The organism is Microcystis sp. M169S2, assembly GCF_020245865.1.
GTDB classification, from domain to species: Bacteria; Cyanobacteriota; Cyanobacteriia; order Cyanobacteriales; family Microcystaceae; genus Microcystis; species Microcystis ichthyoblabe_A.
Genome location: NZ_JADBUB010000113.1, coordinates 1 through 57,671 on the forward strand (window position 1 = coordinate 1; position 57,671 = coordinate 57,671).

The 57,671-nt window shown below is 42.1% G+C and carries 58 protein-coding genes, 1 tRNA gene and 1 pseudogene (1 of these 60 running past the window's edge); 22 read left to right on the forward strand and 38 right to left on the reverse strand.

Annotated elements, in window-relative coordinates; genetic code table 11:
- Positions 1-193, forward strand: a 193-nt coding sequence (locus IM485_RS11735; RefSeq protein ID WP_502882185.1) for a transposase, incomplete at its 5' end; no start/stop codon positions are given.
- A 182-nt stretch (positions 194-375) separates the two neighbouring features.
- Here the strand turns inward: IM485_RS11735 and IM485_RS22730 are convergent.
- Both IM485_RS22730 and IM485_RS11740 read right to left on the reverse strand, forming a co-directional pair.
- A pseudogene (locus IM485_RS22730) lies at positions 376-492 on the reverse strand (DUF29 family protein); the annotation flags it as partial.
- A 5-nt stretch (positions 493-497) separates the two neighbouring features.
- Positions 498-1,205, reverse strand: a complete 708-nt coding sequence (locus IM485_RS11740) for a DUF8619 family protein (RefSeq protein ID WP_104398062.1) — start codon at positions 1,203-1,205, stop codon at positions 498-500.
- 341 nt (positions 1,206-1,546) lie between these two features.
- Here IM485_RS11740 and IM485_RS11745 point away from each other — a divergent pair, with 341 nt between their 5' ends.
- From IM485_RS11745 to IM485_RS11755, 3 genes are all read left to right on the forward strand, one after another.
- Positions 1,547-2,275: a Uma2 family endonuclease gene (locus IM485_RS11745; protein WP_287743201.1), complete on the forward strand. Its 729-nt coding sequence runs from the start codon at positions 1,547-1,549 to the stop codon at positions 2,273-2,275.
- On the forward strand, positions 2,272-3,717 hold the full coding sequence (gene cobJ, locus IM485_RS11750) for a precorrin-3B C(17)-methyltransferase (protein ID WP_287743204.1): 1,446 nt from the start codon (positions 2,272-2,274) through the stop codon (positions 3,715-3,717). The genes IM485_RS11745 and cobJ overlap by 4 nt, the downstream gene beginning before the upstream one ends.
- A 307-nt stretch (positions 3,718-4,024) precedes the next feature.
- A complete protein-coding gene (locus tag IM485_RS11755; protein ID WP_104398065.1) occupies positions 4,025-5,368 on the forward strand; it encodes a chloride channel protein in 1,344 nt (447 codons plus the stop codon).
- Positions 5,369-5,474: 106 nt separating this feature from the next.
- On the opposite strand, the gene IM485_RS11760 is transcribed toward IM485_RS11755, so the two are convergent.
- From IM485_RS11760 to IM485_RS11770, 3 genes are all read right to left on the reverse strand, one after another.
- Entirely contained in the window at positions 5,475-5,807 is a 333-nt protein-coding gene (locus tag IM485_RS11760; RefSeq protein WP_110577598.1) for a DUF5615 family PIN-like protein, read from the reverse strand.
- Positions 5,804-6,028: a DUF433 domain-containing protein gene (locus tag IM485_RS11765; protein ID WP_002745983.1), complete on the reverse strand. Its 225-nt coding sequence runs from the start codon at positions 6,026-6,028 to the stop codon at positions 5,804-5,806. Before IM485_RS11765 ends, IM485_RS11760 begins: the two co-directional genes overlap by 4 nt.
- 239 nt (positions 6,029-6,267) lie before the next feature.
- The gene (locus IM485_RS11770) at positions 6,268-6,798 is read right to left on the reverse strand and encodes a hemolysin (protein WP_194015221.1); all 531 of its coding nucleotides are present in this window, start codon (positions 6,796-6,798) and stop codon (positions 6,268-6,270) included.
- Between the two features lie 130 nt (positions 6,799-6,928).
- On the opposite strand from IM485_RS11770, the gene IM485_RS11775 reads away from it, so the two are divergent.
- Positions 6,929-7,417 (forward strand): helix-turn-helix transcriptional regulator, encoded by a 489-nt coding sequence (locus tag IM485_RS11775; RefSeq protein WP_194015219.1) that lies wholly within the window; start codon positions 6,929-6,931, stop codon positions 7,415-7,417.
- A gap of 66 nt (positions 7,418-7,483) precedes the next feature.
- On the opposite strand, the gene IM485_RS11780 is transcribed toward IM485_RS11775, so the two are convergent.
- From IM485_RS11780 to IM485_RS11795, 4 genes are all read right to left on the reverse strand, one after another.
- Entirely contained in the window at positions 7,484-7,915 is a 432-nt protein-coding gene (locus tag IM485_RS11780; protein ID WP_194015217.1) for a DUF29 domain-containing protein, read from the reverse strand.
- 78 nt (positions 7,916-7,993) lie between these two features.
- Positions 7,994-9,745 (reverse strand): mechanosensitive ion channel family protein, encoded by a 1,752-nt coding sequence (locus IM485_RS11785; protein WP_287743209.1) that lies wholly within the window; start codon positions 9,743-9,745, stop codon positions 7,994-7,996.
- 171 nt (positions 9,746-9,916) lie between these two features.
- Complete coding sequence (gene gad, locus IM485_RS11790; protein WP_287743212.1) at positions 9,917-11,320, reverse strand: glutamate decarboxylase; 1,404 nt, start codon at positions 11,318-11,320, stop codon at positions 9,917-9,919.
- A gap of 28 nt (positions 11,321-11,348) precedes the next feature.
- Positions 11,349-11,579, reverse strand: coding sequence for a DUF1345 domain-containing protein (locus tag IM485_RS11795; protein ID WP_238142095.1), 231 nt, complete (start codon positions 11,577-11,579; stop codon positions 11,349-11,351).
- Positions 11,580-11,740: 161 nt separating this feature from the next.
- On the opposite strand from IM485_RS11795, the gene IM485_RS11800 reads away from it, so the two are divergent.
- The gene (locus tag IM485_RS11800; protein WP_104398071.1) at positions 11,741-12,295 is read left to right on the forward strand and encodes a hypothetical protein; all 555 of its coding nucleotides are present in this window, start codon (positions 11,741-11,743) and stop codon (positions 12,293-12,295) included.
- A 535-nt stretch (positions 12,296-12,830) separates the two neighbouring features.
- On the opposite strand, the gene IM485_RS11805 is transcribed toward IM485_RS11800, so the two are convergent.
- Entirely contained in the window at positions 12,831-13,943 is a 1,113-nt protein-coding gene (locus tag IM485_RS11805) for a sensor histidine kinase (RefSeq protein WP_104398072.1), read from the reverse strand.
- A 518-nt stretch (positions 13,944-14,461) separates the two neighbouring features.
- Here IM485_RS11805 and IM485_RS11810 point away from each other — a divergent pair.
- The gene (locus tag IM485_RS11810; protein WP_104398073.1) at positions 14,462-14,878 is read left to right on the forward strand and encodes a DUF1816 domain-containing protein; all 417 of its coding nucleotides are present in this window, start codon (positions 14,462-14,464) and stop codon (positions 14,876-14,878) included.
- 26 nt (positions 14,879-14,904) lie between these two features.
- Here IM485_RS11810 and IM485_RS11815 read toward each other — a convergent pair whose 3' ends face one another.
- Positions 14,905-15,099: a hypothetical protein gene (locus tag IM485_RS11815; RefSeq protein ID WP_104398074.1), complete on the reverse strand. Its 195-nt coding sequence runs from the start codon at positions 15,097-15,099 to the stop codon at positions 14,905-14,907.
- Positions 15,100-15,420: 321 nt separating this feature from the next.
- Between IM485_RS11815 and IM485_RS11820 the strand changes: the two genes are divergently transcribed.
- Positions 15,421-17,712, forward strand: coding sequence for a GspE/PulE family protein (locus IM485_RS11820; RefSeq protein WP_104398075.1), 2,292 nt, complete (start codon positions 15,421-15,423; stop codon positions 17,710-17,712).
- Positions 17,713-17,765: 53 nt separating this feature from the next.
- Positions 17,766-18,056 carry a DUF3082 domain-containing protein gene (locus tag IM485_RS11825; RefSeq protein ID WP_287743217.1) on the forward strand — a complete coding sequence of 97 codons (291 nt, stop codon included), beginning with the start codon at positions 17,766-17,768 and terminating at the stop codon, positions 18,054-18,056.
- 96 nt (positions 18,057-18,152) lie between these two features.
- Here IM485_RS11825 and IM485_RS11830 read toward each other — a convergent pair whose 3' ends face one another.
- From IM485_RS11830 to hslO, 5 genes are all read right to left on the reverse strand, one after another.
- Positions 18,153-19,802, reverse strand: a complete 1,650-nt coding sequence (locus IM485_RS11830) for an alpha/beta hydrolase (protein ID WP_287743219.1) — start codon at positions 19,800-19,802, stop codon at positions 18,153-18,155.
- A gap of 306 nt (positions 19,803-20,108) precedes the next feature.
- The gene (locus IM485_RS11835) at positions 20,109-21,752 is read right to left on the reverse strand and encodes a Ppx/GppA phosphatase family protein (protein WP_287743222.1); all 1,644 of its coding nucleotides are present in this window, start codon (positions 21,750-21,752) and stop codon (positions 20,109-20,111) included.
- A gap of 105 nt (positions 21,753-21,857) precedes the next feature.
- Positions 21,858-23,069 carry a pentapeptide repeat-containing protein gene (locus tag IM485_RS11840; protein WP_287743225.1) on the reverse strand — a complete coding sequence of 404 codons (1,212 nt, stop codon included), beginning with the start codon at positions 23,067-23,069 and terminating at the stop codon, positions 21,858-21,860.
- A 541-nt stretch (positions 23,070-23,610) separates the two neighbouring features.
- A complete protein-coding gene (locus tag IM485_RS11845; RefSeq protein ID WP_287743228.1) occupies positions 23,611-25,566 on the reverse strand; it encodes a chromosome segregation ATPase in 1,956 nt (651 codons plus the stop codon).
- Between the two features lie 63 nt (positions 25,567-25,629).
- Positions 25,630-26,544, reverse strand: coding sequence for an Hsp33 family molecular chaperone HslO (hslO, locus tag IM485_RS11850; RefSeq protein ID WP_104398081.1), 915 nt, complete (start codon positions 26,542-26,544; stop codon positions 25,630-25,632).
- 116 nt (positions 26,545-26,660) lie between these two features.
- Here hslO and IM485_RS11855 point away from each other — a divergent pair, with 116 nt between their 5' ends.
- Positions 26,661-27,044, forward strand: coding sequence for a hypothetical protein (locus tag IM485_RS11855; protein ID WP_002791292.1), 384 nt, complete (start codon positions 26,661-26,663; stop codon positions 27,042-27,044).
- Positions 27,045-27,154: 110 nt separating this feature from the next.
- On the opposite strand, the gene IM485_RS11860 is transcribed toward IM485_RS11855, so the two are convergent.
- The 3 genes from IM485_RS11860 to IM485_RS11870 form a co-directional block, all read right to left on the reverse strand.
- Positions 27,155-27,832, reverse strand: a complete 678-nt coding sequence (locus IM485_RS11860) for a pilus assembly FimT family protein (protein WP_104398082.1) — start codon at positions 27,830-27,832, stop codon at positions 27,155-27,157.
- Positions 27,810-28,451 (reverse strand): type 4 pilin, encoded by a 642-nt coding sequence (locus IM485_RS11865; protein WP_104398083.1) that lies wholly within the window; start codon positions 28,449-28,451, stop codon positions 27,810-27,812. The genes IM485_RS11860 and IM485_RS11865 overlap by 23 nt, the downstream gene beginning before the upstream one ends.
- Positions 28,452-28,927: 476 nt before the next feature.
- Positions 28,928-29,821 (reverse strand): DMT family transporter, encoded by an 894-nt coding sequence (locus IM485_RS11870; protein ID WP_287743231.1) that lies wholly within the window; start codon positions 29,819-29,821, stop codon positions 28,928-28,930.
- A 205-nt stretch (positions 29,822-30,026) separates the two neighbouring features.
- Between IM485_RS11870 and IM485_RS11875 the strand changes: the two genes are divergently transcribed.
- The 4 genes from IM485_RS11875 to nrtS are packed head-to-tail and all read left to right on the forward strand — an operon-like array spanning position 30,027 to position 32,417.
- Positions 30,027-30,383 carry a DUF1823 family protein gene (locus IM485_RS11875; RefSeq protein WP_190357956.1) on the forward strand — a complete coding sequence of 119 codons (357 nt, stop codon included), beginning with the start codon at positions 30,027-30,029 and terminating at the stop codon, positions 30,381-30,383.
- 31 nt (positions 30,384-30,414) lie between these two features.
- The gene (locus tag IM485_RS11880) at positions 30,415-31,545 is read left to right on the forward strand and encodes a CO2 hydration protein (protein ID WP_287743233.1); all 1,131 of its coding nucleotides are present in this window, start codon (positions 30,415-30,417) and stop codon (positions 31,543-31,545) included.
- Between the two features lie 53 nt (positions 31,546-31,598).
- Positions 31,599-32,162, forward strand: a complete 564-nt coding sequence (locus tag IM485_RS11885; RefSeq protein ID WP_287743235.1) for a GUN4 domain-containing protein — start codon at positions 31,599-31,601, stop codon at positions 32,160-32,162.
- 3 nt (positions 32,163-32,165) lie between these two features.
- The gene (gene nrtS / locus IM485_RS11890; RefSeq protein WP_287743237.1) at positions 32,166-32,417 is read left to right on the forward strand and encodes a nitrate/nitrite transporter NrtS; all 252 of its coding nucleotides are present in this window, start codon (positions 32,166-32,168) and stop codon (positions 32,415-32,417) included.
- 671 nt (positions 32,418-33,088) lie between these two features.
- Here the strand turns inward: nrtS and IM485_RS11895 are convergent.
- On the reverse strand, positions 33,089-34,348 hold the full coding sequence (locus IM485_RS11895; RefSeq protein ID WP_104398089.1) for an L-lactate MFS transporter: 1,260 nt from the start codon (positions 34,346-34,348) through the stop codon (positions 33,089-33,091).
- 546 nt (positions 34,349-34,894) lie between these two features.
- Between IM485_RS11895 and IM485_RS11900 the strand changes: the two genes are divergently transcribed.
- The 3 genes from IM485_RS11900 (at position 34,895) to IM485_RS11910 (ending at position 36,473) form a co-directional block, all read left to right on the forward strand.
- Positions 34,895-35,785, forward strand: a complete 891-nt coding sequence (locus IM485_RS11900) for a PEP-CTERM sorting domain-containing protein (protein ID WP_287743241.1) — start codon at positions 34,895-34,897, stop codon at positions 35,783-35,785.
- 158 nt (positions 35,786-35,943) lie between these two features.
- On the forward strand, positions 35,944-36,174 hold the full coding sequence (locus IM485_RS11905) for an addiction module protein (RefSeq protein ID WP_002798429.1): 231 nt from the start codon (positions 35,944-35,946) through the stop codon (positions 36,172-36,174).
- Positions 36,171-36,473 (forward strand): type II toxin-antitoxin system RelE/ParE family toxin, encoded by a 303-nt coding sequence (locus IM485_RS11910; protein WP_104398090.1) that lies wholly within the window; start codon positions 36,171-36,173, stop codon positions 36,471-36,473. The genes IM485_RS11905 and IM485_RS11910 overlap by 4 nt, the downstream gene beginning before the upstream one ends.
- A 356-nt stretch (positions 36,474-36,829) precedes the next feature.
- On the opposite strand, the gene IM485_RS11915 is transcribed toward IM485_RS11910, so the two are convergent.
- The 6 genes from IM485_RS11915 to IM485_RS11940 form a co-directional block, all read right to left on the reverse strand.
- Positions 36,830-37,405: a Uma2 family endonuclease gene (locus IM485_RS11915; RefSeq protein ID WP_104398091.1), complete on the reverse strand. Its 576-nt coding sequence runs from the start codon at positions 37,403-37,405 to the stop codon at positions 36,830-36,832.
- 112 nt (positions 37,406-37,517) lie between these two features.
- Positions 37,518-38,138, reverse strand: a complete 621-nt coding sequence (locus tag IM485_RS11920; protein WP_079208955.1) for a Uma2 family endonuclease — start codon at positions 38,136-38,138, stop codon at positions 37,518-37,520.
- 47 nt (positions 38,139-38,185) lie between these two features.
- Positions 38,186-39,712: a GldG family protein gene (locus tag IM485_RS11925; protein WP_104398092.1), complete on the reverse strand. Its 1,527-nt coding sequence runs from the start codon at positions 39,710-39,712 to the stop codon at positions 38,186-38,188.
- A gap of 2 nt (positions 39,713-39,714) precedes the next feature.
- Entirely contained in the window at positions 39,715-40,545 is an 831-nt protein-coding gene (locus IM485_RS11930; protein ID WP_104398093.1) for an ABC transporter permease, read from the reverse strand.
- Positions 40,535-41,476, reverse strand: coding sequence for an ABC transporter ATP-binding protein (locus IM485_RS11935; protein ID WP_287743248.1), 942 nt, complete (start codon positions 41,474-41,476; stop codon positions 40,535-40,537). The genes IM485_RS11930 and IM485_RS11935 overlap by 11 nt, the downstream gene beginning before the upstream one ends.
- A 195-nt stretch (positions 41,477-41,671) precedes the next feature.
- Positions 41,672-42,652 carry an ABC transporter ATP-binding protein gene (locus IM485_RS11940; protein ID WP_287743250.1) on the reverse strand — a complete coding sequence of 327 codons (981 nt, stop codon included), beginning with the start codon at positions 42,650-42,652 and terminating at the stop codon, positions 41,672-41,674.
- A 294-nt stretch (positions 42,653-42,946) separates the two neighbouring features.
- Between IM485_RS11940 and IM485_RS11945 the strand changes: the two genes are divergently transcribed.
- Positions 42,947-43,813 carry an alpha/beta fold hydrolase gene (locus IM485_RS11945; RefSeq protein ID WP_287743252.1) on the forward strand — a complete coding sequence of 289 codons (867 nt, stop codon included), beginning with the start codon at positions 42,947-42,949 and terminating at the stop codon, positions 43,811-43,813.
- A 157-nt stretch (positions 43,814-43,970) separates the two neighbouring features.
- Here IM485_RS11945 and IM485_RS11950 read toward each other — a convergent pair whose 3' ends face one another.
- From IM485_RS11950 to IM485_RS11960, 3 genes are all read right to left on the reverse strand, one after another.
- Positions 43,971-44,411, reverse strand: a complete 441-nt coding sequence (locus tag IM485_RS11950; RefSeq protein ID WP_002790561.1) for a DUF29 domain-containing protein — start codon at positions 44,409-44,411, stop codon at positions 43,971-43,973.
- A gap of 430 nt (positions 44,412-44,841) precedes the next feature.
- On the reverse strand, positions 44,842-45,084 hold the full coding sequence (locus tag IM485_RS11955; protein WP_002775710.1) for a DUF2283 domain-containing protein: 243 nt from the start codon (positions 45,082-45,084) through the stop codon (positions 44,842-44,844).
- Positions 45,035-45,301, reverse strand: a complete 267-nt coding sequence (locus IM485_RS11960; RefSeq protein WP_002798441.1) for a hypothetical protein — start codon at positions 45,299-45,301, stop codon at positions 45,035-45,037. The genes IM485_RS11955 and IM485_RS11960 overlap by 50 nt, the downstream gene beginning before the upstream one ends.
- Positions 45,302-45,460: 159 nt before the next feature.
- On the opposite strand from IM485_RS11960, the gene IM485_RS11965 reads away from it, so the two are divergent.
- From IM485_RS11965 to IM485_RS11975, 3 genes are all read left to right on the forward strand, one after another.
- Positions 45,461-45,601 (forward strand): hypothetical protein, encoded by a 141-nt coding sequence (locus IM485_RS11965; RefSeq protein ID WP_192576029.1) that lies wholly within the window; start codon positions 45,461-45,463, stop codon positions 45,599-45,601.
- A gap of 67 nt (positions 45,602-45,668) precedes the next feature.
- Complete coding sequence (locus tag IM485_RS11970) at positions 45,669-45,902, forward strand: hypothetical protein (RefSeq protein ID WP_036401137.1); 234 nt, start codon at positions 45,669-45,671, stop codon at positions 45,900-45,902.
- Positions 45,892-46,308 (forward strand): type II toxin-antitoxin system VapC family toxin, encoded by a 417-nt coding sequence (locus tag IM485_RS11975; protein WP_353846014.1) that lies wholly within the window; start codon positions 45,892-45,894, stop codon positions 46,306-46,308. The genes IM485_RS11970 and IM485_RS11975 overlap by 11 nt, the downstream gene beginning before the upstream one ends.
- Before the next feature lie 75 nt (positions 46,309-46,383).
- Here the strand turns inward: IM485_RS11975 and IM485_RS11980 are convergent, their stop codons facing one another.
- The 6 genes from IM485_RS11980 to IM485_RS12005 form a co-directional block, all read right to left on the reverse strand.
- Positions 46,384-48,384: an NACHT domain-containing protein gene (locus IM485_RS11980; RefSeq protein ID WP_287743258.1), complete on the reverse strand. Its 2,001-nt coding sequence runs from the start codon at positions 48,382-48,384 to the stop codon at positions 46,384-46,386.
- 289 nt (positions 48,385-48,673) lie between these two features.
- The gene (locus IM485_RS11985) at positions 48,674-48,940 is read right to left on the reverse strand and encodes a DUF1214 domain-containing protein (RefSeq protein WP_287743319.1); all 267 of its coding nucleotides are present in this window, start codon (positions 48,938-48,940) and stop codon (positions 48,674-48,676) included.
- A 145-nt stretch (positions 48,941-49,085) separates the two neighbouring features.
- Positions 49,086-49,307 carry a type II toxin-antitoxin system HicB family antitoxin gene (locus IM485_RS11990; RefSeq protein WP_287743261.1) on the reverse strand — a complete coding sequence of 74 codons (222 nt, stop codon included), beginning with the start codon at positions 49,305-49,307 and terminating at the stop codon, positions 49,086-49,088.
- Between the two features lie 2 nt (positions 49,308-49,309).
- Positions 49,310-49,528, reverse strand: coding sequence for a type II toxin-antitoxin system HicA family toxin (locus IM485_RS22735; RefSeq protein WP_353846015.1), 219 nt, complete (start codon positions 49,526-49,528; stop codon positions 49,310-49,312).
- Complete coding sequence (locus tag IM485_RS12000; RefSeq protein ID WP_002755806.1) at positions 49,521-50,216, reverse strand: metal ABC transporter ATP-binding protein; 696 nt, start codon at positions 50,214-50,216, stop codon at positions 49,521-49,523. The genes IM485_RS22735 and IM485_RS12000 overlap by 8 nt, the downstream gene beginning before the upstream one ends.
- 10 nt (positions 50,217-50,226) lie before the next feature.
- Positions 50,227-51,168 carry a metal ABC transporter solute-binding protein, Zn/Mn family gene (locus IM485_RS12005; protein WP_287743264.1) on the reverse strand — a complete coding sequence of 314 codons (942 nt, stop codon included), beginning with the start codon at positions 51,166-51,168 and terminating at the stop codon, positions 50,227-50,229.
- 608 nt (positions 51,169-51,776) lie between these two features.
- Between IM485_RS12005 and mfd the strand changes: the two genes are divergently transcribed.
- On the forward strand, positions 51,777-55,286 hold the full coding sequence (gene mfd, locus IM485_RS12010; protein ID WP_287743267.1) for a transcription-repair coupling factor: 3,510 nt from the start codon (positions 51,777-51,779) through the stop codon (positions 55,284-55,286).
- Between the two features lie 154 nt (positions 55,287-55,440).
- Here the strand turns inward: mfd and IM485_RS12015 are convergent.
- The 3 genes from IM485_RS12015 to IM485_RS12025 all read right to left on the reverse strand — a co-directional run.
- A tRNA-Ser gene (locus IM485_RS12015) sits at positions 55,441-55,527 on the reverse strand.
- 106 nt (positions 55,528-55,633) lie between these two features.
- The gene (locus IM485_RS12020; protein ID WP_287743269.1) at positions 55,634-56,731 is read right to left on the reverse strand and encodes a glycosyltransferase family 4 protein; all 1,098 of its coding nucleotides are present in this window, start codon (positions 56,729-56,731) and stop codon (positions 55,634-55,636) included.
- A 225-nt stretch (positions 56,732-56,956) separates the two neighbouring features.
- Positions 56,957-57,671: the final stretch of a tetratricopeptide repeat protein gene (locus tag IM485_RS12025; RefSeq protein ID WP_287743271.1), read on the reverse strand. Its footprint extends 1,115 nt past the window's final position; 715 of the gene's 1,830 nt are visible here — the last part of the coding sequence; its start codon lies beyond the right edge, outside the window; the stop codon is at positions 56,957-56,959.

The window sequence follows — 57,671 nt, forward strand, 5'->3', positions numbered from 1 at the left end:
ATTAAACGAGCATACCAATGGACTGTTAAGACAATTTTTTGCCAAGGGGACAAATTTTAAAATCGTTAAGCCAGAGGAGGTGGAAAGAGCCGTAAACTTGATTAACAATCGTCCTCGAAAATGTCTTGACTATCAGACCCCCAATGAGGTATTCTATAAAGGTAGATCAGATAGTGATGCAATTCAGACTTGAATTGCCCAGACAATCCTCCAGAACAAGTGGAAATAGCTAATATGTTGACACATGAAACTATGTAAATAGCGCAGTTTATCTAATAAACGCCAGTTCGGTTTAAGGAAATTTTGCCATAGCTTCCACGAAAGAATAGGAGTTTCAGGCTACGATAGCATCAGGGTTTTAGCTTATCCCGAACTGAGGTTAAATAGGCTTTCATCAGTTAAATATCGCTTTAAACTAGGGTTATTGTCCAAATAAAGCCTAATATTAGCTCTTTCTCCTTGAATACTTCCCAACCAACCCCGGGATCGCCGAACAATTAACGGGTTTTGCGTCTTCGGATGACATTATTAGAATAACGAGAAGGCTTTGGCCGGGGTTCTTTTCCCCCTCCTAATTCGCGACTAACTTGCTGAAAAATATCCCGTCGCAGCACAGGATATTCCCCTATCCACTGGTCGAGTTGGGGAAGATGGACATCAGAAAGTTGATTGATATCCCCTAAATCGGGGTCTTGAGACATTAACAAAGCTTCGGCCACCATCCCGGGACGGATCGATTTATGGATGCGTTTGAGGGGAGCGCGAACGATCGCCGAAAAGCCAGTTTGATCACCGATTTCTAGATTAATACAGCGTTGGCGATTTTCGATAATCTCTAATTCCCCGCGTTTATTGACCCTTTCTTCTTCCCCGATTAATTCCTCGGTTACAAAAGCATCGAAAACGCGACCGCGCCAAAACCCCCCGTAGGGAAGACGACGATAGGTATTATTGCGAACACTGGCCCAATAAACCGGACCCCAGAGCCAATATAAACCGGCGATAATGTTGAAAATCAGTTTAATTGTTAAACCACCGGGGCCGAATAAATTACCGATTAACCAAGCTGCGGTGAGAGCGATGATAGAAATGAATAAACGGCGCAGAAAATCAGACCATTTACCCCAATAGTGAGCGTACTGGGGACCTGTGGCGATAATCGGGACAATTTGCTCGATCGATTGACGGGTAAGGGGAACCAACATTATCAGTTATCGGTTATTCGTGAACGGGTAGGCTCTAGAAGAGGACGTTTACCTTTCATTTAGGTGCGCTATATCAGTTATGACAGCATTTCTCATAACTAGATGAAGTGTAACCTAATTTGGTATCGACTACCGACTTCCCAAAAGGAAAACTTTGTACCTCACCACTAAGATAAATGCTATAGTTTTGGGTAATTGTCTATCTGTTGGTCGCCATTCATCCCATCGCTAAAAGCACGGGACTTCTGGGAAAATTTCAGCTAAAAGTTAAATCCCGCAAGAAGTCCGATGAAACAATCTATAATAAAATCAATGCTGTTTTGTTCCCAAAGACTGCCACCATGACTTCTTCCCCGGTTAAATCCTTAAATTCTCAGGCTGTAACCACTCAATATTTACCCCCGTTAGAAAATGGGGATCGCTTAATTCGTCCCGAATTCGAGCGCCGTTATCAAGCTATGCCAGGATTAAAAAAAGCCGAACTGATCGAAGGAGTTGTATATATGGCATCCCCATTAAGGTTTAAATTTCATGCTGAACCCCACGGACGTTTAATCACTTGGGTGGGAGTTTATCAAGCTGCTACACCCCAAGTACAAATGGGTATTGAGCCAACAGTTCGCTTGGATATCGACAACGAACTACAGCCGGATGGGGTGTTATTAATCAGTCAAGAAAGCGGGGGAAAATCAACCCTAACTGTAGAGGGATACCTAGAAGGATCGCCGGAATTAGTGGTAGAAATTGCCGCTAGTAGTGCCGCCATAGATTTAGGTGATAAAAAACGTGCTTATCGACGCAGTGGCATTCAAGAATACCTTATTTGGCAGGTATTTGATCAAAAGATTGATTGGTTTAGTTTAGAAAATGGCGATTATATTTCTTTGTTACCCAACCAAGAAGGGGTGATTTGCTCTCTAGTATTTCCGGGTTTGTGGTTAGATATTTCAGCCATGCTCAACGGCAATATGTCAGGGGTTTTAGACATCTTAAAAGCTGGAATTAACTCGGTAGAACATCAAGAATTTATCCAAAAGTTAACCTCAACGCAGTCGGGGGCAGCTAAATGAAACCTCCAGCTATTCTCATTTTAGGAGAAACCAGCATTCTCGTGGCTCGTCAAGTGCAAATGTCCCTACCGGAAGCAGTGGTTTATGGGTTAATAAATCGTACCCATTCGGCTGATTTTACCTATACTAATTTTGGCGAAACGGTGCGAGAATTTTTCCAGACAGGAACGCCAATTATTGGCATTTGTGCGGCGGGTATTTTAATTCGCACTTTAGCACCTTTATTAACTAATAAATGGCAAGAACCGCCTGTATTAGCAATCGCAGAAGATGGCAGCGCCGTAGTGCCTTTGTTGGGGGGTTTACAAGGGGTTAATGATCTCGCTCGTCAAATTGCCTCGGTTTTGCAAATTTCCCCCGCAATTACCACCACTGGTGATATTAGATTTAAAACTACCTTATTATCGCCACCACCGGGTTATCAGTTAGTTAATCCCGATGATGCTAAGAAGTTTCTGTCCGATTTATTAGCCGGTGAAAAAGTAAAATTAATCGGTGAAGCGGACTGGTTAAAAAATAGTAATTTACCAATTTCATCAGCAGCAAAATTGAGCATTGAGATTATCGATAAAAGTAACTTAAACTTAGCAAAACCTAGCAGTGACTGTTTAGTTTATCTGTGGGAGGAAAGCCAGCAAATTAAGGAAAAATCTGGTTTACTACTGGGAGATTTAGACCAGGAAAGTCAAGGTAAATTAGCCATAGTTGGAACTGGACCGGGTGCGCTAAATTGGATGTCGCCGGAAGTTCGAGAAGTGTTGGAAAAAGCCACGGATTGGGTGGGTTATAAAACCTATTTGGATTTGGTAGAATCCCTGCGAACACCAGAAATTGTCCGCCATGAATCGGATAATCGGGTGGAACTCGATCGCGCAGAAATGGCCTTAGATTTAGCGGCTAAGGGGCGATCAGTTGTCTTAGTTTCCTCCGGAGATCCTGGCATTTATGCCATGGCCGCGGCCGTGTTTGAGGTATTAGAAAAAAAAGCAAAACCGGCATGGGATGCGATCGCCATTCAGGTCTGTCCGGGGATTTCGGCCATGCAGGCGGCGGCTGCGAGGGTTGGCGCACCTTTAGGCCATGATTTTTGTACGATTTCCCTATCGGATATTCTCAAATCTTGGCAAGTGATTTCTCAGCGTATTGAGTTAGCAGCCCGGGCAGATTTAGCGATCGCATTTTATAATCCTGTGTCTCAAGAGCGCACTTGGCAATTAGAGAAGGCAAAAGAGATTTTATTACAATGGCGATCGCCGCAAACTCCCGTGGTATTAGCGCGTAATTTAGGACGAAAAGGGGAAACAGTGACGGTGAAATTCCTAGGGGATATGACTATTAACGATGCGGATATGCGAACCATAATTTTGATTGGATCTAGTAAAACTCGCCTGATTGAGCAGGGTAAAACCAAGCAGTGGGTTTATACTCCACGTCACTATTAGGTAGTCGTGCAAAATTAATTTCTTGGTTGGAATAGGCAATCGGCAAGAGATATTTACAGATATCTCGTTGCAAGGATTTCCCTTGTAACACGGGGAAGGAAGGAAGATGCTCACTTTTCCCATTGCAAGATGGAACCTTGGCACGAGACAAGAGAATCTGGCAATTAATTCTCCTGTTGAGGGGGAGTCTGCGGAGAACCGTCCCATCGAAAGGACTTAGTATATAGTGAAAACTTTCAGGGTGTTTTGCTTGACTACTCAAATGGACTTGCTATCAGAACAATAAAAACTTAACTTTCCTTGCGCGATGCTAAATAACAAACTACAACTTCTCTTAACCAGGGTAGGCCCATGGGCTGTTGCTGGTCTGCTCGGCGGTTTGATCGGTTCTCTGGCCGCGGTACTGCTGACTGAGGCAATTAAGCAAACCCTCAGAATTGCCTCTAACCTAGGCAACGTCTGGCTACTGCTGCTGCCTCTGGTGGGCGTTACCTTAGCAGTGCTAGTCCTGTTTGGACTGGGTAGGGGCCAACCTGTGCAGATCTTAGCTCCCCGCGGGGCGACTGCCTCTGGCCGCTGGGGTTCTCTCATGGCCTGGTACTCCTTCCCCCATGACATTGCTCGCGCCGATCTGACCGGTGACGTGGTGAACGCATCCGGTGCCGAAGAGCGCTTCCCTTGGAATCTAGCACCGTTGCGGGCCCTAGCCATCCTCTCCACTGTTGGGCTGGGTGCGCCCATGGGAACGGAATCACCGGCGGCTCATATTGGCGTGGCGACGGGAACTTGGTTGGGTACCATAAATCCAGCCCTGGGTCAACTGGTGCGGCCCCTGGCCATCGGTGGCGGTGCGGCAAGTGTTTCTGCCCTGATGGGAATCCCTCTGGTGGGCAGCTTTTTTATGTTTGAGTTGAGTCAGCGACGCCAGGTTCCGATCACCCCGGAGCGAGTGGCGGCGATGTTAGCCGGGGGACTGGTGGGATGGGGAGTCAACGCTGCCTTTAAGCTGCAACTGATCCGGCTGGTGGTGCCGCAGGTTGCCCCGACTGACTTCGGGGATGCGGTGGCTGCCACTTTGTTGATCGGAGCGATCGCTGGCACGATTACAGCCCTCACCGGTGAGGCGATCTACTGGGCCAGAGGCTTGCGGGACAGGCCTGGCACTCGTCTCCTCATTGGTGGCCTGATGATGCTGTTCTTGGCGATCGTGATCGGACAGGTGGCGACTCCGGCAGCGGCTTTTGGACCAGGGGGAGCCGCTATCGTCTGGGCCGAAAACATTGAAACAACTCCTTATCACCTGTTGGCAGTGGCTCTGCTCCGGGCTGCGGCTACCACAGCTGCGGTTTTAGCCGGGGGCTGTGGCGGCGTGTTTGTCCCTTTTCTGGCGATCGGCGACCTCACTGGCCGGGTGTTCGCCACCACCTTTGAAATTTCGGGGGATCTGGCGGGTGCGGCGGGGGCAGCGGCCGGTATTGCTGGCGGCTATCGCCTACCTCTGACCGCCGTGGCGATGGTGCTGGGAGTGGGTGGCCCGGCGGCAGCCCAGCTAACCTGCCTTGCTACAGTGGTGGTTGCTGCCCTTTCGGGATTGGTGGCCGCACGGGTAGCCAATCAACTCTCTAGTTCTCTCCGGGCAATGTTCCGCTAGAAGCCACCGTCAGGGGAATTACCGTGATATCCAGAGGGTGCAAGTTCTTTGCGCCCCTACTTTTGGGATTGCCGCCTAACGCAATCTACCAGATCAGCGATCGCACTTAACTTAATATCAACAGACTTTCTGTTTCACTATCAAAAAATTCAACAATAATTAAAAAATAAACTCTTAAAATTTCGATAATCTTTGCAGTGGGACTATTGCCAATACGAAGATAGATAAATTTGGGTGGATGACCATATAATAGACTGCGCTGATGAAAATCGGCATCTTTAGAGACAATTACAAAATCGTTGAATTTGGCAAATTCCCAGATAAGTGCATCATCAGTATTTATCATTCCTAAAGTCTTAACGTGCTGAGAATCAGCATATAAATCAATTATTTTATCAATAATCCGATCTGACAAATTTTCATCTAATAACAGTTTCATAAAGAGGTGATAAATAATTTTTTCTCTCGATCAGCAGCAAAAGCCAAACAAGCTTTGATATCCTCGGAAGTTAATTCTGAAAAATCCTCAAGAATTTCTGCTTCTGTCATTCCTGCTGCTAAATATTCTAGAATATCGTACACAGTTATACGCATTCCTCGAATGCAGGGTTTTCCGCTGCGTTTTCCAGGTTCAATGGTAATAATGTTTTGGTAACTCATAATGCTTTAACTATTTTTACCTTCCCAATTATATCTTATTCGATGACAGAGATCGCACTCCACCCCACCGACAAGAACGATCACCCTTCAACTTCGTACCACTCTTAGGGTGTAAAGTGCGAAAGCGTAACGCACCAATTTAATAATAAATTTGCTGCGTCGGGTGCGGATTGTTAATTTTGGTTTTTTAACAGAATTGGTAGCCGCAAACACGCACCCTACAAAATCTGATAGTTGCATTAAACAAAGTTAAAATAACTACTATTTAATTGCAAACTACTATTATCTTGAACAACTGCTATCAAATCTGTACCATTATAAATAAGTGTATCTGAAGCACCTCCTCCAACCATATTTTGTTTTTTAAGAGTAATAGATACTCCACTTCGTTTAACTTGAATGCGATCAACAAAAGAGGTAAAATCAGCTATTACTGCATAACCTGGTCCCATATTAAGATTACCTCGATTATTCCCAATTACAAATGTATCACGACCCGCACCTCCAACTAAAGTATCATATTCTGGGACAGTTAGACCGGGGATGCCGTAGTAATAATTAAGAGTGTCCGATCCTTGCAAAATATCGTCACCATCGCCTCCATCAAGATAGTCATTTCCTTCACCTCCCGCAAGAGTATCATTTCCACGACCGCCATATAATTTATCATCCCCACCAGCCCCAAAAATATAATCATTTTGAGCAGATCCGTAGATTCTATCGCCATTTTTAGTACCAGTATAACTGGTAGGAGGAGTATAACTAGGCATATTTAATTACCTCAATTAAAAAGTGGTTGTTTACTAATCATTTACAATAAGTTATAGTTCTACATCATTCAATTAGTCAACACTAGGAATTATGCTAGAATCTGACTAGGAAATTTTTAGGCAAAAATTTATGGATACCAATAATGACCCTTTTTCCCGAGCTATGAGTCAATGGGACTTAGAAACTCTTTATCTTGATCTTGCTTCTGTTAAGGGAAAGCGACTGACTCCTACTGAAAAAAAACATTTACAAGGATTACTCTGCGGTTATAGTCCCACAGAAATTGCTGAAAAACTCAAGAAGAGTCGTAAAGGAGTTGAGGTAGATTTATGCACTACGCTCTATCAATACGTTAAAGAACTGGTTGGTAATAATAATGGCAAGGTAGAGAATTGGCGTAATATTGCTGAATGGTTAGAGGATGCTGGTTATAAAAAAGATTTTTCTCTTGAATACGATGCCAGTGATTCTATTTCTGCTTTCATTGTTGTGAAAAGAGCGAATATAAAGATTGAAAAAAATCAATTGATGATTGATGTTAATATTCGTTTAGCAACTCCTTTGCCTTCAGAAATGTCAGCAATAAATATTGAAAATAGAGAAGAAGAAAATGACTAGGGGTTTCGGCTGGTTTTGGTAGGCACAATGTATTATAAGATACAGTCGTTAGGTGAGGAGATTCGTCTATCGTTCCGACAAATGAAGAGAACGATTTAAAATATCCTCAATACCGTAGGGACAAATGGGGGGAAACTCTAATCCCGTCTCTCTAAAAGCATCGGAACAAGCAACAGCATAGAGTTTAAATAGGCTTTCATCGGTTAAATATCGCCTTAAACTGGGGCTATCGTCCAAATAAAGCCTAATATTAGCTCTTTCTCGCTGAATAGTTCCCAACCAACCCCTGGATCGCCGTTGAGGTTGATAGTCCCACTTTAATAAATGATGCAAAATTAATCTTAGACTAGCGAGTAAGCGATCGCGCTCCCGTTTCGACAAATCCCGCACCTCTTCGACTAAATTCTCAATATCTAACTCGGAAAACCGACCAGAAGCTAATAAATCGGCCATTTGTTCGGCCCAAAGTCCAAAGTCTTGCTCATAGGATGCCGTCATCGATTTATCTCCTTCTAAGCTCAATTAACATTATATTAATAATCCGCCAATAGTGAGGGCTTAAAAACGGATTTACTATCATAATGTGTTGTTTTCCTGATTGTCTGAAGATTGAACGCGAAAGGGAGGCGCGACATAATCGGAAGGTAAATAATTTTCGGGGATAGTTGTTGTATTTCCATCTCGTAGGGAAGTGTAACTGGGAGAGAGAATCTCAATCCCGGCTTCATTACACTTGTCTTGAATATTCTGATGGAGTTCTGAATAAATTATTACCATCAAATTGGGTTGGTTAGTGTAAGCATTTAATTGATAACTGATGTAAAAATTATCTAGGCTAGTTTGCAGGACAAAAGGTGCGGGTTCTTTGAGGATATGCACAGTTTCTAGAGCAGCTTCAATTAAGGTTGTGTGGGCTTTTCGCCAGGGCAGATCGTACCCTAGGGTAATCGTTGTCTGAATAATTAGATTTCTGTTTAATTCCCGCGAGGAAATACTAAAGTTAATTACATTACTACTTAATAAAGATGAGTTAGGAATAGTAATGATTTTATTAGTGGGAGTGCAAATGCGAATTACTAAGAAGTTTTTTTCAATTAGATCGCCAATTACCTCTCCTACCTGAATGTGATCTCCGATGCGAAAGGCACGGGTATAGATAAGAATAATTCCCCCGATAACATTGGCGATAGCCGAAGTAGAACCAAGGGATAAAAGAAGACCGAGAAAAACAGAAACACCTCGGAAAGCAGGGGAATCAAAACCGGGCAAATAGGGAAAAGCTACTATTGCTGCTATGGCAATAATTATGACTAATAGGATATTGTAAGTCGGTTTAGCCCAATCAGTATAAAAACCAGGAATAACCAGATTTCCTCTTTCTATTGCTGTAAAAAAGGGCTTGATTAGCCCGATTAAGTAGTAGGTTATAAAAATGATTATGGCAATAATAAAGGCATTGGGAAGATATTGGGCAATAGAGGATAAAACCAGTTCTAATGATTGATAAAAATAACCTAAAATACTCTCGCCAAAAACTCTTGTCCAGGGAAATAAACGAAGTACAAATGTTGCATAATTAAATAATAATAAAAACAGAAAAAATAAGCGAATTATCCGAAGAAATCGCAACCAAAAAAAGCTGATTTTAGAGGAAGATATGATCTCAACATTCCCGATTTGAATGCCCGGTGTTAAGGATTCAATCAAACGTCTAATGAAGGGAAATAGTTTTCCTGAAATTTTGATAACTGCAAAGCTAATAATCAAGAAAGCAAAACTAGCTATAACCGTATAAATGATGTTCTTAAGTAGTTGTTCTGGTTTTCGATCTTGGCGATATTGAGCGATAGCGACCTGAATTTTTTGTAAAGCTTGTTGAGCTAAAAGCTCCGGTGTTGAACGATAGGCTTTTGCATCTTGCTTCGTCACCGTTAGAATTACTTCTTGATCTACACTTAAATAAAGTGAGTTATCATCAGGGAGATGCTCAATTGTCAGGTTCTCAATAGGAATAGAATCATTTTGAGCAATTCTTTCAATTCTCCGGGTAATAGCGTTAGCTCTCTCCTCCGCCGAAAATGAAGAAACTCCCCGCCGGATAAAAAAGAGAGTTTTTCCATCTAACATAACTGGAAAGCCATCAATTCTGTTTTCCGGTTGTGTCGGATTTTGAGCTATTCCCAAAAGAGGGGAAGTTAGAGTCAGTAGTAAAACTACAGCAAATATTAGCAGAGTATGACCAATTTTTTTCATCCATCCTCTAGATCTAGATGGTATAGTTAGCATTAAATATCTTTGATTAATATCGACAACTGGTACAAATTGCATAGGATTAAGTCAGATTTTTTTTGGTGTATTCGGGTAAGATTTAGGCATTACTGTTCTCGATGAGGTGCAGAGATCCTAAGTTGAGACAGGAGTGGAAAAATTGGCAACACCAAAACTTTGTAAGGGTTGCCAATTTTTGGGAAATTTAAGCGATTTTTTCCTCAACATCTTTTAGTGATGAAAATGGGAACCAGATAATTTTGACTGATAATTAGACTGAGATTTAAAAAAGGCGATCGCTGACCGAAGATCCCGCAACAACAGATCCGCCATATCGCGACTAAATCCCTCCTTGATCACCACGCGCTGCACGGTTAAATCTTGGAGATTTTTGGGCATTGTATAGGCAGGAACTAACCAACCCCGCTCGCGCAATTTATCGGCTAAATCGAATAAACTATAATTAGATTGATCACTAATTGTTTCCTTTAATTTCCAAGCAAAAACCGGAATAGTGCTGCCATCGGTAATTAATTCAAACGGTCCGAGCTTAGCGATTTCCCCCGATAAATACAAGGCCGTATCTCGACAGGCTTGATGAATTTGTCGATAACCCTCTTTACCCAAGCGTAAAAAATTATAATATTGGGCGACTACTTGATTGCCGGGACGAGAAAAATTCAGAGCAAAATTAGGCAGATCGCCGCCTAAATAATTACAATGAAAAATTAATTCTTCTGGCAATTCTTGCCGATCTCGCCAGATAATCCAACCGACACCGGGATAGACTAAACCGTATTTATGCCCAGAAGCATTAATCGATTTAACCCATTTGAGGCGAAAATCCCAGACTAAATCGGGATCAAGAAAAGGAGCAATAAAACCACCACTAGCACCATCGACGTGCAGGGGAACTTGCCAGCCAGTTTCTCTGTTCAATTTTTCTAGGGCATCATTAATTTCTTGGACGGGTTCGTAACTACCATCAAAGGTACTACCCATAATGGCAATTACCCCGATCGTATTCTCATCAATTAGTTTAATTGCCTCGGTCGCATCGAGATGAAAACGATTCCCTTCCATCGGCACAAAACGCGGTTCTACCTCCCAATAACGACAGAATTTTTCCCAACAAACTTGCACATTAATGCCCATGACTAAATTAGGTTTATCGGTGGGTTTACCCTCTTTTTGTCGGCGTTTGCGCCACTGCCATTTTAAAGCCATGCCTCCCAACATCGCCGCTTCACTGGAACCAATGGTAGAACAACCGGTTGCCGCTTCGCTTTCGGGAGCATTCCAGAGTCTAGCGATCATATTCACACAACGCAATTCAATTTCGGCGGTTTGTGGGTATTCATCCTTGTCGATCATGTTTTTATCGAAGGTTTCTGCCATTAATTGTTTGGCTTCCGGTTCCATCCAAGTGGTGACAAAAGTAGCCAAATTCAGGCGAGAATTACCATCAAGGGCGAGTTCATCGCGGATTAAATTGTAGGCCACCGCCGGCGGCATTTCTCCCTCGGGAATTTCGTATTTAGGTACGGCGGAAGTCAGGGCGCGGGAAGCATAGGTGGGGGTAATTAGTGTCTTTTCTGGACCTAGGCGATCGAGATTAATTTTCTGATGAACCATAACTTCCCTAATAAAATATCTTTTTTGCTCAGAGTAAATTACCAATCATTCCAAAAATAATAGCAATAATCGAGACGGATAAAAAATAGGAAAGCATCCCGTAGGTTGCTACCAGTCGCCGCATTGCCCTACTATTAACACTTGTATCGGAGGTTTGATAACAAGCCGCCATACAAAAACCTTGATCGAGAAATTCCGTCCAATTAGGTTGATCGCAGTCGGGAAAAACTAGGCCTTTACCATCATGATAGTAGCGCACTGCATACTAAATCCTGTTTAAAGGGTTAATTATTGCTACTATGGCAAGAGTGCCTCTTGCCTGACTTCCACCAGAAGTCTGTTGGTAGCTTCGGGAATTGTCAAAACCGAGATGTAGTTACTCATTGAACGCCACAAAGGCCAAAATATGGAGTATTATTTATGAGCCATTTATCCCTATCCGAACAGATTAACGCAGAACTTCTGGCAATCCTGATCGAAGAGGAAGTCACCTATCCCTGGGATGTAACCGCTGTTGAGGGTAATGATCCCTTAGATGTCACGGAAACGCCTTTTTCTCTGTGTGAAGGACTAGAAGCGACGGCGATCGAGGCACAAGCTCATAGATTCTTTAGCAGTTTACACCAAAAATTCCCGACAGTTTCCGTTTCATCCCGGTCTAATATCTTTGATAAATTTGCCTCTTTACTGCCAGCCGAACATTTAAATCGTCTAGTAGAAAGTGCTGAAAATCTAGTTAATAGTCAATTAGATAACTTCGATCGCCTTGTTGTTTGTCTTAGCGAGCTTTTTCCCCAATGGTCTCCAGAAGATTTACAGGTTTTTGCCCGTCCCTACGCCTATACTATGCGTAATGGCCAGAGCAAAACCACTATAGACACCGAAGATTGGCAAAGTCTTTCCGAAATTGAACAAATTCGCCGGAGTGCAGCCATCGCCAGCCAGATTTTCCGCGACTTGTCTTCTCCTGAATAGTCATCTCGTTATCAGCTGCACTGCATTGAAACTGCCTATTAGACCTCCACCTAATATTATAGTCATTTCAATTAGGATTGAGAATATCAATGCCAGAGTTCATAATGGTTCAACCAGTCTAGAGTGTATCAGAATTATCTGAAATGACTATATCTTAAGACTAAAAGTTTTTCTAGTTAAGGAATCTAACCAAATAAAAATGATTTTAATTGTCTCATATTTTTTCAGTGAAATTGAATTAGCAACGATAGATACGCATTTTAGTAGCTTAGAACTACTCAGTTAGTACAAAAGCTAAAAGCAAGCTGTGATTGGGTTATATGGCATAGAACGAGTTAGTTAGGACGCTTTCAATTTTCAAACTCTTATCGGTCAAGGGTTTCAGCGATTGATTGTCCTAACCACCCCGCTCTTTGCTATAATTTTTGGAAATGTCTATTAGATATTTTAGTACAAATGCTCAAACTCTCTCTCCCCGCTCCATCTCCCCCTTCTCCCCTTACCGATTACTGTTTACCGATCACTAAAAAAACCCCTACTCCCAATTCGGAGATATTGCTAGGGAAAAACGAAAAGTGCTGCCTTTACCTAATTCACTTTCTACCTCCATTTGACTTTGGTGTAATTCCACTAAACGACGGGTAATCGCTAAACCAATACCACTACCCCCAGAATAACGGGAACGAGAACGATCAGCCCGCCAAAAGCGCTCGAAAATAAAGGGTAAATCCTCTGCTGCGATGCCGATTCCCGTATCGATAACGGCAATTTGTAGGCGATTTTTGTCCCTTGTCACTTGCAGGGTAATTGCACCATGATCGGTGTAACGAATGGCATTACCGAGCAGATTAACTAAAATTTGTTCAAGGCGATCGGGATCGGCCATGACAGATGGTAAATTGGGGGGACAATCTAACTGTAAAGTTGGTCCATCTTCTAATAATTGATCGGCGAATTTTTCGATAAGAGAATTTAACAAACTTAATAAATTAACAGGTTGCAGTTTAATCGAGAGATAACCAGATTCCGCTCGCGATAGCTCCTGTAGATCGTGGGTTAAACGTTCTAACCGGCGGGTTTCTTTCACTAATTTCTGATAAAGTTCTGGATTAGGTTCGATCGCACCATCGGCTAATTCTTCTAGATATCCCCGTACCACAGTTAAAGGGGTGCGTAATTCGTGGGTAAGATCACCGATTAATTCCTGGCGACGTTTTTCTACATCAGCTAAACTAATCGCCATCTGATTAAAACTGATGGCTAATTGATTTAATTCTGGTATTTCGCTTTCTGGAACTCGCGCCGATAAATCCCCTTCCGCAAAATTTTTAGTGATTTGTTTGATTTGTTTTACTGGTTTCATAATACGTTGGGAAACCAAAAAACTCAGATAACCAGCCGCACTTCCTCCCGCAATAAATGACCAAATAGCACTACTATCCCAAGCCGTCTCAAAACCCCTAACCAAGAAAGTTCTCGCTGAACGCACGGTAAAAAATCCCTGCCTTTCTAACTGTTCCAAACGTAAAACAAACATTCGCGGAGAAGATAATTTAGCAATGATAATAAAGCTACTCAATCCCACCACCATAACGAGGAGATGGGATAAAAATAATCTGGTTCCTAAGCTTAATTTTGGTGTCCGCATATTTGTTAAAAAACTCTATTTGTTGTCAGTATTATTGACCTTGTTTCTCATAAAGATGAAGTATAACAGGATTTGGCATCGACGACCGACAACCGAATCCAAAAAACGAAAACTTCCTACCTGACCATTAAGATAACTGCTATATAGCAGTTATCACACCTGTGTGGCACAGTTTAACCTTTGCTGATTAAGCTTTTCAACATCGATAATGTACCTCTTGCGAACAGGAAACGCTATATATTCGCCCACAGCATCTTGAATAAACTGACGGGAGAAAAAATCCTCATAGATATCTTCAGGGATGGCTCAATAAAAGAACTCTATCGGGTTCTTCCTGTGGAAGAATCTCTCCTTAAGCCATGCTGTGAGGGAAGAATAGGTCAAAACCTAACTTTTTGCCGCTCTATGCTATCCTATCAAGATGCGCTACTCTGTTAGGAGATGATTTTGCTTGAGTCATCTGCTCAAAGTAGCGTCTGTTTTTTTAACCCTTACCCCCAAAAGAGAATCTTTTCTGTATGCTAGAGGCTAATAATCAGGGAGAGAATCAAATATTTCTCTATGAAGTTGTTTTTTCCGGTTCTTCTGGCTCTTTGCCTCAACGCTTCTCCCAGACAGTCCTGCGAGTACCTAAAAGCCGCATGAGTCAAGAAACACAGCGCCTCCTGCGCCAAGGTGCCAGGATTCTTAGTATAAAGCCTCTTGACTCAGAAACTGTCTCCATTAAGCCTAGTTTACCACCTCAACCCTGGTGGATAGAGATCACCACCACTCAGCCGAAATGTCTCTATTATTTCGGTCCGTTTGAGAGTTTTTCTGAAGCTTTATCCCATCAATCCGGTTATATCGAAGACCTACAATCGGAATCTGCCGTCGGGATTAACAGCGAAATTAAACAATGTCAGCCCGAGGTTTTAACTCAAGAAGATTTTTAATATATGGTATCCAATTATACAGATTTTTAGGAATAGTTAGTATCCTCTTGTTTTCGTTGAATAATGCCTTCACCTTCACAGAATTTACAGGGGACGGATTCATTCTCTGTCTCTAGATAGATTCTTCCTTTGCCTTGGCAGTGGAGACAAATAACTTTTTCTTCCCACCAATAATTCTCTAAAAAAGCCTCATCAGTAATATAGGTAAAATCTTCAAACATTGGCTTGTCCTCCTATCGTTCAGATGGCTTAATCTGGGTTCACCTTTCAACCTGAGAAATGGAAAATCAGTTTTACCACCATCCTAAAAAAGATCAGGTTCATTCTCTGTGAAACTTAAATTACTTCATATTTATTTATATTTATTAATATAAAAATGAGTGTTCACTATCAATCCTTGCTAAGTAGCCGACGATAAATTTTCTTTCCCTTGCCGATGGCCCGTTGGCCCTTGCCTAAAAAAAATAGCCTGTCTGTTAGCTACGGTGAGAAAATGGGCATAATAGAGTAGTGGGCTGTACAATATTAACTGGCTCTATTCCATGTCATCAGCAAACGAGACCCCCCAGACCAAGCTGCCTTCCTTTGCCCAAAAGTTAGTGCAATCGGGTTATATCACTATCGGGCAACTAGAAAAGGCAATAATCCAGAAACAGAAAGGTCATCTATCTCTACTGGCAATTTTACCCCTGATCACCGGTCGTCCTTTACCCAAAGAGGCACTGGCATACTACCGACTCGAACAACTATCAAAACTAAAAGCCAAGTATGGGTTAGAATATCTTGACCCTGAGACTGAGACGATCAACTGGACAGAAATCGAAAATCTGTTTCGCACAGTCCTTCCCTTTGAAATTTGCCGTCGTTATCAGATCCTGCCCCTACAAAAACAAGAATCCGATCGCAAGGTTCTTCACCTAGCCATGGTCGATCCCGCTAATCAGGAAATTCTCGATGATTTACGTCGTATCCTCCGGGATAAAGAATTGCAGTTTGAGCGTCGTGTGATCGCTCGGGCAGATTACCAGAAATTGGTCGAAATCTATCGTTCTCGTCAAGAAGAAGCCCTATCTAGCCATCGTCTTCCCCAAGAACAGGATCTAAAGACCATAGTTGACATAACTGATATTTTTGAAGATGGCCAATCTCTCCCCCATCTCAACCGCGAATTAGCCGACGAGGATCTCGGGCTGATTCAAGAGGCGAATCAAGGGACGATCATCAGTTTCGTTAATAATATCCTTGTTCAAGCCATTGAAAGCAAAGCGACGGAAATTCACCTAGAACCCCAAGAAAATCAATTAACTATCCGTTTTCGCCAAGATGGTCTCCTGCGTTCTGCCGGGGAACCGATTTCTCGGGAAGCGACCCCAGCGATTATCTCACGGTTAAAAATTCTGGCTAACCTCGATGTCAGCGAGAAATCGCGACCCCAACAGGGAAAAATGACCAAAACTTTTTCCGGTCGCAAAATAGATTTTCGTCTCCACACCCTACCCCGTCAACACGGGGAAAAAATTCTCTTGCGGGTTTTTGATTCTCGATCCCCACTTTGGCCCCTCGATGAGTTGATTACTAGCCAAGAAACCTGTAAACTGGTACGCACCATGATCGAGCGCCAGGCGGGGTTGATTCTGCTCACCGCACCGGCCGGAGGCGGTTGTTCCACCAGTTTTTATTCTCTACTAGCCCATCGAAACCAGGGCGATGTTAATATCGCCACCGTGGAAACCTCGATCGAACGCGGCCTTAACGGTATTACCCAAGTGGAAATCGCTGATGGTCAAGGTCAAGATTATGCCTCGATTTTGCCCTCTTTCCGGAATCAAGATGTGGATATCATCGGCATCGATCAGCTGGTGGATTCTTCCACCCTTGCCCATGCCCTAGAAGCGGCCTTGACAGGACATTTAGTTATTTCTAGTTTACCCCTCAATAATGCCTTTGCCGCGATCGCTCGCCTCAATCAATTAGCGGAGCCGGCCCTAGTCGCCGATACCCTAGTGGGAGTGATCAATCAAAGACTGGTGCGACGGGTTTGTCAGGTTTGTCGGCTGAAACATCAACCAAAAAGGGAGGAATTAGCTAAATTTGGTCTTTCTCCCGCCCAAGCTGCTCAATACAGCTTTTATAAAGCTAATTCCCTCACTGCCGAAGAAATCATCCAAGCGCGGGAAAAAGGGAGATTATGCCGTCATTGTCACGGCATCGGTTATCAGTCCCAGATTGGGGTCTTTGAAGTAATCACGATTACCCCTGACCTCAAAACTTGCATCGCTGAGAATAAACCCGCCGATATGCTCAAAAAAGCGGCAACACGAGCAGGATTCAAGTCTCTCCTCGCCTACGGTTTGGAATTAGTCCGCCAAGGTTATACTACCCTAGAGGAAATCGACCGCGTCATGGCCGATAAATTAACTTTACCCTCCCTCTCTGCTGCCAATAATCCTGAGATTCCCCCGGATGTTTTCGGAAGAATCGAGGTGATCGAGCAGTTATTAAAAGCTCTCAATGGTGAATTACAGTTATTAAAGCAAGAAATTAGCCTAAATTCGCCCAAAAATTCTCCAAAGAGCGCAAATCCAACTATTATCGACCAGGAGCTACCTGATTTGACTAATTCAGTTCTTTCTTCCCGCAACCGGTCATCGGATAAGGAAATGATCGTTTCCGCTGCCCCTGTTTATGAGGAGTTAACCGACCCCGGCGATTGGGAACAGTTAAAACGGCAACTAGAGACGAATCAGGATCTGATTGTTTCCTCGGATTCAGAGGATCCTTTCTCTGTCGAAGTCAATACTTCTTTTCCTTCCGCCCTCGATCCTTGGTTCTAGTCGGGGAAAAGAATTAAAATTTAACCTGGGCAATATTTGAGGACTAAAAAGTAATGACCACAGAATTAGAAACCAAAAAAGTTACTCCTACTCGCTGTTTAGTTGGTGCGGCAATTTCGGCAGCACTGGGGACAATTCTCTATCATCTTACAGCAGCGATCGGTCATTCTTTTTACTCAAAACCGATGGTTGCTCACAGTCCGATCGCCTTGAGAATTGGCAGTGCTGTCCGGACTTTAGTTTTTGGTTTAGCTTCTCTAGGAACCTTTATTTTTATTTTTGTCACCATTGGTTTAATTCTTTTGGCTATCCAATTACTACTTAAACGCCCTCAACAAATATAAATTATGAATGATCAATGATGAATTGGAAGTGGGAAAGTGGGGAGCTTATCAGTGATCAGTAAACTGATAAGCTGATAACTGATAACTGATAACTGATTAACGGACATTTTGAGCGATAAAATCTTCGATTAGCTGTTCTAAAACAGCCGAGGAGGCGCGGGTAATCAGAAAACATCTAAACTCCTGGCCTTGACTGAGATATTGGGAATAGGCCGCCTGTAAAAAAGGTTTATAGCTGGGGTTTTTGCGAATATACACCTCAAAAAAGGCCAAAGATAGGGAATGGGCGTAACTATCGATCAGATATGGTGCTGGCAGGGTAAGATCGGCTACGGATTCGATCGCTTCGTTAATTCCCGCATCTAGTACCGAAAAATCAACGTGAGCTTGACCTTCAATCAGAGCTAAATATTTATTTTCAGTATTGAGCAGGGGAAAAGAGCGCACCTGTTCAAAAATAGCGGGGGTAGCGGGATCGTAGGTTCCTGCCGCCACAAAAGTGGGAATTTCGATCTTAGCCAGTCCTTTAGCCCCGAAAATACTCCAATTAAACGGATTAACCGCAAAAATCGCTTTTATTCTCGGGTCGCGAAAGTTGTATTCTTCTCGGGGTAAATCCAAAGCACGACACTGCAGCAAGAGGGAGACATTGAGAAAAGCTAATCTTCTTTGGCAGTCTCGTTGTAAATTCTCGAAATCGATCGTCGCTCCACCCACGGCTAAGGCTGTATAACCGCCGAAGGAATGTCCACCAACTCCCACATTATCTAAATCTAATTGCCCCTGAAATTCCCCCGCGTTGCGTCTTTGCAATTCATCGATCACAAAAGATATGTCCAATGGACGATCGACAAATTCGTTGGTATAAAAAACCGTCCGCGATAAACCGGCGAGTAGATTCTGCACCTGTAGGGTATCGCTGCCGGGGTGTTGGGGCATAGCGACGAGATAACCGTAACTAGCAAAGTGTTCTGCGTGTCGGACAAAATCTTCGGGACGGGAAGCTAAACCGTGGGAAAAGACGATAACGGGGGTTTTCTGGGTTAATTGCCCCTTGGGTTTGACAATAATTAGATAAAGTTTCCTCTGACGACGGCTATCGGTTAAATCCAGCCGCATCTGTTCCACTTGTTGCGGTCCGGGTTGTCGGGGGTCGGTCATGGCGGTAAAATTAATTTCACCGGCCTTTTTAGCTTCTTCTAAGGATAATTGCGCCACCTTTTCCGTGAATACTGTGGTGGCTTTCAGGACGATATCGATCGCCCGAGCTAATCTTTGCACTTTTGTCACATCAATCTGCATATTAGTGGGCAGATTACGCAGCAGGTTAAGAATAGTTACCCCTCCCGGTTCAAAGGCTGATTTAACTAGGGCAGAACGCAGGGCAAATTTACCATTAATACCCCCTTGAATGGTGATCAGTTCCCCTAAAAGGTTGAGGATATCTTTCCCCATTGTGGAGTTAAAAAAGCGCGAGATCAGGACGGGATTAACTTCTTTACTTGTGGTTAAAGCTTGGCGAAATTCTTTTTGTTGTTCGGTGGTGGTATTACCTAAATATTGTCTTAGATTAGCGTCAATTCTGCCAGTTTTGGCGAACTTTTCTAGGGAACTAATTTCTAGGGTACGACTAAAGGGCGCTAAGATAAAAGTGATTCTCTCGGCCGAGAGGACAGGAAAGCTAGTCAGTATCGTTCCTAAGCAACCAAGAGCGATCAAGCGGCTGATTTTGGCTAATTGCAACAAGTTTTTCGGCTCCTTTTCTTTCTGCGTTCCTACTCCCTCTGGATTATAACAGTAACTTCGCAGTTTTTAACTGTTTTCCTGCTTGACTATCAACAAAAATTATCAATTTGCCACGGTCGATAATCTTGACCTAGAATAAGTACCTAGGCAAAATTAATTACACATATCTCACTACCTCTTGCATGAGTGCATGAGTGCCTATCCTAACCAAGAAATTAATTTTCCACGACTACTTAATAGGCAACAAGTCTCGAAAATTTCCATCTTGCCGATTTCAAGCTACCTAACCGATCACCGGTCGTGATTTCAGGGTAAAAATGCCAAAGTTGCCACAACTTTCACCCCAAATTCTTCCTCAAAAACGGGTTTTTTATAGTCTAAACTCCACAATTCTAAAGCACAATCATCTTCAGCATTATTGGGGAAAAGATGCAGATGTAGGGTTCTATATTCGGCATCGTACTTACATTCAATCTTTTTAATCGCTCCTATTTGTCGTCGATCTAAAGCCACGGCCAAGCGCAGTATAGCACTTAAATGTTTGACCATATACTGATAATATTCCGTTAATTTCATAAAATCATCGTGTCTTTTCTTCGGTTTACTTTTGCGATGATAACGAGCGATATTAGCGATAACTTCTAACTCTATTTCTGTATAGCCCAACAGTTCACCATTGCGAATTAAATAATAGGAATGTTTATGATGGGCAGCATGACTAACATATAAACCACTATTATGTAAAATTGCCGCCGCCCATAATAGATCTTTAGCCTCCTGATTCCAAGAATGTAATTGTGCTTGGGTTTGCTCGAACAAAGACAAGGAAAATGTCGCTATTCTCTCAGCAGATTCTAAATTAACTTGATACTTTTTCGCTATTTTCAAGACACTGCGCTGACGGATTTCACTCTGATAAAGTAACCGATTATCAATTAACCCGTGCGTCAGCATCCAATCGACGATTACCCCTTCTCGCAACGCCCTTTCACAGAGAACTAACTTATCAACATCTAACATGGTCATCGCTTCCAAAAGCACGATCGAACCTGCTAGAATTATCTCAGCCCGTTTATCGGACATCCCCAGAATTGCCAGCCTTTGATGATAGTCCAAAGCGGCGAAACGTTTGACTAATTCTTTGACATCTTTGCGGGTTAATTGATAACCATTTAAAGGATTGGGAATTTCCCCCAATTTCTCCAAGGCATGGATAGTCATCAAAGTTTCGATCGTCCCAGAAGTTCCCACTAAACGCGGCACTTCTCCCACCTGTAAATGATGTTTAATTTCCTCTACTGCCCGCTCCAACATTCCCCTGGTGTATGCTCTTAAATAGGCCAATTCTGTGGGACTAATGGGATCGGTAGTGATTAAATCTTGGCTCAAACGCACCGCGCCGATTTTGGTACTACTAAGAAAGCGAATTTCTTGACTATCGGCTAAGATTAATTCCGTGGAACCGCCACCAATATCAATAATAATATGGGCTTGATTTTGGAAATCCATCCCCGAGACGACACCGAGATAAATCCGACGAGCTTCCTCCTGTCCCGAGATGAGATTTACAGAAATACCGACTTCTTTCTCGATTAAAGCCAAAAATTCGTCACCGTTGGCCGCTTCCCGGGTGGCGCTGGTGGCCACGGCAATAATCTGATCCGCATGGAGACTAATAGCTAGATCGTGACAGCGTTTTAAAGCCGCGATCGCTCTTTCCATGGCCGCTAGGGTTAATTTACCAGTTTTCCTATCTCGATCGCCCAGACGGACTGTATCCTTTTCTCTGGCAATAATCGTAAAAGCGGGTAAAGACGGTTCAATTTTCACCACTACCATGTGAACCGAATTCGTACCAATATCGATCGCCGCTAGGATTTGGACATCGGGGACTTTTGCCGGGGGCGCTAGTTCCCGATTGGGTGTAACTTGATTAGAAATATTCACCATCGCTTATCAGTGATCAGTTACCAGTCGGGGGATAGGTGTTAAGGCTGGTCTTATTATCCCTCTAATTGTCCGCCTCGGCGCTGCAATTTTAGCTTTGTATAGCATTCATTTGTCAATATACAATTTTCGCTGCTCCAGGGCCAATTGCTGGAATTCCCCTTCCCCAAATTCTCCCTGCTTGGGACGGCGCTCTTGGTCGGACTCGACTAAATAGATATAATCACAATCAACCCCTTCTAGATTGGTATTTTCGGCGATTTTCCAAGCTTCGATACAAGCGCCCGTCAGGGTGGCTGCCTGTAAATTGGCTCTCATCACGTTACTATGGGCTAAATTTGCCCCTTCTAGATTAGCGTAGGCTAAATTTGCCTCGCTGAAATTTGCCCTAGTGAGATTGGCATTTTTGAAGTTAAACCCGGAAAGATTTAGTCCGCGAAAATTATAGCCAATATAAGCTTTATTTTCCCCTTGACCAGTCACCAGAAGATTTCTGATCGCCACTTCGGCCAAAATTGTCTTTTCCCAACGCGCTCGCTCGATGCCCGATACCAGATAAAATCGAGTTCTAGTTAAATCTTTTGCCCTTAAATCAGTGGCTTTTAACTGCGCTCCCGTGAAATCAGCTTCTTTAAGATTTGCCCCGCAAAAATTTGTACCTTGACTGGCTAAAAAAGCAATTGCTATCGATTTCGTGATTGTTTGTCTCGATTCTTCTAGGGACAACCAAGCCAGATAAGCGGTGAATAAAGTACCACAAACCCCAACAATCAAAGCTATAGAAAAAGTTCCATTCATCACGGCTATTCCAGCTAATGCTCCTTGAAAAGCTAGGATAATTACTGTTAATAAAGTTAAAATTAAGCTGATAAAAATTGCTAGGATAAAACTTGTTGATTGACCAGAAATCAAGGATAAAACTAAGGGTAATCCCCCAACTCGCTGACGATAAAATCTTACATAAATTAGGGATAAAATCGTGATTATCACCGCACCAATGATTTTAAATTGGCTTACATCCGTCACCAGCATTAAAGCTAGATAATACCCAGTTAATCCCCACAGATAGCCGCAGAAAGCCGCTATTAACCAAGAAATTAAAATTAATTGTAGCCGACCGCGCTTTAGTAATCCTGCCCTAGCCTCGGTAAATTTAGTTCCCTCTAAAATAGCCCCTTGAAAATTAGTACCACGCAGATCTGCTTGATTAAAATTAGCCCCCGATAAATTCTGTCCGCGAAAACACTGTCCTTTTAATTTTACTCCTGTAAAATTGCGTTTCCCTTTGGCATATAAATCCAGTACCTCACTTGCTCTCATAGAAATTACGGAGATCTGTTTTTTGCTTGATTGATTAATGTAATTCATAAGCTGTTAAGTATTTAAATTGCTTGTTGAGATCAGGCAAGAGGCAACAGGCAAGAGGCAACAGTAAAGGGATTGAGGGAGATTTAGCTAATCTAAGGATGGGCGTTTAAAATGCGTCTTAGCTTAACAACTATTACCTTTTTAAAATTAGCTTTGGTTATTTTTGTAATTTATTAATTAAAAATAATGATGATGATAATTTTAAGGAGAATAATGGGATTGATAGAGATAATAGGATTTCATTTACAGGAATCATACTAAATCCTGTTTAAAAGGTGTAGGAGAGTACCGGAGCGCCAGAGCAGGGAGAAACAATTCATAACTTGGGAGTTAATCACACTATTAAAAACGGATTTGGTATGGCCGGAAATTTAAGGAAAGATGCTCACATCAAATTAACCCAATTATATCCGTCAATTTTAACTGGACAGACCCCTGGGGATGAGGGACTTTTTTAGGGGTAATCCACGGCAAAAACAGCCTCTAAAACTGATTATTGACCCGGACTTGGTGCTTCTATCGGGGACTCCGGGGAAAGGGGAGTCGATTCAACTATTGGTGGTGGGGCCGGAGGTTGGAGAATATTGCGCCAGCCTTGCATTTGGGAGCGAGCCGAACTGTAGGCGGTACTTTCCCGGGATACGGATTCAGCAAGGCGAATAGCTTCCAGATAACGGCCGTTATTAGCTTGATCCGTGGCTAAAGACAAAAGCTGATAACTCCAACGTTCCAGCAATTCAGTCCGTTGCACACCCGCATCGGTTTGAGTGGAAATATTGGTAACTAAAGCAATCGCCCGGGTTAAACCTTCTGGGGTTCCCGTCGCCGCTAATTGATTAGCCTGTTGGAGATTTTGACGGGACCGCAACTCTCGGCGCCAACGACGGATATTTTGGGAAACTTCCGAGGAAAGAGCGCGACCGGGGGGAATTTGATTGGCAGTTTCGATCGCTGTGCTGTAGTCTTTGAGATTGGCCAAAGCTTGAGCCTGATCTAAAATAGGTTGATCCTCCAGGCGTTCAATCCGCACTTGCCAGCCGCGAATTTCCCGTTGAGCATCTCGGTATAGGGCCCGATTTTTACCAATGGCCCGGGCCTGAATAATAGCGCTACTGAGGGAGTTAATATCGCTGGGGAGAGCAATTTCTTGGGCGCGTTCTAAAATCGGCCGGTCTTCAATAACTTGTATTTGACGATTCCAAGAGCCAATTTCCTGCTGTGCTTGCGACCAGAGGGGATTATTCCGGGGAACCTCGCCCGCTTTCGCGATAGCGGCGCTATACTGCTCGATCGTACCTGCTTGTGCTAAATCTCTAGCCTCGGACAGTATTTTTACATCCTGTACCTGTAACTGCCAGCGCTCCTTCATAGCTAGGGCCGTTTGATGGAGGGGTCGAGAAGGGTCGATTTGTTCTAGTCCCAGTATGCCGGCTTCTAATCCGTCCACCGTGCCGGTTTCCGCATCTAAGGCCGCCGTGGACAAGACGGACCAATCGGTGATATCTGCTTTAATTTTGAGGTCTTCGGGGCTTTCGTTAGCCAAATCCCGGAGAGCTTGCCATTGCTTCTGCTCAATTAATCTTTCGGCGTATTCTTTTAGTTTATCCTCGGTTTTCCCGATTAATTTTTGTGCCTCCTGATAGGCATAACTGCTGGCTTGAATTTTTCTAGCTTCTTCGATGACTTTGAACCAATTGTCGAGACCGCCCCGGGCAAAGAGATTAAAGGCATTATCTAATTTACTGCTATCTTCCCGGGCAACGGTAATTTTAGCGATCGCTTCATTATATTTAACCGTTGCCCAATATTCGTTATTTAAGTTCAATAAATCCACTGCTAGACGGAAAGATTGATTCCAGTTGGAAGCGCGGAGATTTTCCTCTAGTTTGCTTAAGATATCGTTGCCTTCCGTCCAAGTTCCTTGCCACTTAGCGATTCTTTCTTCAATAATTGCCGCTACTGCCATATTATTGGGGATTTGACGAGCTTTAGCGATTGCTTGCTCTAAATTTCCCGCTTGATAGTCTTTTTCCGCCAAATTCAGGATATCTCGCGCCCATTCTTCCACCTGTTGATTAACTTGGGAGCGCAAGGGATGGTCTTCGGGTAAAGCTTCCACTAGGGCAATTGCTTCGAGTAAACCTGCCACGGTGCGACTATCGGCGGAAAGTTGAGCGCAGTAGAGACGTAGGGAGGCAGAAGCGATAGGCCAGAAGATTTTCGGGCAATTGGGCGACTTCTGCATATTTAATAACTGCCAAGTGGCGAGAAAGCCAACACCGCCAAAGACGACCACAAATAAAGCCGCCCAAACTTTCCAAGTGAAACGATGCTGGTATCGGTACCAAAAGAGAAAAAGAAAAGACTTAGTTTTCTCTGGCCAACGAGTCAGGGAGTCAATCGATTCTCGTTTGACCAGATTTTTGGTTAATTCTTTTCCTTTAAACATTCACGACTCCCTAGCAGATATTTTAGATAGATTTTACCCTAATGGCGCTCATTGCCCGACTTCTCAGCAAGATTCAGCCTGTAGAGACTGGACTAATTCGATTAATTGTGTCTCGTTGGCATTATACACTTCCCGACAAAACTCACAGATGGCTTCCGCTTGTTTATCCTTTTCGATAATGTCTTTTAATTCATCGACCCCGAGGAATTTTAAAGCTCCTAGGGCCCGTTCAAAAGAACAATCACAATCAAAGCGCAGCAGCTGCACAGCCGGAAAAATTTCTAGACCCATATCTCCCAGAAGTTCCTGAAAAATATCTTCTAGACTTTTTCCTGCGCGTAAAAGGGGCGTAAATCCCGTTAATTTTCGCAATCTCGACTCTAAACGAGCCACTAAGACCTCATCCCGGGCTGCTTCTTTAGAGAGAACTTGTAATAAAATTCCCCCGGCTGCCGTTACTCCTGTGGTTGTACCGACAAAAACCCCCACTTGCAAAGCGGAGGGAATTTGTTCCGATTGGTCCAGGTAGTAGGCGATATCTTCCCCCACTTCCCCAGAAACTATCTCGACGATGCTTTCTTGAAGTTCATTTCTCCCCTCGCCTTTTTCTTCGCGTAAGACTCGCACATAACCCTTGTTACCGACGGCGCGACCCACATCTAATTTACCCTTAGCATTGGGGAGTAATTCCACCTGGGGACAGTCCACATAACCGCGCACCGTGCCATCGAGTCCGGCATCAACCAAGACCCCACCTAGAGGACCATCGCCTTTAATGCGAATATTGACCCTAGAACCGGGTTTTTTTAAACTGGAAGCCAGGAGTAAAGCCGATGCCATCGTGCGACCGAGAGCGGCGGTGGCTACGTTAGATAATTGATGTCTTTGGCGAGCTTCTTCGGTTAAACGGGTGGTAATCACTCCTACTACTCTAATTCCCCCATCGGCGGCCGTGGCGCGGATTAATTTATCTGCCATACTACTTACTGTTATCCTTGGAAAACGCTGTCCCGATTTTTGGTTATTCTTTAACTAACTTAACAAAAATTATTAGACAATAAAACCCAAGTAGGTTCTAACTGGGAGACAGTAATATGTTTGGCAATTTTCAACAAAGTCAGCTGCGTATCGAAATCTCGGCCAGTGAACAGGCTATCCGGGATAGTTTGCTCAAAACTGCTCATCTCCGTCAATGGCTGTGGCCGCAAATGCTCTCGCCTAATCTACCCGATAAATTAGAGGAGGGTTTGACTTTTACCTCTTGGTTAGGTTTAATCCCCGTACAACATCAGGTTTTACTGGCCAATGACCAGTGTTTACGCTTGCTTTTGAGTCAAGGCATCGATGGCTATCACGAATGGTATTGGGGTGATGGTTGGTTACAATCACGGTTAGAAGGCATTTCCCTCCTTCCCCTCAATCTCGGTCAAACTCTCAGTTTATTGAAATTACGACTATTTCTGAGCAATCAAAAATAATCAGTGAACAGTAATCAGTAATCAGTGAACAGTAATCAGTAAACTAAAAACTCACATCTGGTAACGGATAACTGATAACTCACACCTGATAACTGATAACTGATTAGGGTTCAGTTCGTTCCATCGAGACGGATTTCACATTGACGAGCATCGAGGTTACTTAGAGAAGTTCCAGTATAAGTGCCTTGTTTAATTATTCCTAGCATAGAAGCGATAACTAGACATTTTTTTTCTTGGTTGGGATAGGGATCGGCGGTGGCATCGGCGGCGGGATATAATACGATTATCGCTTGATCTTCTGGCGGATCAAAGGTTAACCCCGGCACATGACCCCGAAAGGAAAACTGCACCCCCGGAATCTCCAGACCAGGGGGAGGACCAGGGGGAAGGGGAAAATCTGGAAAATTATCCACCACCATAAATATTTCCTGCGGCAAATCTAGGGAAAATACGTCTTCTACTAACTCCGGCTCTAGCTTACGCACCTTAGTATTTGTAGCCACTAAACAACCTGCTTCACTGGTAGTTATTTGCGAGTAAACCGTGGGATTATTGCCAGTCGGGTTAGTAAAATTAATCGTGCAATTCCTCCCTCGACGGATAGCTTGTCTTTGGGCATCCTCTAGAGCTAATTGTATAGAATCGGTGGCTTCTTTGACTTTATTGCTATTCAACCAAGCTGATAAATTAGGTCCAGTTAAGGCGGCAAGAATTCCCGTAATTGCCAAGGCTACCAAAATTTCTAACAGGGTAAAACCCTGATTTTTATGGACATTTAAACGACGCATCGGGAATCACCTCAACAGAACTTTTGGCAATAACATCATTTTCTTGGTTTTGGACTCGATAATCAATACGGAGATGATGGGGATTATCTATCTGGGCTGTGCTTATGATAGAAGGATCAGGATGATTATCTTCTTCAAAATCATCAGGAAAAGTTCGATAGAGAGAATAGTTTTTACCTACAATTTCTCGTGTTGCAACTAATGTTTCTGCTAATGGTGGTAATGGTCTTGATAATGGTTGTTGAGGTAAATCACTAGCGGGAATAGCATAATCATCAGGATCAGGAGGAGGTTCAGGATCTCTAAAATCTGGATCCTGGGAGGGTAAACGCCTTCTGAGTTCTCTGGCATAACCTTGATTTATATCTGAGCAAACATTAGGATATATTTCACTAAAACGATCGGGATCATGATTATCTGCATTGACGCTATCATCATTGTCATTAACATCTAAAGTCGAAGCTAAATATTTGACATCCTCAAAATCTTCTTGAATCCAAAAGTTAGCTTGAGCCTGTCTTTCTGCCCGAACTTTATATAAGGCAGTGAATGCCATTAACTGTAGGGTTCCTATTGAGAAGGCGGCAATAGTTAAAATGGCAATCATTACTTCTAACATCGAGAAACCGGACTCAGACGAGGGCAGTTTTGACTGTATCCCCTTTCCTTTTGATTTCACTTTTCAACCCCCCCCCAGTTTTTCCCGAAAACTACTGGCTTTTTTAGCTCTCAACTACAGATTACCCAGATAATCGAATATTTCTAATTTTAGTCAGGGAATTAATTCCCCGAAAACCCTATTTTTCAATTGAGTCAGATTGTCTAAGTAGCTGATTATAATTAAATTGAAGATATATCCCCCCTTAATCCCCCCTTGATAAGGGGGGTGCTGATCCCCCCTTAATCCCCCCTTGATAAGGGGGGTGCTGATCCCCCCTTAATCCCCCCTTGATAAGGGGGGCATCCGCAAGTTTTTAAGACCTACCTACTTAAACTCTCATTCAGTTAGCATTGTACACTAATCTAGCTTTTGTCTGTGATCACAATTGGCGATCGAGATCGCACTTAACCAGTAATATTAGAGCCACTAACAGCTTATCCGCCTAAAATAGCAATTCCTACGCCAATTAACAGAATTAATCCGCCATAAATGACTTCTTGGGCTGGTATTTCACCAAAAATGAACACTCCTAACAGACTAGCGGCGATTGGCTCTAATAAAATTACCATGGTTACTATTGTCGGTGCTACCCATCGCAAAGCCCAGTTAAAGCTAGTATGACCGATTAATTGCGGAAAAATCGCCATCATTAACACATAAACATACACGGATAGGGGATAGCTTTCGTAATCTTGACCAAATAAAAAAATAGAAGGTAATAAAGCTAATCCTGCGGTAGTGTAGGCTACAGTTATATAATTCTTAATATTTAAGCCCTTCCTTTGTGCTTCCCGTCCGAGGAGAATATAACCACTGACGAGAATTGCCCCAATTAAAGCCAAGCTATTGCCCAATAAAGGGTTAGGATAAGAACTACTGAGATCTCGATCGGCTAAAACAATCAATAATCCCCCCGTTAGAGCCACAAAAATGCCGATAAAGGTTAATTTAGTCGGTTTTTCTCGAAACCACCACCAACCCAACAGGGAAACCCAGAGGGGATTAGTAGTGACTAAAGTGGTAGAAGCGGCGATCGAGGTGTAGGATAGAGAAGTAATCCAAGTAGCAAAATGGAGAGCTAAACAAAATCCTGCCCCCACTGCGTAATAATAGGCTTGAATAGGGACTTTTTGGCGTGATAAGGTCAACCAGTTCGGAATTAGGACAACAGAAGCCAAGATCAGACGAGAAGTCGCTAAAAATAAACTAAATGCGATCGTAGCATTACCTACCGCTTCGATCGCTAACCGGATAAAAATTGCCGATGCAGAAACCGACACCACACCGATAGTTAAAATAAAAATAATTTTGGCGTTAGAAGGAGGCAAAATAGGCTACGCTTACGCGATGATCGATGATGTTATTCACCAGTTATTTTAACCGTAGGCAGTAGCCGGTCGTCAGTAGCCGATCGTCAGGAAATAGGAGATTATTTTATTTATTCTCCCCACACCCCACACCCCACACCCCACACCCTACACCCCACACCCCACACCCCACTTCCCCACACCCCATCACCCATTCACTTGATCTATGGAACTACCAGAATTAAATATAGAGACAATTTGGGCGATTATTAACGATGAAATTGACGACGAAACCGTTAATAAATTAGTCTGGCAAAGTTTAGGTTATCGTTACGATGAAAGTCAAGGAAAATGGGATAATAGTCAAGTAGAGGAAGATTGGCGCCGTGAATATCCTGAACCACCGGATTTTATTGCCAATCGTCCCCCAACAGTAAAATTAACTCGATCGATCTTGCCAGAAAATAAACAATTATTAAAAGATAAATTGGGGTTTACCGGTTATAAAATTGGCGAATTCAATCCCCGCATGACTCGCCGTGCCACCGCCGCTAATTGGTTGTGCTTTTATGGGTTAAAATAGATCAGGAAAGTTATTTTATCAAGCTTCTAGCATGGTTACTATCCCTGTCAAGTCCTCCTCTCATCCCCTAGCATCCTATATTGATCGTCTCACGGCTGGGGAAGCATTGTTAAAAGATACTCCCCAGAATTTGATCGAGGTAGTGGGTATCCTGAAAAGTTACGGAGTGGTGTTAGATGCTTATTCCAAAAATTTAATTTATATTGCGGAAAATCAGTTTTTGGTTTTTTTCCCTTTCTTTAAATATTTTAATGGTCAAGTATCTTGGCAGAAATTACTACAACACTGGTGGCATGATCGCATTAATTTTGAGTATGCTGAATACTGTATGAAAGCGATGTTTTGGCATGGTGGGGGTGGTTTAGATAGTTATGTAGATGGTGCCGCTTTTCGAGAATTGACAGCCAAGGTTATTCAAGCCAAATTTAGGAATAATCCCCTAGTTTTAAGTTTAAATAAAGTCTTTCCTGAATTTTTGCCAGAACAAATGCGGATGATGGCCTACTATAGCGGTTTAGGTCAATTTTGGCGAATTATGGCCGATACTTTTTTAAGTTTATCCGATCTCTACGATGCTGGAAAAATTACCAATATTCCCGAAGTGGTGGCACACATTAAGAAAAATTTAGTTGATAATGCTAGTAAACCAATTGTCTATCAGGTAAAAATCAAAGGACAAACCTATGATCTGATCCCCAAATCGGCAGGATTAACCTTTCTTGCAGATACAGCAATCCCCTACGTTGAGGCGGTTTTCTTTCGCGGAACACCTTTCCCCGGTACAATTTCCTATAATGCCCAAGCCTATCAAATTCCCTACGATCAAGGAATGTTTGCCTATGGTGCTTTGTATGCGGATCCTTTACCCATCGGAGGTGCAGGGATTCCTCCCACACTATTAATGCAGGATATGCGTCACTTTTTACCTGATTATCTGCACGACATTTATAAAAAGAGTTTTCGTCAAGAGGAAGATTTATTAGTCCAGATCTGCGAAACTTTTCAAAAGTCGATGTTTTGTGTGACAACCGCAGCCATTCAAGGATTAGCACCTTACCCTTTAACTACCACAGATTTAAAAGAACAAAAAGCCAATCGCATCTATCTAGAAGCATGGATAAATCGCTTTGTCAAGTCAAGATTAGAAGCGGTAAATCAATAATTATTCTGCCGATAAATCGGTAATTTTTGCAGTCAACAAACCCTCTTACATTTATGTCAGATATTAACGCCCAACTTCAGGATATTTTAGCTCAATTGCAATCTTTAACCGAACGGGTTGCCCTCATCGAAGCGCGGCAGATGTTAGTACCAGACATCGAGCGCTATGGTAAATTACAGCAATTCCTAGCTGAGGGGAACTTTAGGGAGGCAGACGCAGAAACTCTCCGAGTTATCCTCGAAGCTGCTGGCAGAACCCGCGATACTTTAACCCCAGAGGATATGATGCGGTTTCCTGTTAATGTGATTCGGGTACTCGATCGCCTTTGGAAAAATTATAGCGGCGATCATTTCGGTTTTAGCGCTCAGGTGAAGTCATATTTTGCCGCCGGGGGTGATATTAACACCCTGCGTACCCAAGACGCGGAAACGATTAGAAAATTTGGGGAATTGGTAGGATGGCGCGATAAAGATCAGTGGCGTATCGATGATTATGATCACTGGGATTTTAGTCTAGCAGCTCCTGAAGGCTGTTTTCCCGCTCTCTGGTGGAAGTCTCCCTACGGGTTAAAAATGGTGACTTTTTGTTTTACTCGCCTGATAGAGTGCGATTTATAGGCAATGAAAGGAGTTATCGGCTATTTTCATGCTTTATTATCCCCCCAATTTGCCCCCACCGGGATAAGAGTGGCTGTGGTAGTGGGGACAATTTTATTGACAATTAACCACGGTTATGCTATAATCAGCGGCCGCATGACAAGCGATCGCTGGATGGCTGCATCACTGACTTATCTAGTTCCCTATCTGGTCAATATTCATGGGCAGTATAGCAGTTATCGCCGTCAGCAGTGGCCGAAAAAATCCCAGCAATAAAGGCAATTTTGAGCGGTTAGGTGACAATTATTGAGAGCTGCAAACACCCCCTGATACTAAATCCTGTTTAAAAAGTATAGGATAGTGGGGTGTGGGGTGTGGGGTGTGGGGTGTGGGGAGAAACAATTCATAACTTGAGAGTTAATCACACTATTACAAAGGGATTTGGTATGATTAGTCGAGGACTGCTTTGATAGCGATCAAGACAAATATTCAGGAGTTCGATTTACCATGGCTACTGTTTTATTGAACACTGGCGAGTTCCGAGAAATCCCTGATGATCAGTTAATTTCTTTCCTCCAGGAAAACCGAGATTTGATTCAAGATCGACAATCACGCAGAAAAAGAGCGATTAAAAGACCTATACCGTCCAATGTAACCTCTTTCGAGTCTTTTAAAGTATAAAATGCCAGCAGTATCTACTCTAGGCTAAGATTAACTCCCTTAGCTGGGATTTGCTGAATAAATCTAAAAACCTTGTTGGGTAAGACTTTTAGACTTTTTGTCAATCAAAAAGTACCGGGCATGGGAGTGATCAGGGGGAAAATTCCGGGACTTTTTCCCTGAAAATTAGGTAATTGGCCCCCTCAAAATCGGTAAAACCCCACACCCCACACCCCACACCCCACACCCCACACCCTGCCACCACCGAAAAACTTTTTCAGCAGACCCTAGCTAGGATTTGATAAATGTGATCGCTCTCTTTTCAGTAAGGCACTCGCGAGAAAAATACCCAGTATTGCCAATACAGCCATGGCATAAAAAGCATAAGTGTAAGTACCGAACCAATCGCGAATTCTACCAGTTACTAAAGTTCCGATCAAAGCGCCGACACCGTAGGCAGTAAAAACAATACCGTAATTTTGGGCGTAGTGGTCAGGATTAAAGAAGTGGAGAGTGGTAGCGGGAGCTAGGGCTAACCATCCCCCTAAACAGAACCAAAATAGACAAAAAGCCACTAGATAGCTACTAACTGCCCCTTTTTCAGCCTTGACCATCAACAGACAACCGATCAAAATGAGTGTATAGGCCCCGATCGCTAGATAATGGGGTTTCCAGCGATCGCTAAACCAACCGAACAAAGGACGACTAATACCATTAAACAAGGCAAAGAGAGCAACACTACTAGCGGCTAACCCCGGCTCAATCTGGATAATTTCCTCAGCGACAGGACTAGAAATACCGATGGCACTCAAGCCAATTAAAGCACCAATGGCATAGCAAAGCCATAAGCCATAAAATGAGCGACTTTTCAGCATATTCACCGGATAATTGGCCTGAAAGTCCGATTTTCGATTAGCTAAATTGGCGGGAGGTTGCCAGTCTTGAGGGGGTAACTTCATTGTGATCGCAATAATCACAATAATTATTGTAAAGATAATCCCCAAAAATCTTAAACTTGGTCTAACGCTATATTCATTGATTAATCGATTGGCTAAAGGTGCGGTAATCAGGGGAGAAAGGCCAAATCCGATGATGGTTAAACCCACCGCTAAACCTTTTTTGTCGGGAAACCAGCGTGCCACCACTGCCATGGGAACACCGTAAGCGATGCCGACTCCCGTGCCAGCAATAACTCCGTAGGTCAGAATAATTGTCTGGATCTGAGCGGCAAAACTAGCGAGAATATAGCCTAAACCGACGATAATTCCGCCGATAGCGGTCATCCTGCGAGTGCCTACCCGGGGGATATAAAAACCGGCGATCGGCATAGAAGCGGCATAAAATACTAGGGCCACAGTGTAGGGTAGTAAGCTTTCCGTGGCGCTGAGATTTAATTCTGTTTCTAGGGGTTTTCTAAAGATACTCCATGAGTACACCGTCCCTAAACAGAGTAAAACGCCCATTCCTAGAGGTATTAATAACCATCTACCTTTGGCTGCGGGTAATCCCAAAACTGTCAACTCGGAATCGTAATTACTGGTAGTCATAGATTGCCGTGACTCTTTCTAGACTTGCTGGCCTGTATTCTAGATGAGATCATGGCTAATAGGGAAAATTTTCCAGAAAATTTTCCGATTAAAATGAGGGGCGAATTATTTCTACCCCCTTAAAAGTCTCCTTGCATCTATTATCCCCAGTCTATAATCTGGTTGGTGCGAGATAATCGTGCTTAATTTGGTTAGCGATCGAGTTGAAGCGCAGTCAAGGGAGAAGGCAAAGGCGAATACGACATACTGCGCCACAATATCTCACGGAATGAGGATAGTTCGCCTGAGAAGGAGTAAAAAAAACAGGGGAAAACACCTGAGACTCTTTGCTCTGTGAATCGCTAATCGGGGAAAGGAATGTAAAGATTTATTAAATTGTAGCTTTTAATACTTTTTGATGGGGATAGTGTGTATGGTTCTGTTGTCTGCCTTTGGGGTTGGGTGGGGCTGTTGCTTGACCTGGCTGCGAGGGAGAGCGATCGCAAAGGGGTAAGTCGATTTTTAGAGATTCCCCACAGCAAAACTATCAACTTTGTGTAAACAATAATGAACAACAGCATACTCAGAAAAACTTTTCCCTCTGGTGCTGCTACCTTTGGCATTCCAACTGGAATTGTAATAAGTTTTGGCTCTGTTCCATCTGCTCAAGCTAGTCCTGCTTTTTCTATCGGTGCAGGAGGTAGCATGACTTGGACGCAAGGAATTAGTCAAAATTTAATTCGAGTCGCTAATAATCCCCTAGAAGGATTTGCCGCTCAAGAATTCTACAATACTCAGATTGGGATGAATATGTTTGGGACTCCGGTACAATCCATTGCTAATGCAAGTGATATAACCTTAACGCCAGACATTTCTGTCTTTAATCCAGGCGGACAATTACCTGCATTTAATTCTCTTGTAATGAGTTGGAATAACTCTAACAGCGATAACCCAAATGTACTCAATGTAGCTGCCTGGGATTACGTTTATCAAGATGACCCCGATCTAACTAACACTTGGATTAAATTCTCCTTACGTCCTCCACAGGGAGTTTGGGACTTTTCTCTGGAATTGTTTGATAGTCAGGGACGTTCAAGAGGTTGGTTCGGAAATCCTACCAGTCCAGATTGGAGTATGCTAATGATTAGTCCAGATATCCAAGAAGCTCAAGGATTCGGATATTTCTACAATCAACCAGGATTTGATATCACTCGAGTGACTAGAATTCGCCTTAACGAATCTACCCAGGGAGGTGTTCTATTCACGGAAGTTAATCCTGTTACAGGATTAAATAGACCTTGGAATGCGTGGAATAGCCTAGAGGTAAAAGTTCATGTTCCAGAACCCACCTCAACCCTCAGCCTCCTCGCTCTCGGCACTCTTGGCGCAGTTTCAACCCTCAAGCGCAAACTAAAACCCTCTCAATCCACTGAAAAAGAAACCACAAAAGTAGGCTAAATTGCTTCTAAAAATACCATAAATGCCCCTTCATTCATTCAGTTGAGGGGGTGTTTTTTGCATAACTCTCTCAATTCCTATGATTTTAAGGAGTATGGTTTATCTTGCAAGCCGAGAGCTGCTACAATCTAAGATGACTGGTTATAGATGCTTTCAAGATGACTAAAACAGCAGAAACACTCAAAATAGAACTTGCTCAACTTTCTGTGCAAGATCGCGCTGAACTAGCTTACTTTCTCATCCATTCCTTAGATGAAGGTGTAGATGACAATGTTTTAGAGGCTTGGGATAGAGAATTAACTCAAAGGTTAGCCGAAATTTATGCTGGAACAGCCAAGGGTGAACCATCGGATAAAGTATTATTGGAATTACGAGAGAAATATTCGTGAAACCTGTTATTATTCACAGTGAAGCAAGACGAGAACTTGACAATGCTATTCAATATTATGAGAAGCAAAAGATAGGATTAGGGCTAGATTTACTATCTGAAATTGAACAAGCTCTCGAAAAAATTAAAATTAACCCTAATCTGGGAACAGCCCATACTATCGAAGGGATGCGCCGTTATCTCATTCGCCGTTTTCCTTACATCATCTTTTATGTAGAATTTGAAGCATTTATCTGGGTAGTTGCGAGCGCACATGGAAAACGTAAACCTGATTACTGGAAAAAGCGAAATTTAGAATAATCGAGATACTCAAACCTAAACTAAAACCCTCCCAATCCACCGAAAAAGAAACCACAAAAGTAGGCTAAATTGCTTCTAAAAATACCACAAATACCCCCTTCATTCAGTCAGTTGAGGGGGTATTTATATCGTATTTTTATGTTATCTTGAGGGGATTTATACCGCTTTGCGGAAGGCAAAAGTCTTATACCATAAGCCTTTCATGTTCCTAATTTTTACAATCCAAATCAATCATTAATGTTACCAGTATAAAATAAATAAGAGGGGTTATTCATAATGAGTCCACATCCGTATAACTTTGACAACTTTACTCTTCTGGAATAAACTGATAAACCAAACGATGCTGACAGAACAAATTAAACCTTTAGCCAAGCAAAAATATCCACTGCTGATATTGACCAACGTTCTAATCCTTTAATCACTGCTAAAGGCTCATTATTTCCTTCAGTTGCAATATGTACTTTCGGTAATCCTGTTTGAAAAACGGTGACTGACTTGGCTGAAGGATCAATCAACCAACCTAATTCTGTTCCTTGTTGTAAACAGAAAATAATCTTTTCCATCCCTAAGGTAACAGATTGTTCAGGAGACATAATTTCAATAATCCAATCGGGATAACGTAAAAATTGATCGGCCATTTCTCCATCTAGATCTCTTGGCAAATTCTCCCAACGAATCACCGCAATATCTGGCACAATTGAACGTTCTGCAAAAGTACAACGCAATTCAGGTAGAGCATAAGCTAATTTTTGAGGTTTAGTCTGTTGATTAATGGCAGAGGCTAACTCAAATTGTAAGATGCTGTGTTTTCCTTTGGCCATAGGTTTTTGAGTGACAATTCCATGATAATATTCCCTCGCAGGCTTAGTTTCTGGAAGGGCAAGAAATACTTCGAGGGAAAGGACTTGTTTATCTTCTATTGTGGTAAACATTGATTGATTTCTCGGATCTTGAGTTGTTTTCTATGATAAGCTCCTGACTCCTTACTCTCAGGTAAGTTTTTGATTTTTACCATAAGTCCAATCTAAAAATACGGGTTTTTCTTTAAGCTCTAGCACAAAAAATTTGATTAGCAGTGAGGTTTAACTCTGGAAAAATCCCTGAAATAAGACGTTGATCCTGTTTAAATAAATTACCTTGATATTCTCCATCGATTAATTGATAGATAGAAATGGTGGGTTCTTTGGGGCTGCCGATATATCGGGCCGAACCTTTGGCTAAATAATCGATAATCCAATATTCGGCAATTCCTAATTGTTCGTAGTCGTCGAATTTTTTCAGATAATCATCTCGCCAATTGGAACTGACAATTTCAATAATTAATTTAGCTGATGTTGCCAGAGAAATTGAGGAAGCGGTTTCCCAATAGGGATCGTTAACTAGATTTTCTCTGTCTAAGACAATAATATCGGGTAGATAACCTGTATGGGGGCGAAGGGGTTTTACTGCCGCAGTATTGGGGATAAAATAGGGCAATTGCCGTCTTCTAATCTCCAATCCTAACTCGATGGTCATAAAACCGCCAATTTCTTCGTGTTTTCCGATCGGTCGCATCATGGCCAATAATTTTCCTGCGATTAATTCGTATTGTTGTCCATCATCGGGATATTGATTAATATAGTCATCAAAAGTCAACAATTGGGGGATAGTTTGGGTTGTGGTCATGGCAGTTAGGGGAATAAGAGAGATGATTTTTCTAGATTCTAACTCGATTAACGACGTTGCCACCAAGTCAATCCAGCTAGGGTAAATCCTACTAAAGGCATCACTACCATCGCTATCCAAAAAATAGCGTTAGCTTGCAGGGGATTTAAATTAATTCTTCTATTTTCTGGTTCCTTAGCCCGGATAGATAAGGTGGCTGTTTCACCACTGGCTAACCACTGCACAGAATTTAAAAATATATCTCCGTTTAACTGTTGTTCAAACAGTCCATCGCTGGCAAAGCTGGCATTACCAATCACGATTAATTTACCTTTTTTTCCCGTTAGAGCAACTCCTAAATCAAAGGGGCCAGCTAAATCTTTTTCAGGGTTAAACTGGAGATTCTGATCATTTAAATCACTCTCAGCCCACATTTTATCATTAGTAATCATTAAAGATACGGCTTCAATTCCTTCGATGGGAACGGTAGCGATGGGACGAGCAAAGGGAAAGATAGAAATACCGTTGGCAAAATCGCGAGTAATCGGATGATTACCGTAATTGGTAATAATGGGACTAGCCGGACCTAAACCGATGATTTCCCCAGCACCGGAAGCATCAATAATAATCCGATTATCCAGTTTCACACCCCAAGCGGTTAATAAGGGTTCTAATCCGGTTTCGGTTTGAGGGTCAATCAGTAATAAAATTTTGCCCCCTTGCTCAAGATAGTTTTTTAACGCGGTGACTTCTTGGGGAAATATTTTTCTTTTGGGACTGGCAATAATAATGACATCGGCATTATTGGGAATGGTGGAACGTTCCACTAGATTAAGTGGTTCTACTTGATAACCTTTTGCTTCTAAACTATTGACTGCTTGCCCTAAACCCCCTTGAGGTTCTTTGATGGCATTTTCTCCATGACCTTGCAGAAAATAAGCGGTTAAAGTGCGATCGGTTTTAGCGGTTTCGATGGCGTTACTCAGTTTCGCTTCGGTGAGACTTTCCTCTTCACTAATAGTTTTCAGGGGTTGTTTTTTGTCACCATACTGTAGATAGACTCTAGACAGATTATCATCGGCTAGTTTTTTAAATTCTTGAACAATATTGGGTTTTTTCTCCGGGTTAACTATCTCGTACTGAAATTGGGGATTTTTGCGTTGATAATTGGCTAAAAGTTCCTCTTCGTTGCCACTGATTCCCCGGGTTGAAAAAATCCAGATTTTGACAGGTTTTGACAGATTGGTTAATAGTCTTTCGGTTTGGGGGGATAAACTAAAGATTTGGTTTTCGGTTAAATCAACTCGATAGGGATAACGGAGGGCGAGAAAGTTAATTAAACCGATAACACCGAGGACAATAATAGTAGTTATGAGGGTTTGAGTACTGGTGCGGGTACTTCTTTTTTGCCAAAATTCTTTGGCAGTGATTACTAATAACAACAGCCACCCTAGAAACAGAATAGCCCCAGCAATTAATAACCCCAGAGAGAGGGATGACCATTGACCAGAAATTAACCCCACGGTTAGGCCGGCACTACCGAGAAATAGGGCGGGTATATAGAGAAATTTACTGTATTTTTGCCAGGATATCATAGTTAGTTTCTTTGATAACGGTCCGCTTCGATCGCTTGAGTAGTTAGGAAGATTCCCAGCAGAATATAACTGAGCAGGATGACTAAACTACTACTGTCAAAAATTCCCCGCACGAAATTGTTAAAGGGTTGATACCAAGATAGATGGGAGAGCAATTCTTTTAGGAAAAATCCGATCTGTTCTCCCACTTCTCCTCCGATGCGATCTCGAAAGAAGGTTTCGGCATTGTTAGCAATGACATCCAGTATCCAGATAAATAAGATGGTGATAAAGGTGATGATGTAAGCAAGGATAGAACTATTGGTGAGGGAAGAAATAAACATCCCGATGGCTAGGATGGCCGCTGCCAGTAAAATTAATCCAAGATGAGCCATTAAAACACTGGCTATATTCACCGGGGGAACTGCGCTACTAAAAACTACTATTTCGTAAACCCAGAGGGGGGTAATCATCACGGTAAAAAAGGCCAGCACTCCCAATAATTTACCGATGGCTATACTCCAATTAGTCAGGGGAGAAGTGGCTAAAAGTTCTAGGGTTCCCTGTTTTTTTTCCTCTGCGTATAATCCCATAGACAGGGCTGGCAAAATTACCAACAATAAAGAGGATAAAATAATGCCGATGAAAGTGGTCATAAATTCAGATACCGTATCTCTGGCTACCAGAAATCCCGATTGTTCTTGGATACTAACATCGAGAATAATGCCGTAGAGAAGGGAGTTAAAGAAAAATCCTGCTACTAACCAAAATATCCCCATAATGATATAGGCATTGGCGGCGGTAAAATAGCTTTGAAATTCCTTGCGAAAAATCGCCCAGATATTATTGATCATGCCTCTCCTGTTGCTGGTTAATTTCCCCGCTGCCGATTACTTCCAAAAAGATATCTTCTAGGGTTTTGCGGGTGCGACGCATTTCTAATAGGTTATAACCATTGTTGACAACTATTCTAGCAAGTTCTGCCCCTAAGTTTGTTCCCACTTGACCAACAATTTTAAGCAGGTTATCGCCGACTTTTGCCGCTTGCTCGACTTGCGGCAGTTGTTGAAGGATTTCTAGCAGGGAATCCCTATCACCCTCGATCTCAATTTCATAACTGGAACCGGCAGGGGTAGCGGTAGTAATATTATTGGCCACGATGCGACCCCGATTAATAATTGTCGCTCGATCGCAGGTAATACTCACTTCTGGCAAAATATGAGTGGAGAGAATAATTGTATGTTCTCCCGCTAAACTTTTAATCAGATTTCTCACCTCGATAATCTGTTTCGGATCCAATCCTACTGTCGGTTCATCTAAAATAATTACTGGTGGATCGTGTATGATCGCTTGGGCAATTCCCACACGCTGTTTATACCCCTTGGATAATTTGCGGATAATAACTTTTCTTTTTTCTAGTAACTGACATTTGCCTAACACTAAATCTACCCGCGCTTTTCTATCCCCCGATGAGATGCCTTTAATCCGTGCCACAAAATCAAGAAAACCTTCCACGGTCATTTCTGGATACAAGGGGGGATTTTCGGGAAGATAACCAATGCGACGACGCACTTCTAAGGATTGTTGATGCACATCATATCCTGCTATCCTTGCTGTTCCCGTTGTGGCGGGAATATAACCGGATAAAATTCTCATAGTGGTGGTTTTTCCGGCTCCATTTGGTCCTAAAAAACCGAGAATTTCTCCTTTTTCTACGGTAAAATCTACGTCACTGATTGCCGTGGCAGAACCATAAATTTTACTCAGATGTTCGACTTCAATCATAAGCTTTATCAGTTATCAGTTACCAGTTATCAGTTATCAGTCAATAGTGTTAAGTGACAAGTTCGGAGCTTTCTTTTAACTCGACGGAATCTAAAACCTAATTTGTTAAGCTAGAAGATTTTATGGACTTAGTTTCTAACCTTCTTTTTGGGTAGGAGAATTGCCAGATTCTTTCTTTTGCCTCTTGCCTACTGCTCACTGATAACTGATTTTTCCCAGACTATGATCCCGATTAATTTCTACCACTAGATTTGCTTGTTTGAGCAGGGGTGGCAGAAATAATTGCGGATGTAAACTTTTCCAAAAATACTTGACAAATTCCTCGATTTCTGATGGGGTCATACCTCCTTTTGTTTCGGCTGCCTGTCGCCATTGTAAACTGTAACGGTAGTCAAGGGGATAAAGAATCAGTAAGCGATCGATTTTTGACCAGAGGGGTAGATATTCTCGCAATCTTTGATTATTATCTCTGGCGAATTGTCGGTCTTCCTCGCTATTAATCGGATCGGGGGCATGATCAAAGACTGTTTCTTCTACTGGATTCATGCCCACAAACCAACCCTCGAAAAAAAGAATATCCACTCGTTCCACTTGTTCCGCTGCAATTCTATCTCCTTGTCCTCGATGCAGGGACTTGTCAAAACGCGGGATTAAAATCGGACTTTCTTGCTGACAAACCTGTTCTAAAACTTTAATTCCTAATGCTATATCATGAGTACCAGGTGGACCACGCCAGCGCAATCTTTCATCCTTTTGACGCAATTTTATTCGCTCATTATAGGTCTTATAAATATCATCTAAAGAGAGATTATTTACTTTTAAATCAAAATAGGCTAAAATAATCGACATTATAGATGTTAATGTGGTCTTTCCCGTGCCTTGGGGAGCCAAAATGCCTTGAATCAACGGTTTTGCGTGGCTGCGTAGCTCTAGCGCCCAAGGAATCCACAAGCGCCAACAGCTGATCAAAATCTGATTTGGCTGATTTATCCCTAACTCCTGACATTTTTGCCAGACTCGCGGCCAGAGAATCGTTAATAGTTCCGCCCTTTCCTGTAGGATCAGAGGGTTAGTCTCCCTAAAATTTAAGGATTCGATCTCTAGTAAATCTTCTATATCCGCCTCAGTTAAGGGATTTTTGTCGATTAATCCCTGTAAAATCGTCAAAATCTTCATAGCTGTTATATCAGAATTAGCAAAAAACTGTCCCGATGATTCAGGAGTAATTCTCTGGGGTTAGCCACCCATACCAGCAGATTAATCCCGCTCAAGATTTTTTTGAGAGTGTTTTTTAGGGTTATTTGCCCAAAAATGAAGGGTTTGCAGGCAGGCACGGATTCCCATTATATATATAAGTATATGTCAAGTTCCGTTTTCAGTCAAGGGGTTTGGTCAAAAATCTCTAGCTTTGTCTCCAGTTTCTCAATCGGTTAGACTAAGAATTATTCACATTACTTAACAAAACGGCCGATGAATACAGCTGCTCTGACGATAAGGCAAAATTGGCAATGGCAAGGACATTCGATACACTATGTGCAAGCGGGTACTAGAGTCACGGGAAAACCCCCGTTACTATTAGTCCACGGTTTTGGCGCTTCCACCGACCATTGGCGAAAAAATGTGTCAGGTTTAGCCTCAGAATGGGAAGTATGGGCGATCGATCTGTTAGGATTTGGTAGATCAGCTAAACCGGATCTTGTCTATAGTGGCAATCTTTGGCAGCAACAATTAAATGATTTTATCAAGGAAGTTGTGGGGCAACCGACGGTTTTAGCGGGTAATTCTCTGGGGGGTTACGCTTCTCTCTGTGTAGCTGCTAATCACTCTGAGAATGTTCGGGGATTAATTCTCCTCAATAGTGCCGGTCCCTTTAGCGATACAGAAAGCAATCGTCAGCCTAATTTAGCACAAAAATTACTGCGATCGATCTTGCTGCAACCCTGGGCCAGTTATCTCTTATTTCTCTATACCCGTCAACCCAAAACTATCCGCAAAACCCTAGAGAAAGTATATCTCGATCGCAGTGCCATTACTGAGCAGTTAATAGAAGATATCCGTCGTCCTTCCCTGGATGCGGGAGCAGCCAAAGTTTTTGCTTCTGTGTTTAAATCTCCCCGGGGGGAAAACGTGGATATTCTCCTGCAAAAGTTAAGTTGTCCCCTGTTGATGTTATGGGGTGAGGGGGATCCTTGGATGAATACTAGGGAACGCGGATCCAAATTCCGTCAATACTATCCTTCTCTGACAGAATATTATCTAACTGCCGGTCATTGTCCCCACGATGAAATTCCCACAGAGGTTAACCAGTTGATTAGTGATTGGGTGAAAAGCTTATAGGTAGTTAGGGACCGGTTATCAGGTTTTTATTTTTTTGACGCTTATTTGACCTGAAAAAAGAGGGTTCGCAGGCAGGCACGGATTCCCATTATATATATAAGTATCTGTCAAGGGCGGGGATTTGTCAAGGGTTTTTTTGAAAAAATCTGCCGGAATTTCAGGGGAGAAAATCGGAATCGAGGATTTGTTCGGGACTATAGGGGCAGCTTTCGGCAAAGATAGCGGCCGGTAATTGGCTTTTTTGTCGGACTCGCTTCACTGCTTTGGGGTAAATAACGGCGATTCTGGTTAAAAAATAGTTATAAAGGGTTTTCGACTCCAATAAAAGTTCTAATTCCACCCGAAAGTTACCGATTTCGTCCTGCCATCCCCGCGCACATCTTTCTCGTTCCTCCGGCCAGTATTGGTAGAGGAGCAGATGAATGAGCAATTGTAGGAGATAACTATCTACTTTATGTCTCTGTTCGTTCCCCAATGCTTCGATTTCTTCTCCGAGATGTTCCCAATCTAATACATCTGTCTGTCTTTGTCGCAGTTGTTTGGCCGTTTCTTCTAACCAAGCAGGATAGTCCTGTTCGTATAAGTCTTTAGTTGTCATACCCTATCCTGTTTAGTGCTGGTCAGGTATTAGGTTTTTATTTTTTTGACGCTTATCTAACCTAAAAAAAGAGGGTTCGCAGGCAGGCACGGATTCCCATTATATATATAAGTATCTGTCAAGGGCGGGGATTTGTCAAGGGTTTTTTATTGAGATTTTGTTAATCATCTCGAATACCGTGCATCATGGATTAGTAAACGCTCCGAAAGATTGGCAATATTCCAGTTTTCACCGTTATGTTGAAGAAGGAATTTATGATCAGATGTGGGGAGCTTCAGAAAAGCTGATCTTTGATAGTGATATTGGTATGGAATAAAATGTACAAGTGAAACCCCAAAAATTAAGGTAAGAAATAAAAGCAATGTTGGGTTTTGTCACCTCAACCCAACCTACAAGATCAGCGATCGCACTACAGGATCAGCGATCACCTTTATCGAGAAGAAATAGCTACCTGCACATTCGGAGAAAAATTCTCGATTTTTCGAGAAGCATTAAGAATTTCAATCCCGATTACATTACCTGCTTGATCATAGTCAAGAATAACCCCCGGACTGATTGCCTCACTTTCTTCTACGGGTGTGTCATGCCAGGTAATTGTTAAAACGTCAACTTCAGCATCATATTTAGCTTTCATTTGATAGCTGCCTATATTTTCTAAGTTTACTGGTAACATATAGTGTAACAATTTTTTGAGGCTCAACTAAGTCATTAATGTAAATTCTCAGAAGATACGTTTTATTGTTAATGGCGACAAACGTACCTTGATAAACTTTGAGTCCATCTTCTTCTAAAATTTGCTCAGGATTATTGAGGATGTCCTGCAATATTTTTAAAGAGATTTGGCGTTGAATAATTTTTTCTTCGGCATGGTGACTTAAAATAAAGTTCACGAGGATTTCGGGTTCTTCGGTTTGTCTTATGCAATGGACGGGGTTATAAGGAATGAAACCTTTATAGAGACAGACATTGCCGCAATTTTTGTCAATTGTTGGCGATCTGGAGCGAACTAATCAATTAAATCTCTTGCCAGATAAGGATTGAGTCGATTTATGCCCCCCTATCGAACCATACCAAGTCCCGAAGAGCCACCTACAAGATCGCCCCTCCTCCTCATCAAAAAGCGATCGCCCTTTGCGTTCCTATCCCAAGCGGCAGCTTTAAAGTTTAACCAACAAGATGACAGCGAATAACAATCAATTTGGTGTGTTACATTTATAATATAGATATTTCAAGTAAAAATCATTTCACCAACAGATCATGCTTAATTCTATTAACGCATTATTTGACGGAAAGGTCTTTCATCCAGAGCAACCCGTTAGATTGAAGGCTAATACTCGTGTCCGCATTATTGTTGATAACTTATCGGATGAAAATAATGAACTCACTTCTTTTTTAGAGACAGCAGAATCATTACAACTAGACGGCCCCTCAGATTGGTCAGAAAATCTAGATAAATATTTATATGGCGAAGAAAAAGAGCATGAACCCTGAGAAATTTCTCGATACAAGTTATGCGATCGCTTTATCTTCATCTACGGACGATTATCATCATAAAGCACTTGCCATTGCCCAACAATTAAAAACTTCAAAAACACCTTTAGTTACAACCAGAGCCATTATTTTAGAGATTGGCAATGCTTTATCTAAACAAAAATATCGCTCTAAGTCAATTAAATTATTGTCCTCATTAGAAAAGGACAGAACAGTGACAGTTATTCCCTTATCGGAAATTCTTTATCAAAAAGCTTTTCAACTATATTGTCAAAGAAACGATAAAAATTGGGGAATTGTTGACTGTATTTCTTTTATTGTAAAGGAAGAGCGTAGAATAACGGAAGCATTAACAACGGATATTCATTTTCAGCAAGCTGGTTTTCGAGCTTTGTTGAGAGATTAATCTCAGGGCAGGCGATCGCCCCTTCTCCTCCCCAAAAAAAACGATCGCCCCTTCTCCTCCCCAAAAACGATTGCACTACAAGATCGGTGATTGCACTTCGGGAATTAATCTTAAAACAAAACTATTAAAATTAGGATACAAAGGCTCGATCTTGCAGAATGACGATTGATTAATTAAAGAAAAACTTATTAGCCCATGAATACCATAAAGTTTTACAAAACGTTTTACATCTTGATGTATTTTGGCTTGTGAGCTAGATTTCTTTTCTATTCCAATTCTGCTTTCTAATCTATTTTCAATTTCTTTATCTAGTCCAATTTCAATTGTCTTCCCTATTAGTTGTTCAATGTAGTATTTTCGTAATCCATTTAATCTAGTCTTAGCCCTTATAAAAGATTCTCTTGAATTAGATAAATCAGGGAGTAATAGCTCAAGAACTTGCTTAATATAGGAATCACTAAAACCTAAATCTGAACTTTGTAATTTCAAAAAAAGTTCATCTTTTATCCCATTATCTATATCGCGAGACAAAAGTAGATTTATCCCAGAAAAATGAATTAAAATCATAGCGTCGTTGTAAAACTTATTTAATTTAACGACAAAGTCGTCTTGAGAATTAATCAACTCTTCTAAGTCATCAGCATTAGGTGCTTGATCAAGAGCATTTTGTTTATTTCTCTCTAAAATAATTCGATCTTCGTAATCAATATAAACTTCTATTTTTAAAAAAAACTCTAAAGCTTCATCAATACTAAGATTATCACTTTCAGTTGCAATTATTTCGATCAAAAAACGTTTCATTTGATCAGTAAGAATAACACCACTACAACCAAAATCTCCCTGAAGTAGCCTTTTAACAAAAAGGTACTCCATGATTGAGCGATGAGCAAATTTATAATTTCCCTGTGCATCCCGATTCAAAAGTGATCTTCCACTAAGTTCCCATCGTGTCAAATCGCTATTCCACTCATTGGCTAAACCCTCTAAATCTTGAGAAGGAATTCTCTCCATTCCTCTTTTTTCCCTATTAACATAAAGATTTACAGCAAGCCGTTCTGAGTATTCTCCTAACTTACTTTTGCTTACCCAAGAAGACTCTCGCTCTAACCAAGCATCTACCATTAGTTGATATAGCTGGTAAGATTGAGTTATTTTGTGTCCTGACTCAATAACATCAGGAATATGAGCTAAAAGCATCGGTCTTACACTTAGTGACTTAATCCGATAAGCTAACTCTTTAGCTTTTTTCCGTTTGCTAGAAAGCCAAAAGGGAAAACGCTTTTGAAGATAAAGGTCTATATCATTATCATCAAAAGGAGAAAGATAAAGTTTCCAAAATTCATAAACACCTTTTTCTCCAGCTTTTCGAGGGCCTACCCGAGCAATTCCTGTTTCAACAGGCATTTCTTCATCATTTGGAAAAAATTGTGTTCTGCAAGTAATAATCACTCGCTTGTAATCTCGACAAGCATCCATAAGATGTCTGATGCGTGTACGATGATCTTCAATCGCTTTCGTATCTTCATCTAAGGCATCAAGAAAAATAACAGTCTCATTTTTATTTTCATATTCGCTAATTTGTGTATCAGCATCTTTCAAGCCGAGAGGTACTAAAAATAAATTTTGAGATTTGTTTCGACTTCGACGTAAATTATGAGCATAATAATTTAAAACAAATGATGTTTTGCCAGTTCCAGAGTCAGCTAGTATGAGTAAGTGTCTTTTAGAAGAATCATGATCATCTAAAAAATCATCTATTTTTTTAAATAAACTTTCTCTTGTCGCCATTAATGCTTGTCGTATTTCTTCCTCTTGGGCTGGATCTATATTTGAACACTTAGGACTGATGTAATATTTAGTTGATTGTTGTATTGTTTCTTTATCGTATGCACCTCGACTTAATTTTTCCGTAAGAATTTTGCGATCTTTAAACTCTTTAAAGGTTGAATATAACTTAGTTAATGGAGTTATCGATTTAATAATGAATGGCAAAAATCCAAAGAAAAGCAATAGAAGGATAGTATTGATCCAGTTTTCTGGCAATGGAAAAAGGTGTTTAAAATCATCAATGTTCATAGGAAAATGAATGTATTTATAATAGAAGTTAAATATGTGTATAAAAATAGATACTTGTGGTTTTATGGAACTTGATAGACATTATAAGTTTGCAATGCTCATCAGACTAAAGGATTTAGTGGGATCGCCACTCTCGTCGCTTAAGGTTCAGAAATGCAACCCAACTATAGGAAATAATAACCTAATTGTCGAGTTACTGCAATCATTCTCTCTGACAAAGTTTGATCGCCAAATTTTATCACCTCAACCCAAGCAACAGATCGGCGATCCAGCCATATTCTGGATAGGACTACTTCAACAACTCAATTTCCCCTGGTCGCCAAGTCTTGTCAAACCAAGGCTCAAGCGGGCCATAAAGCCGAAGAATCGTATTCCAACCCGTTTCAGGCATCGTCTGCACCCAGTTATTCTCCTTGCCAGCAGGCGGTTTCGGCCCGAAATAGATATCCACAGAACCATCGGCATTAACCAAAAGTCCCTTTGTCTGACTACCGACACTGGGAAACTGTTGATCCATCTGAATCTGCGATCGCGTCTGGTTACTGTAAAGAATCACTGACCAGAATAGTAGCACGCTAGGATGTGTTAGCGTAACGCAGAATAATTACAAATTCATCATGATTAAAAGCAAAAAAGCGCGTTAAGTAACTATTTTTTAAGTCAAGACGACAATTAGCGATCGCCATTCCCCAAAAATTCCTCTATACAGTGCTTAATGCTTTGATTTTCGCTATCTCTGTTTCTAAGTTGGGAAGTTTTTGATTATATTTTTGGGCTGTTTCTAACCATAAATCTTTTACCATCAGTAATTCTTTTAGGATTTCTTCTAAGGTTTCACCCTGAGCCAAACAGCCAGATAGTGCTGGAATTTCAGCGACAAAACCGCCTTCTTCACAGGGATAAATAATAATTGGATAATTCATCTTTAGTTGTCTCCGATAATTTCAAGGACTCGACGAATATAAACAGATTTTACTTTTTTATTATGAACAGGTATGACCAAAATAATATCATTTCTTTTAAAAATGTGATGGCTACCTGTAATTCGATCAAGGGAAAACCCTTCTAATTTTAGCAGTTTACAAATATCGTTGAATCTTGCGTTATTAGGACTATTCTTGAAAGGGAGAAACCTTTTAACAATACACTTGTTCTAACATAGCGGTAGTGAGAGATTTTTGGCCGTGATAATAGAGACGACGATTGAGACAACCGATCGATTTAACATAGGTAGATAGGGTTCCCAGATCATGGGAAATAATTAAAATAGTCATCCACTCATTCAATTCTTGCAACAGGGAAAAAATACTAGCACGCATTTGGGGATCGACACTAGCAGTGGGTTCATCTAAAATCAAGAGACGGGGTTCTACTGCTAAAGCGCGAGCGATATAAACCCGTTGGCGCTGTCCTCCCGAAAGTTCAGCAATCGATCTTTTTTTCAACGCTAACATTCCCACACTATCTAAAGCTTTATCTACCCTTAACTCATCTTTTTTACTATAGCCTTGCCAGAGTTTTTTGCTGCTCAATCTCCCCATTTTCACCACCTCACCCACAGTGATGGGAAATGAGCGATCGCATTCGACAAACTGCGGCACATAACCGACTAATTCCCGACCTTTTTCGACACTTTGCCCCAAAATACTGACTTCTCCCCGCCAAGGTTTAATTAATCCCAGTAAAACCTTAAGGAGGGTAGTTTTTCCTCCTCCATTCGGGCCGATAATTCCCAGGAAATCTAATTCTTCAATGGTTAAATTAATATCTTCGAGGATAGGTTCCTGTTCGTAGCCGGCCCAGAGATTATTAATGGTAATGATCGTTGACATATACAAGCAATTACTGATTTAAAACTGTGGCCATTTTTTGGGAAACTTGTCGCAGGTTTTCACTCCAATTTTGAGCAAAGGCACTGATAAGGATTACCTGTCCCCCAATTTCCCTAGCAATAGTTTCGGCACTTTTCTGGCTAAATTCCGGTTGAGCAAAAATAACTTTAATATTCTCTTTTTTTGCCTGTTTGATTAGTTGACTTAACTGGGCAGCACTGGGTTCATTACCGTCGATTTCGATCGCAATCATCTCTAAACCGTAATCTTGGGCAAAATAGCCCCATTCGGGATGAAAGACCATAAATTTTTTGTTTTTGACCCCTGCCAAGTTTTGCCGAATTTCTTGATCTAATGCGTCTAATTCCTGACTGAATTTCTGAAAGTTAGCCCGATAGATAGCTTCCTGACCGGGATCGAGTTGTGCTAGGGTTTGATAAATAGTCTTTGCTTGTGCTTTGACTCGTTTTGGTGATAACCAAATATGGGGATCTAGGGTGTTTTTTCCAGCTTGATGTTTTTTTTCCTTAGCGTGATCGTGATTATGATCATGGTCATGATCGTGATTATGTTCTGCTGTCAAAGGGATTTTATCTACTCCTTGACTGGTATCGACGATTAACATCTGCTGGTTAACACTGTTTAAGCGATCTTTCCAGGCATCCTCTAAGGATACACCGATTTTAAAATAGGCTTGCGATCGGGCTGTGGTTTTTAATTGTTCGGGTTTTGGTTCATAGGTGTGGGGATCTGTCCCGGGTTGAATCATGGCATTAACACTGACTCTATCACCGCCGATGCGTTTGACGAAATATTCCTGCGGTACGATACTGACTGTCACCTGTAAGGGTGTCTTTGCTTCCTCTTCCTTGACCGAGGGACCACTACAAGCTGTTAAGCTGGCTATAGTCAGCGTTAAAGCGATCGCTGTTAACTGGAAATTTTTACCCATCGGATTAACTGAGTCTGATTATGATTTGATCCTATCACAGTCGGTGAGAATCGTTATCATTCTGAAAATATTGTGGTATAGATGCACTGGTTTTTCTGCCATCGATCTTTTGCTCCCAATTAAAAAATTTTCTCTTGCCAAGCAACGCTTGACATGATATTATGTAGATAATGGAAAATCCGTGCGCCTGCGACCTCCCTCTGGTCAAGTCAAATAAAGCCCAAAAAAATTAACCCCAAAAAGTACTGGGTAAACTGGAAACTCACAACTGATACTCGTTGAGACTGCACTGGAGTTGGGAGCAGGGAGAGGAAGCCTGAGCATTTGTACTAAAAATCCCAAGAGGCAGTATAAAAAATTCAGTAGAGCTTAACTAGAGCTTGCTGAATAAATCTAAAAACCGTGTTGGGTAATACTTTTAGACTTTTTGGGAAATCAAAAAGTACCGTATCTGGGAGTGATAGGGGGGAAAATTCCGGGACTTTTTCCCTGAAAATTAGGTAATTGACCGCCTGAAAATGGGTAAAACCCTACACCCTACACCCTACCCCCACGAAAAACTTTTTGCCGCAAACCCTAACCAAAAACCGAGTGCCGAACACTAAAAAATGACTTTTGCCTCCGTTATTCGCAACATTGAAAAATCGCCATTAACTGCCGAACTTATCCAAAAACTGGAGAAAAACGGCAATTTAACCCTAACCGGCCTTGCCCGCTTACCGAAAGGATTAATAAGCACAGCTTTCGCCCGTTGTCAAGGAAAAAATCTTTTAATTATCTGTGCCAATCTGGAGGAAGCGGCACGTTGGGCGGCACAATTAGAAGCGATGACGTGGAAAGGTGTTTTCTTTTATCCCACCTCGGAAGCTTGCCCCTACGAGAGATTTAATCGGGAATCCGAGATGATTTGGGGACAGATGCAGGTATTATCGGCCCTTCGACGTAGCTCAGGACAAGCACTAATCGGTCATCAAGAGGTCGGAATGGCGATCATTACCACCGAAAAGGCCCTGCAGCCCCATTTACCCCCTAGAGACGTTTTCGAGCAGTATAGCGATAATTTTGCGGTAGGAAGGGTTATAGAAGCCAAAAACCTCGATCTAACCCTAGCTAGATTAGGATATGAACGGGTTTCACTGGTAGAAACCGAAGGACAATGGAGTCGTCGCGGCGATATCGTTGATATTTTCCCGGTTTCGGCCGAATTACCGGTCAGGTTAGAATTTTTCGGCGATGAATTGGAAAAATTGCGAGAATTTGACCCTGCCACCCAAAGATCCCTCGATTCTATCCCCAATCTGCTTCTTACTCCCACTAGCTTCGCGGCGATGATTGCCCCTTCTCTCCCCCCGAAAGTGGCCGATTATCTGGGGGCTGAAGATCGAGAAAAATTGGCTAATGGCATTTATCCAGAGGGAATTGAGCGATTTTTAGGCTTTTCCTTCCGTCAACCTGCTTCTTTATTGGATTATCTCCCCGAAAATACCCTTATTGCCTTTGATGAACTGGAAAGCTGTCAAGCTAGAAGCGATCGCTGGATAGAATATATTGGGGAACGCTGGCAAGAGATAGAACCACCTTTACCGAAAATTCACCGTTCTTTTGGCGAATCTTTGGAAATATCGGTTAAATTTCCCCATCTCTACCTCTCAGAAATAGACGATCACCTCTCCGAAAATAGTCTTAATCTCTCCAGTCGTCCGATTCCCACCAATCCGGGGCAATTCGCCAAACTAGCGGAAATTTTACGGGGAAAAAGAGAGATTTATAGCGGTATTAAAGTAAATAAGTACGCTACATGGTTAATATCTGCCCAACCCTCCCGCACAGTCTCGTTATTACAGGAACACGACTGTCCGGCCCAATTTATCCCCAATCCCCTTGATTTTGGGGCGATCGAGCGCTTAATAATTCAAAACACCGCTACAGCCCTAAAATACTCAGGATTAGCTGAATTAGAAGGTTTTATTCTACCCACCTATCGCATAGTCGTCGTTACTGATCGAGAGTTCTTCGGGCAACATCTTTTAAATACTGCCGGTTACGTCCGCAAACGTCGGCAAGCAGCCTCGGTACAGGTGGACGTGAACAAACTCCGTCCCCTCGATTTTGTAGTACATAAACACCATGGCATCGGACAGTTTATCAAACTAGAAAAGCAGGAAAGCACAATTAGCGGAGTAGTGCAAGGTCGAGATTATCTAGTTATTAAGTATGCCGATGGATTATTGCGGGTTCCTGCCGATTCTGTTGATAATCTCTCCCGTTATCGTCATACAGGTAATCAAGAGCCTGAATTACATAAAATCTCTGGCAAAGCGTGGGAAGCGACGAAAGCCCGCGTTAGGAAGTCAGTTAAGAAGTTAGCGGTTGATTTAATCAATATTTACGCCCAACGCGCCCAAAAATCGGGTTTTGCCTATCCGATGGATAATCCCTGGCAGCGGGAGTTAGAGGATTCTTTTCCCTACCAACCCACTGCTGATCAATTAAAAGCGATACAGGATGTGAAACGGGATTTAGAAAGCGATCGCCCGATGGATCGCTTAGTCTGTGGGGATGTGGGTTTTGGTAAGACAGAAGTGGCCATTCGTGCTATTTTTAAAGCTGTCACCACGGGTCATAAACAGGTGGCTTTATTAGCACCAACAACAATTTTAACCCAACAACATTATCACACCCTAAAGGAGCGTTTTGCTCCCTATCCCATTAATGTGGGTTTATTAAATCGTTTTCGCACCAATTCCGAGAAAAAAGATATCGTCCAGCGCTTGAAAACGGGGGAATTGGATATAGTAGTGGGTACTCAGTTGTTATTGAGTAAAGCGGTGGAGTTTAAAGATTTAGGATTATTGGTAATTGATGAAGAACAGCGTTTTGGTGTCAATCAAAAGGAGAAAATTAAGGCTTTTAAAAGTAATATTGATGTGTTAACCTTGAGTGCGACACCGATTCCCCGAACTCTTTATATGTCCCTTTCTGGGGTGCGAGAAATGAGTTTAATTACCACACCTCCCCCCTCTCGTCGTCCCATCCAAACCCACCTTTCCAGTTATAATTCTGATGCGATTAGAACGGCAATTCGCAACGAATTGGATCGGGGGGGACAGATTTTTTATGTAGTACCCAGAATCGAGGGAATTGAAGAAAAAGCAGCAGCAATTCAAGGGATGATTCCTGGTGCTAGAATTTCCATTGGTCACGGTCGTATGGATGAATCCGAATTAGAGACCACCATGTTAGCATTTAATAATGGGGAAGCGGATATCTTAGTCTGTACGACTATTGTGGAGTCGGGGTTAGATATTCCCAGAGTTAACACGATTATCATTGAAGATGCCCAAAAATTCGGTTTAGCGCAACTCTATCAACTGCGGGGACGGGTGGGGCGATCGGGAGTACAAGCGCACGCGTGGTTACTTTATCCGGCCAAGGCAGAACTAACAGAAACCGCTCGGGAAAGATTAAAGGCAATTCAAGAATTTACCCAGTTAGGATCGGGGTATCAATTAGCGACTAGGGATCTGGAAATTCGCGGCGCGGGTAACTTATTGGGTGCGGAACAATCGGGACAAATGGAAGCGATCGGTTTTGATCTATATATGGAAATGTTACAGGAAGCTTTGCGGGAAATTCAAGGTCAAGAAATTCCCCAAGTGGAGGATACCCAAATCGATCTGAAATTAACGGCATTTATTCCTAACGATTATATATCCGATCCGGAACAGAAAATGGATGTCTATCGGGCGATCGCTACTGCCAATTCTCAGAAAAATTTAGGACAAATTGCTGCGGATTTAGTGGACAGATATGGGGCAATTCCTGCACCGGTGGCACAATTATTTAAGGTAATCGAGTTAAAACATCTGGCTAAGTCCCTCGGTTTTTCGCGAATTAAACCCGATGGAAAACAGCATATTATCCTAGAAACTCCTATGGAGGAACCAGCGTGGAAATTATTACAAGAACACCTACCCCAACATATACAATCACGCTTTGTTTATAGTCCCAAACAGGTGACGGTTAGGGGTTTAGGATTGGTAAAACCACCACAGCAGTTAGATAGTTTATTGGAGTGGTTAGCTAAGTGTAAAGATGGTTTACCGACGAGGAATTAGACTAAATCCTGTTTGAAAAGTATAGGAGAGTGGGTGATGGGGAGATGGGGAGCAGGGGAGAAGATAATAAATAAGAGTAATCTCCTGAATTCAGAATCCTGACTCCTATACTCTGTTATAAAAAGCACCTCATAGACATGAGATGCTTTGGGGACGGAGAGAGAGGGATTCGAACCCTCGTTAAAGTTACCCCTAAACAGCATTTCCAGTGCTGCGCCTTCAACCGCTCGGCCATCTCTCCAATTGAGGTCACGATCATCAATCCTACAGCAAATGCTGCCGATCTGTCAAATTATTTTTTGATGGGAAACGCTGTCACCTGTCTGGGGTCCCCACTGTAAGACTTTTCAAGCACACCCTAGATATTGATTTAAGATTGCTGCCGTAGCTAGACCAGTTTTTTGCCAACTAAACTCATCGGCCCGTTTTTTGCCTAGATAACTTAATTTTGAGTGTAATTGTCGATCTTGAGCGATAATTTTCAGGGCATCGGCCAGGGACTCGACTCGATAGGGATCGATTAAAATTGCCGCTGTTGCCGTGACTTCGGGCAAAGATGACAAATTTGAGGTAATGACCGGTGTACCGCAGGCCATAGCCTCTAAAACGGGCAATCCGAAGCCTTCCCAGAGACTGGGGAAGACTAAAGCAGTGGCTTGACTGATCACCTTGGGCAGCTCATCGTAGGGGATATAATCGAGGAATTTAATGCGATCGCTGACTGCCAATTCTCGCGCTTGTTGTTGTAAATTGGGGGTATAACGGCGATCAAAGCTGCCAGCAATCCAAAGATGATAATCGCTTAAATCTGGAGGCAGTTGGGCAAAAGCGGCGATTAAACGCGGTAAATTTTTATAGGGATTTGGACGACCGAGATAGAGAAAATAGGGATGCTCTGGCTTATTATCTTCCATAGGACGAAAGTGATGATGATCATAGGCTAGGGGAATTGAAGTAATTTTATCGGCGGGAATTTGATAATATTCAGTGATATCTTTGGCCGTTGCCTGAGAGTTACAGATAATATGTTTTGCCTGTTGTAATACCTGCGGCACATAATAACGGAAATAGTGGGTTAAGGGGGAAGTAAGACTGGGAAACCGCAGGGGAATTAAATCGTGGACCATGACGACAAAGCGACAGGGAGAATTTATCGGCGCTTCCGGAAGGGGAGAAAAGAGTAAATTGGCCTTTAATTGTCGGTAAATTGACGGTAACCGAAACTGAGTCCAGAGTAAGCGTTTTAAATGACCTTTCGCTCCTCGATCAGGACCGAGACCTTTGGGGATAGAATAACAGTTAAAGTCGGGATAACTATTAGCTGTTAGTAGGGTTGGTTCTAAATTTTTCAGGTAGGGTAAGAGGTTAAGAATGTAGGTACTGATTCCTGTGGGTTGGGGAAAAAGTACCGAGAGATTAATTAATAACTTATGCTGTGTATTCACTAATTAGGGTCTGCTGAAAAAGTTTTTCGTGGGGACAGGGTGTGGGGTGTGGGGTGTGGGGTGTGGGGTGTGGGGTTTTAGCGATTTTCATCTGGTCAATTACCTAATTTTCAGGGAAAAAGTCCCAGAATTGTACCCCCGATCACTCCAATGGTTGGCACTTTTTGAGGTAAAAAAAGTCTAAAAGTCTTACCCAATAAGGTTTTTAGATTTATTCAGCAAACCCTAATTACCCTGTTGATATTTGCTGAGGATTTCTGAGATATATTGGTAGCCTTCCAGTCCAATAGATTTAATCAGCGAGGAACGTTCCAGACTGAAAGTCTGTTCAAAAGCTGCGATATTTTTGCCGCGAATAACCGTTAATAGACTAGCAGCTTGTCGCCATTCTACTGCACCGATTTCGTGTAGCCAATACATTCCTAGAGAACCCATATAAATTGCCTGTTCAAAATTCTTGTCTTGATAGTAAGCTTCGCCTAAATAAGTTAGTAATAAACCTTGCAGATATACATCTCCGTAGTATTTGGCCGATTCTAATCCTTGTAGGAGAATATTAATCGCTTCTTGGGTTCTTTCAAGGACAAGATATGCTAAACCTAAACTGCTACAACAAAGGGATTTACTCTGCCAATCTTGGAGACTTTCCGCTAACTTTAATCCCTGCTGTAAATACTCGATCGAACTTTGATAAATTTCGGGATCGTATCTCTCTAACTGTTGCGCTTCCTGTACCTGACTATAACCCAAATTAGCTAAAGCGTTAGCCTGTCCTAAACTATTACCCTGTTGACGACTTAAAATTAAAGCTCTCTGACTTAAATTAATCGCTTCTGCATAGTTTTTTTGGATAGCATTGAGACGAGATAAATGGTTTAAATTAGCTATTTCACAAGCAGAGTCCTGTTGTTGACGGGCAATTTCTAAAGCTTGTTGATGA

Excerpts from the sequence above, each read along its gene's own strand:
- IM485_RS11820 (WP_104398075.1), top strand. The coding sequence starts at position 15,421 with ATGTCATCAGCAAACGAGACCCCCCAGACCAAGCTGCCTTCCTTTGCC.
- IM485_RS11950 (WP_002790561.1), bottom strand. The coding sequence starts at position 44,411 with ATGACAACTAAAGACTTATACGAACAGGACTATCCTGCTTGGTTAGAA.
- gad (WP_287743212.1), bottom strand. The coding sequence starts at position 11,320 with ATGGTTCATCAGAAAATTAATCTCGATCGCCTAGGTCCAGAAAAGACA.
- IM485_RS11930 (WP_104398093.1), bottom strand. The coding sequence starts at position 40,545 with ATGATCAATAATATCTGGGCGATTTTTCGCAAGGAATTTCAAAGCTAT.
- IM485_RS11760 (WP_110577598.1), bottom strand. The coding sequence starts at position 5,807 with ATGAAACTGTTATTAGATGAAAATTTGTCAGATCGGATTATTGATAAA.
- IM485_RS11815 (WP_104398074.1), bottom strand. The coding sequence starts at position 15,099 with ATGTTTGAAGATTTTACCTATATTACTGATGAGGCTTTTTTAGAGAAT.
- hslO (WP_104398081.1), bottom strand. The coding sequence starts at position 26,544 with ATGGCAGATAAATTAATCCGCGCCACGGCCGCCGATGGGGGAATTAGA.
- IM485_RS11925 (WP_104398092.1), bottom strand. The coding sequence starts at position 39,712 with ATGATATCCTGGCAAAAATACAGTAAATTTCTCTATATACCCGCCCTA.
- IM485_RS11915 (WP_104398091.1), bottom strand. The coding sequence starts at position 37,405 with ATGTTTACCACAATAGAAGATAAACAAGTCCTTTCCCTCGAAGTATTT.
- IM485_RS11875 (WP_190357956.1), top strand. The coding sequence starts at position 30,027 with ATGGAACTACCAGAATTAAATATAGAGACAATTTGGGCGATTATTAAC.
- IM485_RS11855 (WP_002791292.1), top strand. The coding sequence starts at position 26,661 with ATGTTTGGCAATTTTCAACAAAGTCAGCTGCGTATCGAAATCTCGGCC.
- mfd (WP_287743267.1), top strand. The coding sequence starts at position 51,777 with ATGACTTTTGCCTCCGTTATTCGCAACATTGAAAAATCGCCATTAACT.
- IM485_RS11935 (WP_287743248.1), bottom strand. The coding sequence starts at position 41,476 with ATGATTGAAGTCGAACATCTGAGTAAAATTTATGGTTCTGCCACGGCA.
- IM485_RS11745 (WP_287743201.1), top strand. The coding sequence starts at position 1,547 with ATGACTTCTTCCCCGGTTAAATCCTTAAATTCTCAGGCTGTAACCACT.
- IM485_RS11810 (WP_104398073.1), top strand. The coding sequence starts at position 14,462 with ATGCTAGAGGCTAATAATCAGGGAGAGAATCAAATATTTCTCTATGAA.
- IM485_RS11865 (WP_104398083.1), bottom strand. The coding sequence starts at position 28,451 with ATGTTAGAAGTAATGATTGCCATTTTAACTATTGCCGCCTTCTCAATA.
- IM485_RS11840 (WP_287743225.1), bottom strand. The coding sequence starts at position 23,069 with ATGAGAGCAAGTGAGGTACTGGATTTATATGCCAAAGGGAAACGCAAT.
- IM485_RS11955 (WP_002775710.1), bottom strand. The coding sequence starts at position 45,084 with ATGTTACCAGTAAACTTAGAAAATATAGGCAGCTATCAAATGAAAGCT.
- IM485_RS11780 (WP_194015217.1), bottom strand. The coding sequence starts at position 7,915 with ATGACGGCATCCTATGAGCAAGACTTTGGACTTTGGGCCGAACAAATG.
- IM485_RS11975 (WP_353846014.1), top strand. The coding sequence starts at position 45,892 with ATGAACCCTGAGAAATTTCTCGATACAAGTTATGCGATCGCTTTATCT.
- IM485_RS11805 (WP_104398072.1), bottom strand. The coding sequence starts at position 13,943 with ATGCGGACACCAAAATTAAGCTTAGGAACCAGATTATTTTTATCCCAT.
- IM485_RS11965 (WP_192576029.1), top strand. The coding sequence starts at position 45,461 with ATGCCCCCCTATCGAACCATACCAAGTCCCGAAGAGCCACCTACAAGA.
- IM485_RS11900 (WP_287743241.1), top strand. The coding sequence starts at position 34,895 with ATGAACAACAGCATACTCAGAAAAACTTTTCCCTCTGGTGCTGCTACC.
- IM485_RS11835 (WP_287743222.1), bottom strand. The coding sequence starts at position 21,752 with ATGGTGAATATTTCTAATCAAGTTACACCCAATCGGGAACTAGCGCCC.
- IM485_RS11920 (WP_079208955.1), bottom strand. The coding sequence starts at position 38,138 with ATGACCACAACCCAAACTATCCCCCAATTGTTGACTTTTGATGACTAT.
- IM485_RS11905 (WP_002798429.1), top strand. The coding sequence starts at position 35,944 with ATGACTAAAACAGCAGAAACACTCAAAATAGAACTTGCTCAACTTTCT.
- IM485_RS11775 (WP_194015219.1), top strand. The coding sequence starts at position 6,929 with ATGGATACCAATAATGACCCTTTTTCCCGAGCTATGAGTCAATGGGAC.
- IM485_RS11825 (WP_287743217.1), top strand. The coding sequence starts at position 17,766 with ATGACCACAGAATTAGAAACCAAAAAAGTTACTCCTACTCGCTGTTTA.
- IM485_RS11765 (WP_002745983.1), bottom strand. The coding sequence starts at position 6,028 with ATGAGTTACCAAAACATTATTACCATTGAACCTGGAAAACGCAGCGGA.
- IM485_RS11990 (WP_287743261.1), bottom strand. The coding sequence starts at position 49,307 with ATGAATTATCCAATTATTATTTATCCCTGTGAAGAAGGCGGTTTTGTC.
- IM485_RS11885 (WP_287743235.1), top strand. The coding sequence starts at position 31,599 with ATGTCAGATATTAACGCCCAACTTCAGGATATTTTAGCTCAATTGCAA.
- IM485_RS11895 (WP_104398089.1), bottom strand. The coding sequence starts at position 34,348 with ATGACTACCAGTAATTACGATTCCGAGTTGACAGTTTTGGGATTACCC.
- cobJ (WP_287743204.1), top strand. The coding sequence starts at position 2,272 with ATGAAACCTCCAGCTATTCTCATTTTAGGAGAAACCAGCATTCTCGTG.
- IM485_RS11845 (WP_287743228.1), bottom strand. The coding sequence starts at position 25,566 with ATGTTTAAAGGAAAAGAATTAACCAAAAATCTGGTCAAACGAGAATCG.
- IM485_RS11770 (WP_194015221.1), bottom strand. The coding sequence starts at position 6,798 with ATGCCTAGTTATACTCCTCCTACCAGTTATACTGGTACTAAAAATGGC.
- IM485_RS11880 (WP_287743233.1), top strand. The coding sequence starts at position 30,415 with ATGGTTACTATCCCTGTCAAGTCCTCCTCTCATCCCCTAGCATCCTAT.
- nrtS (WP_287743237.1), top strand. The coding sequence starts at position 32,166 with ATGAAAGGAGTTATCGGCTATTTTCATGCTTTATTATCCCCCCAATTT.
- IM485_RS11970 (WP_036401137.1), top strand. The coding sequence starts at position 45,669 with ATGCTTAATTCTATTAACGCATTATTTGACGGAAAGGTCTTTCATCCA.
- IM485_RS12000 (WP_002755806.1), bottom strand. The coding sequence starts at position 50,216 with ATGTCAACGATCATTACCATTAATAATCTCTGGGCCGGCTACGAACAG.
- IM485_RS12005 (WP_287743264.1), bottom strand. The coding sequence starts at position 51,168 with ATGGGTAAAAATTTCCAGTTAACAGCGATCGCTTTAACGCTGACTATA.
- IM485_RS11785 (WP_287743209.1), bottom strand. The coding sequence starts at position 9,745 with ATGCAATTTGTACCAGTTGTCGATATTAATCAAAGATATTTAATGCTA.
- IM485_RS11740 (WP_104398062.1), bottom strand. The coding sequence starts at position 1,205 with ATGTTGGTTCCCCTTACCCGTCAATCGATCGAGCAAATTGTCCCGATT.
- IM485_RS11860 (WP_104398082.1), bottom strand. The coding sequence starts at position 27,832 with ATGCGTCGTTTAAATGTCCATAAAAATCAGGGTTTTACCCTGTTAGAA.
- IM485_RS11940 (WP_287743250.1), bottom strand. The coding sequence starts at position 42,652 with ATGAAGATTTTGACGATTTTACAGGGATTAATCGACAAAAATCCCTTA.
- IM485_RS11980 (WP_287743258.1), bottom strand. The coding sequence starts at position 48,384 with ATGAACATTGATGATTTTAAACACCTTTTTCCATTGCCAGAAAACTGG.
- IM485_RS11800 (WP_104398071.1), top strand. The coding sequence starts at position 11,741 with ATGAGCCATTTATCCCTATCCGAACAGATTAACGCAGAACTTCTGGCA.
- IM485_RS11945 (WP_287743252.1), top strand. The coding sequence starts at position 42,947 with ATGAATACAGCTGCTCTGACGATAAGGCAAAATTGGCAATGGCAAGGA.
- IM485_RS11755 (WP_104398065.1), top strand. The coding sequence starts at position 4,025 with ATGCTAAATAACAAACTACAACTTCTCTTAACCAGGGTAGGCCCATGG.